The 57,671-nt window shown below is 44.5% G+C and carries 57 protein-coding genes, 2 tRNA genes and 5 pseudogenes; 33 read left to right on the top strand and 31 right to left on the bottom strand.

The genetic code is table 11. The annotated features are described in order from the left end of the window. Positions 1 to 301: 301 nt before the first annotated feature. Both DXA13_RS14805 and DXA13_RS14800 read left to right on the top strand, forming a co-directional pair. Positions 302 to 1,594, top strand: a complete 1,293-nt coding sequence (locus tag DXA13_RS14805; RefSeq protein ID WP_118245498.1) for a Na+/H+ antiporter NhaC family protein — start codon at positions 302 to 304, stop codon at positions 1,592 to 1,594. Between the two features lie 27 nt (positions 1,595 to 1,621). Next, the gene (locus DXA13_RS14800) at positions 1,622 to 2,479 is read left to right on the top strand and encodes a DUF6282 family protein (protein WP_118245496.1); all 858 of its coding nucleotides are present in this window, start codon (positions 1,622 to 1,624) and stop codon (positions 2,477 to 2,479) included. Here the strand turns inward: DXA13_RS14800 and DXA13_RS14795 are convergent. From DXA13_RS14795 to DXA13_RS14725, 18 genes and pseudogenes are all read right to left on the bottom strand, one after another. Further along, positions 2,480 to 3,174 (bottom strand): annotated as a pseudogene (locus DXA13_RS14795) (response regulator). After that, the gene (locus DXA13_RS23220; protein WP_347559880.1) at positions 3,164 to 3,688 is read right to left on the bottom strand and encodes an ATP-binding protein; all 525 of its coding nucleotides are present in this window, start codon (positions 3,686 to 3,688) and stop codon (positions 3,164 to 3,166) included. The pseudogene DXA13_RS14795 and the gene DXA13_RS23220 overlap by 11 nt, the downstream one beginning before the upstream one ends. A gap of 21 nt (positions 3,689 to 3,709) precedes the next feature. Then, a pseudogene (locus tag DXA13_RS23215) lies at positions 3,710 to 3,793 on the bottom strand (hypothetical protein); the annotation flags it as partial. A gap of 8 nt (positions 3,794 to 3,801) precedes the next feature. Beyond that, complete coding sequence (locus DXA13_RS23210) at positions 3,802 to 4,266, bottom strand: DUF4118 domain-containing protein (protein ID WP_347559879.1); 465 nt, start codon at positions 4,264 to 4,266, stop codon at positions 3,802 to 3,804. Between the two features lie 17 nt (positions 4,267 to 4,283). Then, positions 4,284 to 5,798, bottom strand: a complete 1,515-nt coding sequence (locus DXA13_RS14785) for a D-alanyl-D-alanine carboxypeptidase family protein (protein WP_118245494.1) — start codon at positions 5,796 to 5,798, stop codon at positions 4,284 to 4,286. Between the two features lie 73 nt (positions 5,799 to 5,871). Then, positions 5,872 to 6,531, bottom strand: coding sequence for a TIGR01906 family membrane protein (locus DXA13_RS14780; protein ID WP_347559878.1), 660 nt, complete (start codon positions 6,529 to 6,531; stop codon positions 5,872 to 5,874). 32 nt (positions 6,532 to 6,563) lie between these two features. Continuing rightward, a complete protein-coding gene (locus DXA13_RS14775) occupies positions 6,564 to 7,235 on the bottom strand; it encodes a trimeric intracellular cation channel family protein (protein WP_118245492.1) in 672 nt (223 codons plus the stop codon). A 341-nt stretch (positions 7,236 to 7,576) separates the two neighbouring features. Beyond that, positions 7,577 to 8,200, bottom strand: a complete 624-nt coding sequence (locus DXA13_RS14770) for a V-type ATP synthase subunit D (protein WP_118245490.1) — start codon at positions 8,198 to 8,200, stop codon at positions 7,577 to 7,579. A 45-nt stretch (positions 8,201 to 8,245) separates the two neighbouring features. After that, positions 8,246 to 9,658: a V-type ATP synthase subunit B gene (locus DXA13_RS14765; protein WP_118245488.1), complete on the bottom strand. Its 1,413-nt coding sequence runs from the start codon at positions 9,656 to 9,658 to the stop codon at positions 8,246 to 8,248. Between the two features lie 14 nt (positions 9,659 to 9,672). Continuing rightward, positions 9,673 to 11,457 (bottom strand): V-type ATP synthase subunit A, encoded by a 1,785-nt coding sequence (locus DXA13_RS14760; RefSeq protein ID WP_118245486.1) that lies wholly within the window; start codon positions 11,455 to 11,457, stop codon positions 9,673 to 9,675. Further along, a complete protein-coding gene (locus DXA13_RS14755) occupies positions 11,450 to 12,067 on the bottom strand; it encodes a V-type ATP synthase subunit E (protein WP_118245484.1) in 618 nt (205 codons plus the stop codon). Before DXA13_RS14755 ends, DXA13_RS14760 begins: the two co-directional genes overlap by 8 nt. A gap of 26 nt (positions 12,068 to 12,093) precedes the next feature. Next, a complete protein-coding gene (locus DXA13_RS14750) occupies positions 12,094 to 12,393 on the bottom strand; it encodes a V-type ATP synthase subunit F (RefSeq protein ID WP_118245482.1) in 300 nt (99 codons plus the stop codon). Positions 12,394 to 12,396: 3 nt separating this feature from the next. Then, positions 12,397 to 12,834 carry an ATP synthase subunit C gene (locus DXA13_RS14745; RefSeq protein ID WP_118245480.1) on the bottom strand — a complete coding sequence of 146 codons (438 nt, stop codon included), beginning with the start codon at positions 12,832 to 12,834 and terminating at the stop codon, positions 12,397 to 12,399. A 40-nt stretch (positions 12,835 to 12,874) separates the two neighbouring features. Beyond that, on the bottom strand, positions 12,875 to 14,800 hold the full coding sequence (locus DXA13_RS14740; protein ID WP_118245478.1) for a V-type ATPase 116kDa subunit family protein: 1,926 nt from the start codon (positions 14,798 to 14,800) through the stop codon (positions 12,875 to 12,877). A gap of 14 nt (positions 14,801 to 14,814) precedes the next feature. Next, positions 14,815 to 15,861 (bottom strand): V-type ATPase subunit, encoded by a 1,047-nt coding sequence (locus DXA13_RS14735; protein ID WP_118245476.1) that lies wholly within the window; start codon positions 15,859 to 15,861, stop codon positions 14,815 to 14,817. Between the two features lie 4 nt (positions 15,862 to 15,865). Further along, positions 15,866 to 16,177 carry an ATPase gene (locus DXA13_RS14730; RefSeq protein WP_118245474.1) on the bottom strand — a complete coding sequence of 104 codons (312 nt, stop codon included), beginning with the start codon at positions 16,175 to 16,177 and terminating at the stop codon, positions 15,866 to 15,868. Positions 16,178 to 16,416: 239 nt separating this feature from the next. Then, entirely contained in the window at positions 16,417 to 16,578 is a 162-nt protein-coding gene (locus tag DXA13_RS21950; RefSeq protein WP_243009159.1) for an SH3 domain-containing protein, read from the bottom strand. Next, on the bottom strand, positions 16,575 to 17,222 hold the full coding sequence (locus DXA13_RS14725) for a DUF4145 domain-containing protein (protein WP_243009158.1): 648 nt from the start codon (positions 17,220 to 17,222) through the stop codon (positions 16,575 to 16,577). Before DXA13_RS14725 ends, DXA13_RS21950 begins: the two co-directional genes overlap by 4 nt. 202 nt (positions 17,223 to 17,424) lie before the next feature. On the opposite strand from DXA13_RS14725, the gene trmB reads away from it, so the two are divergent. The 7 genes from trmB to DXA13_RS14695 all read left to right on the top strand — a co-directional run bounded on the left by trmB (position 17,425) and on the right by DXA13_RS14695 (position 21,824). Then, the gene (gene trmB, locus DXA13_RS14720; protein WP_118245472.1) at positions 17,425 to 18,072 is read left to right on the top strand and encodes a tRNA (guanosine(46)-N7)-methyltransferase TrmB; all 648 of its coding nucleotides are present in this window, start codon (positions 17,425 to 17,427) and stop codon (positions 18,070 to 18,072) included. 55 nt (positions 18,073 to 18,127) lie between these two features. Continuing rightward, complete coding sequence (locus DXA13_RS21070; RefSeq protein WP_181995691.1) at positions 18,128 to 18,271, top strand: hypothetical protein; 144 nt, start codon at positions 18,128 to 18,130, stop codon at positions 18,269 to 18,271. 19 nt (positions 18,272 to 18,290) lie between these two features. Beyond that, positions 18,291 to 18,608, top strand: a complete 318-nt coding sequence (gene trxA / locus DXA13_RS14715; RefSeq protein WP_118245470.1) for a thioredoxin — start codon at positions 18,291 to 18,293, stop codon at positions 18,606 to 18,608. Positions 18,609 to 18,718: 110 nt separating this feature from the next. Then, a tRNA-Lys gene (locus DXA13_RS14710) sits at positions 18,719 to 18,791 on the top strand. 284 nt (positions 18,792 to 19,075) lie between these two features. Beyond that, positions 19,076 to 19,243, top strand: coding sequence for a helix-turn-helix transcriptional regulator (locus DXA13_RS14705; protein ID WP_118245468.1), 168 nt, complete (start codon positions 19,076 to 19,078; stop codon positions 19,241 to 19,243). A gap of 573 nt (positions 19,244 to 19,816) precedes the next feature. Further along, positions 19,817 to 19,889, top strand: a tRNA-Lys gene (locus tag DXA13_RS14700). A gap of 351 nt (positions 19,890 to 20,240) precedes the next feature. Beyond that, the gene (locus tag DXA13_RS14695; RefSeq protein ID WP_118245466.1) at positions 20,241 to 21,824 is read left to right on the top strand and encodes a peptidoglycan-binding protein; all 1,584 of its coding nucleotides are present in this window, start codon (positions 20,241 to 20,243) and stop codon (positions 21,822 to 21,824) included. Positions 21,825 to 21,975: 151 nt separating this feature from the next. Here DXA13_RS14695 and DXA13_RS14690 read toward each other — a convergent pair whose 3' ends face one another. The 11 genes and pseudogenes from DXA13_RS14690 to DXA13_RS14640 form a co-directional block, all read right to left on the bottom strand. Beyond that, positions 21,976 to 22,716: an ABC transporter permease gene (locus DXA13_RS14690; RefSeq protein ID WP_118245464.1), complete on the bottom strand. Its 741-nt coding sequence runs from the start codon at positions 22,714 to 22,716 to the stop codon at positions 21,976 to 21,978. Next, positions 22,713 to 23,435 (bottom strand): ABC transporter ATP-binding protein, encoded by a 723-nt coding sequence (locus tag DXA13_RS14685; RefSeq protein WP_118245462.1) that lies wholly within the window; start codon positions 23,433 to 23,435, stop codon positions 22,713 to 22,715. The genes DXA13_RS14690 and DXA13_RS14685 overlap by 4 nt, the downstream gene beginning before the upstream one ends. A gap of 57 nt (positions 23,436 to 23,492) precedes the next feature. After that, on the bottom strand, positions 23,493 to 24,260 hold the full coding sequence (locus DXA13_RS14680) for a MerR family transcriptional regulator (RefSeq protein WP_118245460.1): 768 nt from the start codon (positions 24,258 to 24,260) through the stop codon (positions 23,493 to 23,495). A gap of 110 nt (positions 24,261 to 24,370) precedes the next feature. Continuing rightward, positions 24,371 to 26,635 (bottom strand): HAMP domain-containing sensor histidine kinase, encoded by a 2,265-nt coding sequence (locus tag DXA13_RS14675; RefSeq protein ID WP_118245458.1) that lies wholly within the window; start codon positions 26,633 to 26,635, stop codon positions 24,371 to 24,373. A 7-nt stretch (positions 26,636 to 26,642) separates the two neighbouring features. Beyond that, on the bottom strand, positions 26,643 to 27,341 hold the full coding sequence (locus tag DXA13_RS14670; RefSeq protein WP_118245455.1) for a response regulator transcription factor: 699 nt from the start codon (positions 27,339 to 27,341) through the stop codon (positions 26,643 to 26,645). Positions 27,342 to 27,513: 172 nt separating this feature from the next. Beyond that, a complete protein-coding gene (locus DXA13_RS14665) occupies positions 27,514 to 28,713 on the bottom strand; it encodes a hypothetical protein (protein ID WP_118245454.1) in 1,200 nt (399 codons plus the stop codon). Positions 28,714 to 28,785: 72 nt separating this feature from the next. Next, positions 28,786 to 30,051: a Sapep family Mn(2+)-dependent dipeptidase gene (locus tag DXA13_RS14660; protein WP_118245452.1), complete on the bottom strand. Its 1,266-nt coding sequence runs from the start codon at positions 30,049 to 30,051 to the stop codon at positions 28,786 to 28,788. A 128-nt stretch (positions 30,052 to 30,179) separates the two neighbouring features. Beyond that, positions 30,180 to 32,095, bottom strand: a pseudogene (glgB, locus tag DXA13_RS14655) (1,4-alpha-glucan branching protein GlgB). 71 nt (positions 32,096 to 32,166) lie between these two features. Next, complete coding sequence (locus DXA13_RS14650; RefSeq protein ID WP_118245450.1) at positions 32,167 to 33,510, bottom strand: alpha-amylase family glycosyl hydrolase; 1,344 nt, start codon at positions 33,508 to 33,510, stop codon at positions 32,167 to 32,169. 20 nt (positions 33,511 to 33,530) lie between these two features. Continuing rightward, positions 33,531 to 33,764 (bottom strand): YaaL family protein, encoded by a 234-nt coding sequence (locus tag DXA13_RS14645; protein ID WP_118245447.1) that lies wholly within the window; start codon positions 33,762 to 33,764, stop codon positions 33,531 to 33,533. 80 nt (positions 33,765 to 33,844) lie between these two features. Continuing rightward, entirely contained in the window at positions 33,845 to 34,246 is a 402-nt protein-coding gene (locus DXA13_RS14640) for a metalloregulator ArsR/SmtB family transcription factor (RefSeq protein WP_118245445.1), read from the bottom strand. A 248-nt stretch (positions 34,247 to 34,494) separates the two neighbouring features. Here DXA13_RS14640 and DXA13_RS14635 point away from each other — a divergent pair, with 248 nt between their 5' ends. The 15 genes from DXA13_RS14635 (at position 34,495) to DXA13_RS14570 (ending at position 46,219) form a co-directional block, all read left to right on the top strand. Continuing rightward, positions 34,495 to 34,989 carry a prepilin peptidase gene (locus DXA13_RS14635; protein ID WP_118245444.1) on the top strand — a complete coding sequence of 165 codons (495 nt, stop codon included), beginning with the start codon at positions 34,495 to 34,497 and terminating at the stop codon, positions 34,987 to 34,989. A gap of 42 nt (positions 34,990 to 35,031) precedes the next feature. Beyond that, positions 35,032 to 36,045, top strand: coding sequence for a hypothetical protein (locus DXA13_RS14630; RefSeq protein WP_118245442.1), 1,014 nt, complete (start codon positions 35,032 to 35,034; stop codon positions 36,043 to 36,045). Beyond that, positions 36,030 to 37,259 carry a CpaF family protein gene (locus DXA13_RS14625; protein WP_347559877.1) on the top strand — a complete coding sequence of 410 codons (1,230 nt, stop codon included), beginning with the start codon at positions 36,030 to 36,032 and terminating at the stop codon, positions 37,257 to 37,259. The genes DXA13_RS14630 and DXA13_RS14625 overlap by 16 nt, the downstream gene beginning before the upstream one ends. Next, positions 37,234 to 37,986: a type II secretion system F family protein gene (locus tag DXA13_RS14620; RefSeq protein WP_243009157.1), complete on the top strand. Its 753-nt coding sequence runs from the start codon at positions 37,234 to 37,236 to the stop codon at positions 37,984 to 37,986. Before DXA13_RS14625 ends, DXA13_RS14620 begins: the two co-directional genes overlap by 26 nt. Before the next feature lie 10 nt (positions 37,987 to 37,996). Next, a complete protein-coding gene (locus DXA13_RS14615; RefSeq protein ID WP_118245440.1) occupies positions 37,997 to 39,280 on the top strand; it encodes an immunoglobulin-like domain-containing protein in 1,284 nt (427 codons plus the stop codon). 20 nt (positions 39,281 to 39,300) lie between these two features. Next, entirely contained in the window at positions 39,301 to 39,480 is a 180-nt protein-coding gene (locus DXA13_RS14610; protein WP_118245438.1) for a Flp1 family type IVb pilin, read from the top strand. Further along, positions 39,481 to 41,388, top strand: a complete 1,908-nt coding sequence (locus DXA13_RS14605) for a DUF5702 domain-containing protein (protein WP_118245436.1) — start codon at positions 39,481 to 39,483, stop codon at positions 41,386 to 41,388. Positions 41,389 to 41,578: 190 nt separating this feature from the next. Further along, the gene (locus tag DXA13_RS14600; RefSeq protein ID WP_147348039.1) at positions 41,579 to 42,394 is read left to right on the top strand and encodes a hypothetical protein; all 816 of its coding nucleotides are present in this window, start codon (positions 41,579 to 41,581) and stop codon (positions 42,392 to 42,394) included. Continuing rightward, entirely contained in the window at positions 42,384 to 42,827 is a 444-nt protein-coding gene (locus tag DXA13_RS14595) for a prepilin peptidase (RefSeq protein ID WP_118245432.1), read from the top strand. The genes DXA13_RS14600 and DXA13_RS14595 overlap by 11 nt, the downstream gene beginning before the upstream one ends. After that, positions 42,809 to 43,198: a hypothetical protein gene (locus tag DXA13_RS14590; RefSeq protein WP_118245430.1), complete on the top strand. Its 390-nt coding sequence runs from the start codon at positions 42,809 to 42,811 to the stop codon at positions 43,196 to 43,198. The genes DXA13_RS14595 and DXA13_RS14590 overlap by 19 nt, the downstream gene beginning before the upstream one ends. An 18-nt stretch (positions 43,199 to 43,216) precedes the next feature. After that, positions 43,217 to 44,560: a DUF6382 domain-containing protein gene (locus DXA13_RS14585; protein ID WP_118245428.1), complete on the top strand. Its 1,344-nt coding sequence runs from the start codon at positions 43,217 to 43,219 to the stop codon at positions 44,558 to 44,560. A 58-nt stretch (positions 44,561 to 44,618) separates the two neighbouring features. Next, positions 44,619 to 44,900 (top strand): rhomboid family intramembrane serine protease, encoded by a 282-nt coding sequence (locus tag DXA13_RS23205; RefSeq protein WP_347559876.1) that lies wholly within the window; start codon positions 44,619 to 44,621, stop codon positions 44,898 to 44,900. Between the two features lie 8 nt (positions 44,901 to 44,908). Continuing rightward, a complete protein-coding gene (locus tag DXA13_RS23200) occupies positions 44,909 to 45,256 on the top strand; it encodes a rhomboid family intramembrane serine protease (RefSeq protein ID WP_347559875.1) in 348 nt (115 codons plus the stop codon). Continuing rightward, positions 45,253 to 45,669, top strand: a complete 417-nt coding sequence (locus DXA13_RS14575) for an HIT family protein (protein WP_118245426.1) — start codon at positions 45,253 to 45,255, stop codon at positions 45,667 to 45,669. Before DXA13_RS23200 ends, DXA13_RS14575 begins: the two co-directional genes overlap by 4 nt. A 19-nt stretch (positions 45,670 to 45,688) precedes the next feature. After that, complete coding sequence (locus tag DXA13_RS14570) at positions 45,689 to 46,219, top strand: sigma-70 family RNA polymerase sigma factor (protein WP_118245424.1); 531 nt, start codon at positions 45,689 to 45,691, stop codon at positions 46,217 to 46,219. Here DXA13_RS14570 and DXA13_RS14565 read toward each other — a convergent pair. After that, positions 46,204 to 47,280, bottom strand: coding sequence for an undecaprenyldiphospho-muramoylpentapeptide beta-N-acetylglucosaminyltransferase (locus tag DXA13_RS14565; RefSeq protein WP_118245422.1), 1,077 nt, complete (start codon positions 47,278 to 47,280; stop codon positions 46,204 to 46,206). The two genes, DXA13_RS14570 and DXA13_RS14565, sit on opposite strands and share 16 nt — an antisense overlap. A 118-nt stretch (positions 47,281 to 47,398) precedes the next feature. On the opposite strand from DXA13_RS14565, the gene DXA13_RS14560 reads away from it, so the two are divergent. The 8 genes and pseudogenes from DXA13_RS14560 to pap all read left to right on the top strand — a co-directional run bounded on the left by DXA13_RS14560 (position 47,399) and on the right by pap (position 55,760). Then, the gene (locus DXA13_RS14560; RefSeq protein ID WP_118245420.1) at positions 47,399 to 48,244 is read left to right on the top strand and encodes a DUF4367 domain-containing protein; all 846 of its coding nucleotides are present in this window, start codon (positions 47,399 to 47,401) and stop codon (positions 48,242 to 48,244) included. Positions 48,245 to 48,260: 16 nt separating this feature from the next. Continuing rightward, positions 48,261 to 48,941 carry a hypothetical protein gene (locus tag DXA13_RS14555; RefSeq protein ID WP_118245418.1) on the top strand — a complete coding sequence of 227 codons (681 nt, stop codon included), beginning with the start codon at positions 48,261 to 48,263 and terminating at the stop codon, positions 48,939 to 48,941. Between the two features lie 147 nt (positions 48,942 to 49,088). Continuing rightward, entirely contained in the window at positions 49,089 to 49,817 is a 729-nt protein-coding gene (locus DXA13_RS14550) for a tyrosine-protein phosphatase (RefSeq protein ID WP_118245416.1), read from the top strand. 29 nt (positions 49,818 to 49,846) lie between these two features. Beyond that, positions 49,847 to 50,566 carry a TraX family protein gene (locus DXA13_RS14545; protein WP_118245414.1) on the top strand — a complete coding sequence of 240 codons (720 nt, stop codon included), beginning with the start codon at positions 49,847 to 49,849 and terminating at the stop codon, positions 50,564 to 50,566. A gap of 49 nt (positions 50,567 to 50,615) precedes the next feature. Further along, complete coding sequence (locus tag DXA13_RS14540) at positions 50,616 to 51,392, top strand: TatD family hydrolase (protein WP_118245412.1); 777 nt, start codon at positions 50,616 to 50,618, stop codon at positions 51,390 to 51,392. Position 51,393: 1 nt separating this feature from the next. Continuing rightward, positions 51,394 to 52,262, top strand: a pseudogene (gene rsmA, locus DXA13_RS14535) (16S rRNA (adenine(1518)-N(6)/adenine(1519)-N(6))-dimethyltransferase RsmA). 271 nt (positions 52,263 to 52,533) lie between these two features. Then, positions 52,534 to 54,264 carry an oleate hydratase gene (locus tag DXA13_RS14530; RefSeq protein WP_118245410.1) on the top strand — a complete coding sequence of 577 codons (1,731 nt, stop codon included), beginning with the start codon at positions 52,534 to 52,536 and terminating at the stop codon, positions 54,262 to 54,264. A gap of 26 nt (positions 54,265 to 54,290) precedes the next feature. Further along, complete coding sequence (gene pap / locus DXA13_RS14525) at positions 54,291 to 55,760, top strand: polyphosphate:AMP phosphotransferase (RefSeq protein WP_118245408.1); 1,470 nt, start codon at positions 54,291 to 54,293, stop codon at positions 55,758 to 55,760. A gap of 162 nt (positions 55,761 to 55,922) precedes the next feature. Here pap and nagB read toward each other — a convergent pair whose 3' ends face one another. After that, entirely contained in the window at positions 55,923 to 56,654 is a 732-nt protein-coding gene (gene nagB / locus DXA13_RS14520; protein WP_118245406.1) for a glucosamine-6-phosphate deaminase, read from the bottom strand. 162 nt (positions 56,655 to 56,816) lie between these two features. Between nagB and DXA13_RS23195 the strand changes: the two are divergent. After that, a pseudogene (locus DXA13_RS23195) lies at positions 56,817 to 57,671 on the top strand (hypothetical protein); the annotation flags it as partial.

The raw sequence follows: 57,671 nt of genomic DNA, 5'->3' as shown, positions 1-57,671 counted from the left end.
ACGCTCAACGGGGATCCCACCGCGGCGGTAAGGAATTATGTCGCTGGATCGACCCACTGCAGGATTCTTTCCTGTATAAAGGCATACATGTAACCTAAAAAAATTCTTCTCGATATCTGCAATAATAGACAAGATTTAACTTGTTATAAAGCCGTTAAATTTTTGTTTCCTTTTTTGCATCTGTTCAAATATAATAAAATTATAAAAATTGATATCATTTTTTTGGTAAGAGTGTAATATTACATGATATGGAACAGGCAGATCAGGTAGTAGATGAGAAAAAATAGGAGGATTTTGTAATATGAGTATGCTATGGATTCCGGTTTTCATCTTTTTATTTGCTGTACTGGCTTATAAAAGGTGGAGTCCCGTCCTTTTGGGCCCTACGGTTTCTGTAATTTTGTGCGTCGTTACAGGGCTGCCGGTACTGGATACGATGATGGGACCGTATATGACAGCGACAACCGATTTTATTAAAAGTAATTTCTTCGTCTTCTTTTTGGGAGCTATTTTTGGAGCGGTAATGGAGGAAACAAATGCGGCAAAAGCGATTGCTGTCTGGATGTCAGGGATTACAAAAGGGAAGTTTGTATTGCCTTTGATTATGACGATTGCAGGTATTCTTTGCTATGGGGGCGTTTTGGGATTTGTCGTTTATTTTGCTGTTTATCCGATTACCCTTCACCTGTGTAGAGAGGCTAATATATCCAGAGCATTAATTCCAGCTACGATTGGAGCGGGCTGCTGGACGTGGGCGAATGCACTGCCGGGAAGTCCGGCAATTCCAAATGTAATCGCTTCTAAAACATTAGGTACACCGGCAACGGCAGATTTAGGAGCGGGCATTCTTTTCTGCGGTATTATGATGTATGCGCTGTGCTTTCTCTATCTGGAATGGCAGGCACGTAAATATAAAGCGCTCAATAGAGGCTTTGTCATGGATAATGTTGTAAAAGAAGAGATGGAAAGCAAAACGGAAAGCAAAATGCCAAAGATATGGCTTGCTCTTCTTCCTATGATTATCATATTAGTCCTCTATAATGTTATTGGTATCAGCATAGAATTTGCACTTTTGGCAGGCGTACTGTTTGCATTCGTCAGCATGTACCGCTGCGGGGGTGACGCTAAAACATGGCTGAAAACATTTAATAAAGGAGCGGGAAATACGACAGGCGTTATTTTAAATGTATCTCTCGTGGTAGGATTTGCCGGTGTCATGAAACAGACAGAAATGTTCAATTTGCTTGTTGAAAGTATCGGAAAACTGAATATCCCTCCGCTGGTCTTCGTAGCCGTAACGACTGCTACATGTGCGGCCGCATCGGCATCTTCATCAGGAGGAATGGGCGTTGCCATGACTACCTTTGGAAGTACGTATCTGTCTATGGGAGTAAATCCTGCTCTGATCCATAGAGTTGCAGTTGTTGCGGCCAGCACACTGGATACCCTTCCTCATACAGGAGGCCAGATCACTTTGCTGCAGATCTGCCATCAGACACATAAAGATTCGTTCAGTCATATTTTTATCACGCAGGCTATCATACCGATCATATGCCTTGTCTGTCTGATCGCATGGCACGGTTTGGGATTTTAAAACAAAAACAGATTGGGGGGAAATAAAATGGATTTACTGAAAGGCGCATATGACCTGCATATACACTCGGCACCTGACGTGGTAAAGCGTAAGGCAACAGATGTAGAGATTGCAAGAAAAGTAGTTGAAGCAGGGATGAAAGGATATGTAATTAAATCTCATTATTTCAATACGGCCGGGAGGGCGGCAATTATAAGGGAAATGTTTCCTGAATGCAATGCAGTAGGCGCAGTCGTATTGAATAATTCGGTAGGAGGTCTGAACCCAAGTACGGTAGAAATGGCAGCAAAAGCTGGAACAAAAATCGTATGGTTTCCTACGATGGATGCTCAGAATATGTGGGATTTTCTTGCAGAGAGCAAAGCGCCTGTTCCGTTTGGCGCGGCTAGCAGCGACCCCTCTGAGGTAAAAGGAATCCGGGTGCTGGTGGATGGAAAACTGGCAGAACCCGTTTATGATATTCTGGACATTATCTGTGAAAATGATATGGTTTTAGCGACGGGTCATATCTCAAAACATGAGAGTCTAGCCCTTTTTAAAGAGGCGCAAAGGCGGGGAATTAAAAAAATGATCGCAACCCATGCAGAGTTTCCTGCTACATATGCAAAGATCGAAGAACAGAAAGAGTACATACGCTGCGGTGCGGTCATTGAACATAATTATCTTACAATTATCAATCAAGAGTTTACAATCGAACGTTTGAAGGAACATATAAAAGGCGTTGGAGCTGAACATGTAATTTTGTCCAGCGACCTTGGCCAGTACATGAATCCCCACCCGACGGAAGGATTTGAGACATTTCTGAAGAACGTAATTGCTTCTGGAATATCGGAAGAAGATGTCCGCCGGATGACAGTTAAAAACACAGCAGATCTGGTTGAATAATTATTCTTCCCGCATCCTGTAGCCTACGCCGATTTCTGTATTAATATATTTTGGTTCAGCAGGGTTCTCACCCATTTTTCTGCGTATATGAGCCATATTTACTCGAAGGATCTGATTATTGCTGTCAGCATACGGACCCCAGATATGGTTTATGATGTAGTCATAGGTGAGGACCTTTCCTGCGTTCTGAGCAAGCAGGGAAACCAGCTTATATTCGATTTGTGTAAGATGAATTTCATTTCCAGCAATCGTAACCAGCCGTTTTTCAAAATCAATGGTCAAATCTCCGGAACGGTAAACGGCTCCTTTTTGCCGGAGGCAGGAATCTGACTGTGACGCAGGGCGGTGCGGATTCTGGCAAGCAGCTCCGACGTTCCGAACGGCTTTGTGATATAGTCATCGGCACCTGCATCGAGAGCCGCAACTTTTTCACCTTCCTGAATTCTGGCAGAGATTACGATTACTGGTATAGCAGAAAATTCACGTACCTGTTTTATAATATCCATACCGTCTATATCGGGAAGACCGAGGTCGAGAAGAACCACATCAGGACAGAATGAGGTAATATAGGAAAGGCCTTCCTTTCCTGTATGAGCTGTCATGACCTTATAATCATGATTTTCCAGAGTCGTTTCTATAAAATTACAGATATTCTTTTCATCTTCAATAACAATGACATTCAGCTTATGATTCATATGATTCATCTCCTAAGGGTAAAGTAAATACGAAACGGGCGCCTTTTTCGTGGTTTTCAGCCCAGATTTCACCGTCGTGTGCAAGAATAATGGTTTTGCAGATTGAGAGTCCGATTCCCATTCCTTTTCGTGAGTCGCCAGTTGCATTTGGCATGGAAGCGTAACCGTCAAAAATAGTAGGAAGCAGATTTTCCTTGATACCAATACCATAATCGGTTACAGAGAATTTTGCAACATTATTTTCTATAACTACGTTCAGATCCAGGGGAAGAGTGGAATTCGAATGGTAAATTCCATTTTCCAGAAGATTAATCAGTACCTGTTCGATCAATGTGGCGTCCATGGGAATCATAATAAAATCATCAGGAATTTTGACGTTTACCTGAGCAGTCGGAATTCGTTTCTTCAAACGGCTTACAACTTCAGAAATAACTTCCTCCAGCGGCTCTAAGGACTTGGATACGTGAGCGCCTGTTTCCCGGATTCTTGTAACGGACAGCAGGTTTTCGACCATGTTGAGAAGCCAGTTGGAATCGTCATATATGTTTTTAACAAGCGTTTGTTTTTCCTCTGCGCTGAGGGTCTGTTCGTTGTCCAGATAAGTGGAGCTGGTGCCGATAATGCTGGTCAGAGGGGTACGCAGATCATGGGAGATGGCGCGGAGCAGATTTGCCTCATCTTTTCCTTTTCTGCTTCCATGAGCATTTTTTCCTGCTTGGAAAGAATCTTTGTCTGTACCTTCAGATGCGTAGTCGTGGTACTCGTAATGCTTGCGATTACCATCATTGCAACAAAGGTAACCGGGTAGCCGGAGATAGAAAAATTAATTGCCAGATACGGATATGTAAAGGCAAAGTTTACACAGATTACGGATACGACGGAAGCGATGATTCCAGGAATATATCCGTCGGTAAAACGTGCAATTAGGACGACCGCAAGGATGTAGAAAATAGTGATATTAAATGTACGCTTTGTGCCCAGTGAAAATAAAAAGGAAAGCAGGGTGGTTATGCACAGAATCGCAGCGGTGATAACAATATTGCGTATTAAAGCCTGCTTGGACATCTTTGATTTTTTCATCTTCGTATTCATGAAAAGATTCCTTTCTGCTATTGATCGTCATCATCTGATTGGCCGTCTGAAGGGGAACGCCTGGAAGCCATAATATTATCAAATTCATCGGAGGAAACACCAATTTCTTTCAAACGGCGCAGACGTTTGGCGCGGCGGAGCTTTCTTTCCCGTTCCTTCTGGATATGGCGTACGCGGAGAACAAGGATGATAAGCATAATAACAGCAGCGGCGGCGGCAGCAGCCAGGATGATCCATATCAGAACGGGAATGTGAAATCCTTTGCCGTCCTTTTTGTCTTTTCCCGGTTCCAGAGTTTCCGATGATGCGGATGGGGCAGCATCATTACTGCTTTCGGCTGATAAGGTAGAAGCGGCTTCAGAAGAGGCCGTGCTCGTACCCTCGTCAGGGGGAAGGGCCGGAAGGGAAATGGGCTGTACGGTTTCATTTAAAAGATAAGCAGAGCCAATTGCGCGGTCATTGTAGGAATAAAGAATTTTGGCAATGGCATTTTCCGGAGCTCCCTCATCCAGCTCATATTCCAGAGTTACTTCTGCATCAGAGAAATCTGCATCCTTTGGAAGGGTGATGGAACTGCCGCGTTCCAGTATAATTTTGGACAGATCACCGGACGGAAGGCCTGCGATCGTCATATCGTTTTCTACAGATGAATAAGTGGTATCGTTATCAGATATATTGAGATTCTGAAAGTTATTAAATCCAAAATTAAGCAGGGCTTTCGTGTCGCTGTAGTGGGTCAGATGGCCATTTAGGATTACGGCGATCAATGTCATGCCGTCACGTTCTGCAAAGGTAACCAGGGTATTACCTGCGAGAGAGGTGTAGCCTGTCTTTCCTCCAAAGATACCCGGGTAATAACGGGAATCATTTTTCTTCATCATGGCGTGATGGGCGTAGAGCGTATGTCCTTCCGGATCCCGTTTTGTAGGCCTCAGATCATAATAAAGCGCACCGTCGATCTTGCGGAAGGTTTCATTTTTGATTGCCGCCTGACAGATGAGTGCCATATCATATGCCGATGTATAGTGGTTTTCGTCATTCAGCCCACTGGGATTTGCAAAATGGCTGTCCTGGCATCCCAGCTCTGCGGCTCGTTCGTTCATGAGCTCTGCAAAGGCTTCTCTGGATCCTGAAATATGTTCGGCCAGAGCATTGCCGGCTTCATTGGCAGAATTCAGAAGAAGGGCGTATAAGCAGTCCTCAACCGTCAGAACATCGCCTTCTTCGATATTGGCATTGCTGCTTCCCTCTTCAACGTTATAAACGGCGTCATGGGAAAAGGTTACCTGCTCGTTCAATTTACAGCGCTCCAGCGTAATTAAAGCGGTCAGAACCTTTGTAATACTGGCCGGATAATACCGTTCGTGGATGTTCTTGCCGTACAGGACGGTCGATGTATTCGCATCGATCACAATGCCCCCGTCAGCCTCGATGGAGGTATCAGAAGGCCACTCAGGAGCGGCCAGAACTGCTGTAGGGAAGAGTCCCAGAACCAGTAAAAGGCATATTAAACATGTCATCAATCGTTTCATCATCAATCTCCATAGGACTTTCATATAATTAATAGTATAGGTTATTTTAGAAGACAAGTAAAGGTTATCCACATCAGCTTTTCTCTTTGTTCCACCTCCGCGTAAGATAAAGGCACAGGAAGAAAAGGATAAGAACAGAGGCTGCGAATACAGAGCCAATGCGGAATGCAGTATCCATGAAGAAAGGCTCCGGAACAATATTGATCAGCAGATCAGTGGACGGGTCCAGAATCCATAAGTCATTGTTAAAGAATATTTTGTGGAAAATTATAAAATATTTTGTAAAGTCTGTGGATATAACACCTCCGATTGCGGCGGCAAGTATAAAGAACAGACCTGTTCCGATGCAGAGCATGCGTGGCAGCAGACGTTTGACGTCAGCCTTCAGCAGAAAAAGCAAAAGAACAGACAGCGCAGCAGCGGCGACACAGATGCGGCGCAGAAGAATTGCTCCCAGAAAAAGTCCGCGGACATCTTCCATATGAGCAATTTCACGTTCGTTAAAGAATTCCCGTGTCTTCCCGCCGACTACCGTTGGTACGTGAAGGTCCCCTCTCTCTCCTTTCAGATATGCCATCATTTCATGAGTGACATCCAGAAGATCGTCCATTTCCATATCTACATCATCAGTAACACCGTATTTTGAATATTCCCTTTCATAATAGCCGGGAGTCCAGTATGTGACAGCCTCTACCGAGGTGATGAGAAATGTAATCATCAGCAGAATGCGCACAAAATCCCCAAAATATAATGAACAAATTTCATTTATGATTCATCTCCTTTATTATGTTTCCCTGTTGCTGTCGGCAGATTCCAACGGTATTTGGTAGCCAGCAGACGAATGACGACGACAATGAGAGAGCAGCTGACCATGGCCCAGTCGGCAGGAATCTTGTCCAGGATCAGGATATAACAGACAGCACCTATGATAGAGGCACATGCATATACATGCTTCCTGAGGATATAAGGGGTCTGATCCGCCATGATATCCCTGAGAACTCCGCCGCCTACGCCTGTAACGACACCGAGAAATGCAGCCAGAAAGTGATAGTCTCCATAACCGGCATTAACAGCGGTGTTAATGCCGACAACAGTGAATGCGCCAAGTCCGACGGCATCAAAAATATTCATGATTTTCTCGTAATTCTCCCGGAATTCACCTCCTAGGATATACGGATGAAACCGGATGACAGTAAACAGGATTAATACGGTAATAAGACCCATCCAGACATAAACGGGGTTTTGAAACAGAGCTGGGGGGATATTGCCAATGATAATATCACGTATCATTCCGCCGCCAACGGCTGTTGTAACACCAAGAACGATTACGCCGAGAAGGTCCAGGTTGCGTTCGATGGCTACCATGGCACCGGAGGAGGCAAAAGCGATGGTCCCAACGGTTTCCAGGGCGAACAGGATAGTCCAGTGAATTTCCATAAGAATGGTCCCTTTCTGATAAGTTGTATAAACAGTATCATTCTATCATAGGGAAAAAATTTTTACAAATAATATATTGCAATGCTTCGTATTATACACTTTTCCGTCACAAGCAGTTACTCGAATTTTTGTAGTAACTGAAATTCCAATTTTTTCATACGCCGCCTCAATTTCTACGATGACATCCTTCTTTGGCTTCTTCAGCTTTTGAATCGTCCAAGCCTCAGTTCAAAATTAACAATAGAAAACGCCTATGTAAAAGTTTTCTACTCCTACATGGGCGTTATTCTCTTCATATCGTTGATGGCGGTAACCTGCATGCCGAACGAACAAGTTATCCTTTAACTGGTTTTTGCTTTATTTCTCTTTATTACTTTTAATCTTGTAAATTCCTCGCGCTCTTTTTCTTCCAGAGAATTGGTAATATCACGGCTCAGCGTCTCATAAAGAGGAATGGTAATATTCTTCAGTGCGTTTGCACGCTTCTGCGTCTTCTTGATGTTGTTGGCTAGGCGGTAAGCGGAATTCTCCACCATGGACAGACGTATGGTCAGCTTTTTCACCTTTTCAAAATGTGACCGCGCCTCATCCAGAGATTCTCTGGTGCTGTAGTAAGCATACACCGGATTCATGGGCGTTTCTTCATACCGCACGAGCGGGATCTCAGTGCCCATAATACTGCGGGCTTTAATCTGAATGCCTGTATCAACAGGAACAGAAGTGCCGATTTCCTGGACATAATTGATTCCCAGCTCAATATTTGCCCTCTGTAAGGCCCTGTACGCAGAGGTAAACGTAGAATCGATTTCTGCCTGGATATCTTTTGCTTCATCAATCAGATCCATGAGCTCGCGTAGGAGGATATTCCTTTTCTTATCCATAAGCCCATATCCCTGACGGGCCAGAGCCAGGGAATTTTTAGCCAGGATTAAATTGCCCTTGGTAGGAAATGAATTCGGATTCATTCAGCAGCCTCCCTTTCTAATATCATCCGCAGGGGCGCAGTCTGTTTACCTGCCGCCCGCATCCGCTTTTGCGTGAGAGTCGTCGGATGGTTTGTAATACTGATCGAGAATCTTCGTGTCAATACGGTCAAGTTCCTCTCTTGGAAGCATTCCGAGAAGCTCCCAGCCAATGTCCAGAGTTTCCAGAATCGTTCTGTTTTCATGCATTTCCTGCCCTACAAAGCGGTGTTCAAATTCCTGCCCGAACTTTAGGTACCTCTTATCGATGGGAGACAGCTCGTCTTCACCGATAACAGAAGCCAGAGCGCGGGCGTCACCTACTTTGGCATAACAGGAGAATAGCTGGTTGGCTACGGACTGATGATCTGCCCTTGTAAAACCTTCGCCGATGCCGTCTTTCATAAGACGGGAAAGGGAAGGAAGCACGTTGATCGGCGGATAAACGGACTGGCCATGGAGCAGACGGTCGAGCACGATCTGTCCCTCTGTGATATATCCTGTAAGATCCGGAATCGGATGTGTAATATCGTCGTTGGGCATTGTCAGTATGGGGATCTGGGTTACGGAACCCTTGCCGCCTTTTACGATACCCGCCCGTTCATAAATGGTAGCCAGTTCACTGTAAAGATATCCCGGGAAGCCTTTTCTGGAAGGGATTTCTCCCTTGGAAGAAGATACTTCACGCATGGCCTCAGCAAAAGAGGTCATGTCCGTAAGGATGACAAGTATGTGCATATTTTTCTCAAAGGCCAGATATTCGGCAAGAGTGAGAGCTACCTTCGGCGTAATCAGACGCTCTACAACGGGATCGTTGGCCAGATTGATAAACATGGCCACGTGATCGGATACGCCGCTTTCTTCAAAGGTTCTGCGGAAGAAGTCCGCTACGTCGTATTTAACGCCCATTGCGGCAAATACAATAGCGAATTTCTCGTCGGAATTATCACCTAAAGACGCCTGCTGTACGATCTGAGCGGCTAGTTGGTCGTGGGGAAGTCCGTTGCCTGAAAAAATAGGGAGCTTCTGCCCACGGATCAGAGTAGTCAGGCCGTCGATAGCGGATATTCCCGTACGGATGTAATTGCGGGGATATTCTCTGGTCACTGGATTCAGCGGCTTTCCGTTCACGTCGAGTGTAACCTCTGGGGTGATGTCGCCCAGCCCGTCAATCGGCCTACCGACACCGTCAAACGTACGCCCCAGCATACTGGAAGAAACGCCCAGTTCCATAGGATGGCCGGTCAGGCGCGTATGGGTGTTGCGCAGCGCCATTCCTTCGGTTCCTTCATAGACCTGAATGATTGCCTTGTCTTCATATATTTCAATAATACGTCCGAGACGCTGGTTGCTGCCGTTCACCGTCATTTCCACGATTTCGTCATAGGCGGCATTTTGAACGCCTTCCAAAACGACTAACGGACCGTTAATCTGGCTTAATCCTAAATATTCAATTGCCATGGAAAGCACCTCCTTTAAGCATTTCGTTCTATGACGTTGTCGTAGAACGCATCCACCATTTGTTTGTAATCGTCAAACATTTCCGGCTTATTGTTGGGAATGTCATATTTAATCGCAATGATTTTATCGAAAATTTTATCCTCTTTTAATACAGACATCGGCATGCCCATAGAAATAAGAGCCCTGGATTTTTTGTAAAGATAGAGGATGATTTCCATCATTTTGAATTGTTTGGACATAGGAACACAGGTATCATCAGGATGAAAGGCATTTTGCTGCAGGAAGCCGACGCGGATGACCTTGGCGATTTCCAGAATCAGCTTCTGGTCGTCAGGCAGCACATCGCTGCCGATCAGCTTAACAATTTCCATCAGATTGCTTTCCTGAGTCAGGATATATACGATACGGTTCCTGTAATCCAGAAATCTCTTGTCTACGTTATCCGTATACCATTGAGCCAGGTCGATCAGGTATTCCGAATAGCTCGAAAGCCACTGGATGGCAGGGAAATGCCTTGCGTAAGCCAAGTTTTTGTCCAGTCCCCAGAAACAGCGGACAAACCGTTTTGTATTCTGCGTTACAGGTTCGGAGAAATCACCGCCCTGAGGGGAAACGGCTCCGATAATGGAAACAGAACCCTCTGTTCCGTTTAAGTTCTGCATCATACCGGCTCTTTCATAGAAACCGGAAAGTCTGGATGCCAGATAAGCGGGGAAACCTTCCTCTGCAGGCATCTCTTCCAGACGGCCGGAAAGTTCGCGCAGGGCTTCTGCCCACCGTGAGGTAGAGTCAGCCATAATAGCCACATGATAGCCCATATCGCGGTAATATTCTGCCAGTGTCAGACCGGAATAAAGGCTGGCTTCACGGGCCGCAACAGGCATATTGGATGTGTTTGCGATCAGAGTAGTCCGGTCCATCAGCGGATTTCCCGACTTGGGATCGATCAGTTCGCTGAATTCTTCCAGAACCTGTGTCATTTCATTTCCGCGTTCGCCGCAGCCGATGTAAATGATAATATCGGCATCAGACCATTTTGCAATCTGATGCTGCGTCATGGTCTTACCTGTGCCGAACCCTCCGGGTATAGCGGCCGTGCCGCCTTTGGCCAGAGGAAATAAGGTGTCCAGGATTCTCTGACCTGTAATTAACGGTTTAACAGGCGGGAAACGTTTGATCGTCGGCCTCGCCACGCGGATCGGCCATTTCTGGGTCATGGTAATATCTTTTTCGCTTCCGTCAGACAGCTGCAATGTCAGAAGTCTGTCCGTAATCTTGTATTTACCGTCCGACGCTACATCGAGGACGGTTCCTTCCATGTCAGGAGGAATCATGACTTTATGAGTGATAGCAGGAGTTTCCGGTACCTCGGCAATAATCGTGCCAGGATAAAGGTGTTCTCCTTTTTTAACGGTTATATGTGTATCCCACAATTTTTCCGTATCGAGAGAATCGACATTGACACCGCGGGAGATATAAAAGCCTCCTGTTTCTGCAATTGCCTGCAGAGGTCGTTCGATGCCGTCAAAAATATTTTTGAGAATTCCCGGCGCCAGGGTAACAGATACGGGAGAACCGGAACCTGTTACCATTTCACCGGGACGGATTCCGGTGGTTTCTTCATAGACCTGAATCGTGGTGGAACCGGAGGAAAGGCTGATTACTTCGCCTACCAGATGCTCCTTTCCCACATAGACCATTTCATGCATCTGGAATCCGGCGTCGCCTTTTACATAGACAATCGGCCCGTTGATTCCATATATGACGCCGGTTTTTACGTTAACGGCTTTATTATCCATGGTTCTCTCCATCCTTCCTGTCTTTTATAGCGCTCAGATCAAGATTAAACGTAAAATTATGTCTCGCTTCCTCCATTTTAGTAGCAAAGGAATTGTCAATCAGGATGTTCTTGGAAGGAATGACTGCCCGTATGCCTCCAAGGAAGGAATATTCGCTGACTTTAATCGTCACGTTGTGATGAAGAGCAAGGCGCGAAACCTGGTCGGCATCGCAGGGATCCATATAGATGGTCATTTCCTCGCTGCCTGCAAATTCTTTTGCCTCTTTTACCTGTTTTTCCAAAAGCTCGTGATAGGCAGGAGAATCCATAAAATGAGCCAGATAGTCTCTCAGTTCTACGAACAGCATATCTTTCAGTTCATCCTGCTTTTTACTGAGGGAGCGTTTTATGTTCAACTGTTCTATGGAAAGCTGCTTATTCAGTTCGCGCTTTATATTTTCTTTCTGGATGCGTATGCGCATCTCGGCACGGCGTTCGGCATCGGCCTTATGTTCTTCAAAGGTCTGTTCCAGAGATGCCATGTAGTCGTCCAACATTTTTCCACTTCTGGTTCTCACATCTTCCATGCAGAAATCCAGAAAGTGCTGCAGTTTTTCTTCCGTTGTCAAATCCGATCACCTGCTTTCCTAAAGTTTTATCCAATGGCTTCGTTCACGTAGTCTGTAATAAAGTTCGGCTTGCGGCCAGTTCCATGGCGGTCAGGTATTTCTACGAAAAGCGGAGTTCTGTGTGAGAGTTTCAGATCATTTATAAGATCCGGAAAATCACGGCCGAATTTTTCCGTAAGAAGTACGATGCCGATCTCTTTGTTGGCCAGAACCTTATCCAGTTCGTCCTTTAGTTCCTGTCTTTCATGGACAACAGCGCCTTCTACGCCGACAAGCCTCATGCCGGTGTAGGTATCGATGTTATCACTGATTAAGTACATTTTCATGGATTAAAGTTTACCTAAGATCATAAAGGAAATGATCAGACCATACAGGCAGACACCTTCGGCAAGTCCAACGAAGATGAGGGATTTACCAAGAATGGATGAATCCTCGCTGATGGCACCAAGTGCTGCGGAAGCAGCGGCAGATACGGCGATACCGCCGCCGACACAGGAAAGGCCAGTGGAAAGGGCGGCAGCCAGATAGCCCAGACCGGTTGCAGAAGCAGCGGAAGAGACCTCAGATGCAGCCTCGGCTGCAGAAGCGCTCCCTGTAAACATAAGAATGGAAGATACGGCCATAACGCCAAAGAACAGAACCATATTCAGCCCCAGGGCCTTTTTATAGCGTCCTTTTGATTTTTCTCCGGCAGCAAAGGCTCCGAAAGGAACAGCGATACTTAAAAGAAGTGCAATGGATAATGTGATTTTTACCAGTAATGACATAATAATAATCTCCTCTCAATCAAACAATGTTTTACAGTTATCAGGCTTTGCCGTATGGACGGAACTCTCGTCCGTCGCCGCGGTAAAAACGGCTGAACAATTCGTAATATTCCAGACGAAGTACCTGTATACCGACGATCAGGCCCTCCATACCGCAGACAAACAGGTTGCCGAGCACGACTACAATCCAGTTGATATTTCCGCCGGATTCCGCTCCGGCCAGCATGAGAACGACCTGCATCATAGCAGCATGGCTGACGGCAAAGGCGCCTACACGGACAAAGGAAAGGGTGTTGGAAAAATAGCTTAACAACACTTCGAATAATTCAAAAAAGCCCTGGACAAAAAACATTCCTTTTTCTTTTGGCATGACGTCTGCCTTCTTCTTTACGATGGCAGTAAGCGGTTCTTTAAAGAAAATCACGAGCAGCGGGAGCACAAACATAACTGCAAGAACAATTCCGGCCGGAAGTGCGTTCCCTGTCATGAACAGGAGGACGACAGCGACTACGCCTGCATAGAAAACAAGGCCGGCAGCGCCGTTTGTATCGAACCACATCTTCTCCGTGTCTCTGTTTTTATAACTGTTTATCATATTCAGAATCATGGTCAGCAGAATAATTCCCATACCGATTGCAACGGCAACGATAAAGACTGTATTCAGCTTTCCGATAAACGGAAGGTTCATCATGGCATCCGCAGGACGCAGCCAGAGGGGCTGTATGATATCTTCAAAACCAAAGATACTGCCGAACAGAAAACCAAAGATGGTGGAGAAAAATCCGCAGCAGGAGATGATAGCAGCCAGATTCATCCGTTTGGCCTTATAGAGGAGATAACCTCCGACCAGCAGGCAGAGCCCCTGTCCGGCGTCTCCGAACATAAAACCAAATAAAATCGAATAGGTGATGCCGACCAGGACTGTTGGATCAAATTCATTGTAAGCCGGCAGGCCGTACATGTTAATGAACAGTTCAAACGGTTTAAACAGTTTCGGATTATGAAGCCTGGTAGGAGGCTGGCTGATTAGGTTTTCATGATCGTCCTCTACGATGCAGAAAACGTCGGAATCGTTTTGTATTTCACTTTGAAATGCACGGGCTTCTTTTTCTTCCATCCAGCCGCACAAAATAAAAAACGTAGCTTTTTCATGGCGCGTACAAGCGGCCAGCTTGCGGACATTGAAGTTTGTCGCAAAGACGGAAAGCCTTTTGGCAGCGGCCAGGAAATCTATTTCGTGTTCCTTTAAAACCGTATGTTCTCTTAAATTCAGGGCTACGATTTCATCCTCGGCGGCTTTAATCTTCTGCTCAAGAGCTTCATTCGCTTCCAAAGGAGTTCCTTCATATTCATCCGGAAGATAAAAACGTTCAAAGTGGAGAGAAGCAAAAATGGCGTCAATTTTTTTAGAAATGGATTCGGGTACAAAATAAACGAACCAGACGTACTGGTCATCTTCCTGACATTTGTAAACAACAGCGTCAATGGTGTCATAGACATACTGATTTAATTTAGCATAGTATTCTTTTGAAACACGTCCAAATCGAAATTTAATATACTGAAAGTGAAGGATCGAACTCAGATTGTAATTCAGCTCCGTAAAGGGAGAAATTTTCTCCTTTGATTCTTCCAGTAATTTTACCTGAGATTTCAGATATTCCTGCTGCTGTGTCAGCTGGGCGAGATGTTCGTCCAGTTCCGTAATGATTTGTACGGCCTTTTCCAGCGGCATGGAGGAAATGTCAGGATCGGTATCTGATGAAAAATGATTTTTCATCTGTTCTGCTCTCTGGCAGATATCCTTATAAGGATTTGTTTCTGTAAAAGGTCTTAAGTCTTTCACAGTCCTCAGTTCTGAGAGCGCATTTTCCAGATGAATTTCATATTTAGAGAGATACTGGTCAACGACGCGGTCGATGTCTGATTTGGGGCCTGTGATGCTTAAGAACTTCATTGTTTCAATCAAGATAAAACCCCCCTTTATTGTTCTTTAATAGAATAAGAGATTATATCACCGGTACTGATGCCGTAGCGTATGCCTTCGATTGTTGTGATAATCCGGTGTATCTCCAGGTTCTTGAAATAAAAGTAAGAATTCAGGACTGCGGCAGAATAAGGATATCTGCGGCTGGTAACTGAATAGATTCGGTCCAGAATTTCTTTATACATGGCTTCCAGGTTTGGATGATCCGTCAGGTCTGCGGCGCCCAGACTGCCATAGTAAGTAAAACTAAGCAGATGAAAGAACTCTTCTGTGCTCCCGGATTCTGCAAGTTTCAGGATATCATCCTGCTTTAGACGATAGTGAATCGGGATCAAAAGAGGGCAGAGAGAAGCAGAATCCAGATGATAGTATTTCTTGGAACGGTAGATCCACTGTATATTCAATAGATCCATCTTGCTTCCAAAACACTGGGTAATAACTGCCTGTTCTTCTCGAGTAAAAAATTTATTTCTATGCTTCCAGATAAAATGAAAGTGAAAAATGTCTAACTGCATTTCATAGTCGAAAAGCGACATATGATCGCTGTTTTCCAGATTTTTAAAAGGCCTGTAATAAGGAGAACCTTCCAAGTTATCCGTGAGTTCTGTCATTGTTCTTGAAGCGGCCAGCTTTTCAGGATTCAGCTTTGAGTGAAGGCGAAAAAAATCCTGGAACATGGATAAATCCAGGGGGGTGCCGGCAGTTCCGAATATATGACGCAGACAGCTCTTTAACATCGAGATTTCGAAGTTGGTAAAATAAAGGTTCAGGAACTTGCGTTGAGGCGGAGTGGCAAACCGGTACAGTTTTTCAAAATCATGGTGAATTGACTGAGCCAGAAGCTTTTCGATTTCTCCACGGTGAAGTTCCGCATCCACGTGGGCCAAGAGCTCAGAATAGGCAGGAAGTTTTTTTAAGTATTCCTGTGCTTCTGTGACACTGGATAAAGAAGCCATTTCCTGGAATTCGTCTTCAGTGATGAAACGGCTTTCCATAGCCCGTACTTTCGTGGCAATGCCGCTGTAAGTCAGCAGATTTCCCATAACATCACTCCTTTATCATGGCTTCAAACAGTTCTTTTACATAGCGGGTGTGATTTTTATCATATAAATTCTGCAGTTGTATGATAATATGTTCAGCTTGAAGCTGTTCTTTATGAAGTTGCGTTTTCATTTCCCGTTCTACGCCGGAGCGCAGTTTATTCAGCTCTTCTGATGTCTTTTTATCAAGTTCCGCATCAAAGGCAGCGGTTTTGGCATCCATCTCTTTAGCAAATACATGTTTCCTCTTGTTGGCGTCATCCATAATGGAAGAAGCCGCAGATTCTATTTCGGAAATTTTGCTTATAATGTTATCCATATACTCCCCCTCCTTATATTAGAAATCGTAAATATGATACAATAATACTCTCTTTAATTAAAAAAAGCTATGGCAAAAAATCAATAAAAAGTGAATGAAAAAGACGTAAATTTGTATAGAAACGCTAAAATCAATCAAAAACAAAAGAAAGGCTCCATGGTTTTATACATGGAACCTTTTCTTAAGCGTTATCTGTTTTATACATATAATATGGTTGATCTATCAAAGAAATATACGGTTTATTCGGTTGTTAAAAACTCCTTGGCAACATAGGCTTCCTGTCCGTTATAGGAAATAATTGCCCATTTTTCATCATAATCTTTAATATATTCCACGGTTGTACCCTTCGGTATAAGGCCAATCCTCTGGTTATTCGTAGATGGATCTTTTCGAACGTTCAAGCATCATTCGCTTTGTAGATAGGAGCGGCGACGGTGGTTGGAGGTTCTGTCTCGACCGGCGGCGCAGTGGTTTCAGGCATCTGCTCCGTAGCTACTGTAGAAGCTGTGGTCGTTTTCGGATCTTCCTCTTTATGCCCTGGATTAAAAATTCGTATTACAATAAGAAGAAGGACGATGGCGAGAACAGGAATCATGATACGAATCAGATCCTGCGGTCCAAATCCGCGTTTCTTTCTTCGCCGGCGTGTATTGCTGCTGGTTCTGGAAGAGGTTCTTCTGCGCTGGGATGCATAGTGGTCTGCAAATATATACACTTCCTGAGAAAGAAGATGATAAGCCTGATTGGCATCGTATGCGTTGTCATTGCCTTCATGGACTGCTTTATTACCAATTGTGCGAATTTTATGGTAATGTTCACAAGTTGATTTACTGATCCATTTACCCTTGTACAGCTCGTCTATTGTATTTAAGAGATCTCCGTCTACTACGCATGCCTTTTCTGCAAGGCATCTTACCATATATTCCAAAGTCTGACGCGCCTTCACCATAGCCATGTTATACTGCTTCTGGCCGATGAGGCGTTCAGTGTCTTTCACACCGCGCTGAATTTTGTCCCAGCTGGTGATTCTTCCTGTATTTTCCATACCGTTTCCTCCTTCGCACAATTTAAAAATAATTACAAATTTTCCTATTGTTAGTATAACAGAAAATTCGGAAACTTGCACGTTTATTTTGCTAATTGTAAGATAATTGTAAAAGGAAATTGTAAAAAGGAATTACACTTGCAAAGGAAGGTTGGCAATGATAAAATAAATCCACAAAGGATAGTAAAATTGGAGGTTATACATGAGATTACGTCATATTCCGGGCGCAGAGGAGCAGATTTTGGAAAGTCCTTATGTGGTGCAGGAGCCGGAGACAAAAAGAGGAAAGTGGAATGAAGTTTTTGGGAAAAGCAGCCCGATTGAAATAGAAGTGGGAATGGGAAAAGGTAAGTTTATTATGGAGCTGGCACAAACCCATCCGGAAATTAACTATGTGGGAATTGAGCGGTATTCCAGTGTTCTGTTAAGAGGTCTTCAGAAGAGAGCTGAGTTAGAACTGCCCAACATTTATTTTATGTGCATCGATGCGAAAGATCTGGCAGATATTTATGCACCGGGTGAGGTCAGTAAAATTTATCTGAATTTTTCTGATCCGTGGCCAAAAGACCGCCATGCAAAAAGGAGGCTTACATCAACAGAGTTTATGAGTGTTTATGATAAGATTTTGAAGGCGGACGGCGTCGTGGAATTTAAAACAGATAACAGGGGATTGTTTGATTTTTCTCTGGAATCTGTCAAGAAAGCCGGATGGGAGATTCAGTACTATACATTTGACCTTCACCACAGCGAGTATGCGGAGGGAAATGTTATGACGGAATATGAGACAAAATTTGCGGCTAAAGGCAATCCGATCTGCAAATTAGTTGCATCCAGAAGTCATGAGGCTTAGAATAGAAGAATAGAATCTGCATACACTATAACAAATGATAAATATAGGTGGAAATATGGGGTTTCGTGAAAATATTTCGAAAAAACTGTCCAGCTCATACAGCGACAGAACGGAGCTTAACAGGCTCGTGCTGAGGTGGAAAAAATCATTTGATGAAGTGGACAAAATTCTAAACGGCGGAAAGAAAAAAGGGAAATAAAAGAAGGGAGATATAAACGATGACAGAGATTATTACTACGGAAAATTTTGATGGGGATGTACTTCAGTCCGGCGTCCCGGTGCTGGTTGATTTCTATGCTGACTGGTGCGGACCTTGCAAGATGATGGCCCCTGTGGTGGATCAGATTGCTGAAGAATATGCAGGCAAGGTTAAGGTTGGAAAGCTGAATGTAGATGAGCAGCCGGAAATAGCCGGTCGATACGGTGTTATGAGTATTCCAACAATTATCATTTTCCATGGCGGTGAGGTTGTTACGAAACTTGTAGGAGTACAGCCGAAGAAAATGCTGACAGGAACTCTGGACAGCCTGATCTGAAAATATTAAAAAGAGCAAAAGAAATTAATGAAAATTGTAAAAAAGTGTTGACTTTTTTCATCTATTGAGATAGGATAATGTTCGTGTCACAAAAAAGCGGCACGAACTAAGCGCCTTTAGCTCAGTTGGTAGAGCAGTAGACTCTTAATCTATTTGTCCAGGGTTCGAGTCCCTGAAGGCGCATTTGGAAAGTACTGGTTTGACAGACAGAGAGCTGTTGGGTCGGTGCTTTTTTTCGTGCAGAGAAAAGTCCCGGCCAGATCGACCAGGACTTGTTTTTGTATCTCAAAACTTTCTGCAGCCGTTCCGGATCGGGTCGCTGCAGCGAACATATTGAGATACAACTATGCGGATTTTACAAAAAATATCTGGTCCAGCCGGTAAAGGTCAGCGCCCATTGATTTTTTGTTTTTTACTTGCAAAAACACTGAATCAGTGCTGCGATAGATATATAAGGAGATGAGATCATGACCATAAAAGAAGCGAGAAAACTGGCAGGCTGGACACAGCAAGAATTATCAGATAAGCTGGGAATCCCAAAAAGAACGATACAGAATTGGGAAGCCGGCGTGAACAAAACCCCTGAATGGGCGGAAAGGCTTATCGTTGAAAAGATTCTTGACTTAATCAAATAGACAAACAGTAGATTTACCGTTATAATAAAATGGCTGTCGACTCTTTCCAGCAGGAAGGAGGTGTACATACATGTCATCATTACATTCTTTCATTATTTCGGTTACGGCAAGTATAGCTGCGTACTATATTTGCAAATGGCTAGACCGAAATAAATAAGACAGCTAGCCAAAAAGAAGCCCCATGGACTGGTACTCCATGGGGCTTCGCTTTTGTGTACATACATATCATCAAATCTTTCTTTCTGATTCAATTATATAGCATTCTCAAAAAAAAGTCAAGAATGGGAAATTTTGTGACCAAGATTCCTCTTAATCTATTTGTCCAAGGTTCGATCCGGTTTTTTCGCCATCGCAAGCATGGAAAATGCGGCAACTGCAGGCGGTTGGAATAAAATGACATTCGCAGCTTGCCGACAGAATTATGATATTTTAATCCTGGAATTTAGTTGGCACGAAGCATGATTTATTAATTAGACATTTTTAATTAAGGAAACTTTAATAAAAATATTGACATTTTTTATCTGTAGTTATATAATAATGAACGTGCCAATCATAAGGCATGTAAATAAGTAAGCGCCTTTAGCTCAGTTGGTAGAGCAGTAGACTCTTAATCTATTTGTCCAGGGTTCGAGTCCCTGAAGGCGCACTTGGAAAGTACTGGTTTTGCAGACGGAGAGCTGTGGGGTCGGTGCTTTTTTTCGCGTAAATTTTAAGCAACACATGTGTGAATGGAATTAATTGCAAGTTTTAGAGGATCCAGGCGGACAGTCCCCGTGTGGGTCCTTTTTGCGGGATTTTACTGGAAAAAAATTGAAAAAACATTACGAATAATTTACGGAATTATGAAGACTAAAAAAAGATAAAGATTATGTAAATTTCCTATTTTCTTTTAGGCATCAAATATGCTAGAATAGACACAGAGCGACCAGATTCGGCTGAAACAGGGAGGATCAGGTTGCTTTATTCGATAAACGTATGAATAAAGAGGGTAAAATCCATGAATATAAATGAATCGCTAAAGATGTACCTGCTTATGGGTACGATTGCCGCAGCAGCCTGTGTGACGGCTGCCTGTTCCGGTGCAGCAGCAAAACCGGAGGGACCGATTGTTGTAACAGCAGCTCCAGAACCAGAGGGAATCATCCCGGATATTGAAATTATTCAGATGACACCGGACGGACCGCTTTTTCCTGATCTGGCAGGTGTAGAAGCAGGTGAACCCATACCTGATTATCTGAGAATAGGTGTTCATCATCCCATTGTAGCCAAACTGCAGGAACGTTTGATGGAGCTGGGCTTTATGGACAACGATGAACCGACAGAGTTTTATGGTGAAGTTACCGTAGGAGCAGTAAAACACTTTCAGAGACAGAATGGCTTGCCGCAGGATGGAATTGTAGGCGAAGAAACGCTGAATGCAATTCTGGACCCGGAAGCAAAGTACTATGCTGTAGAAAATGGAGTATCCGGCGACGATATTCAGAAGATTCAGGTCAGACTGTATGAGCTGGGATATCTGGCAAGCGCTGACTTGGTTACCGGCAATTTTGGGGATTCAACAGAAGCAGCAGTTAATAAGCTTCAGCAGGTCAATGGACTCACCGTGGATGGTAAGGTTGGTCAAAAGACGATGAACCTGTTGTACAGCGATGAGATAAAGCCAAATATGATTGCCTATGGCGAGAAGAGTGATGTAGTTCTGGCATGCCAGAAAGAATTAAGGCGGCTGGGATATATGACTACAGAGCCGGATGGGGCGTACGGTAATGATACGACCTTGGCTGTAAAACAGTTCCAGGCGAGAAATGACCTGGTAGTAGACGGCTTCCTCGGCCCATCTACACGAATTGCACTTAACAGCCCGGAAGCAGTGGCAATGGGCCTTACCCTTGGAGAACAGGGCGAAACGGTTCAGAAGGTTCAGCAGCTTCTGAGTAAATATGGATATTTAGCATCCACAAACGTGACAAGTTATTATGGTGAAGTTACAGAGAAAGCCGTTAAGGAATTCCAGAAACAAAATGGACTGATTGCAGACGGTCTGGTCGGCGCTCAAACCATGAATACACTGACCGGCGATAATGTTAAGAAGGCTCCAAGCAAGCCGAAACCGACAAAGGAATCGACGGGCGGAAAAACGAATAACAACAAGGGAAATTCCGGCGGAGGATCTACAGGAGGAAGCTCAGGGGGCGGCGGAGCAGTCGTACATAATGGTTCAGGTGTAAGTACCTTGATTTCTGTAGCCAGGTCCAAAGTAGGAAGTCCATATGTATGGGGGTCCAAAGGGCCGAATGCATTTGACTGTTCTGGTTTTGTATACTGGTGTCTGAATCAGTCAGGAGTAAGGCAGAGTTACCTCACATCATCCGGTTGGAGAAATGTAGGAAGATATCAGAAGATTACGAATTTCGGCAGCCTGCAGGCCGGCGATATTATCGTCGTGAGAGGCCACGTCGGTATTGTAGCGGGCGGAGGACAGGTTATCGATGCTTCCTCCAGTAATGGACGTGTTGTACAGAGGAGCCTCAGCTCTTGGTGGGCCAATAACTTTATCTGCGGATGGAGAATTTTTGGCTGATATGATATAGAATCGATCCTTTCATAGAAGTAATATTAGATGGGAACTATAGAATTATATAGTCTCCGGCAATGGATGCTATAACCTGGCGGATACCAGGTATAACATCTGCTGTCGGAGACTTTTTATATTATCAGGAAATGACTGGCGGTTATTCCCACTTAAAAAGGTTGGCGGCCGCAGCGCTGCAGCAGATAAAAAGGATAATAAGATAAATGACAGGGGCCGCACTTTCCAGGGGAATTCCCAGAGAAGCGGATTTTAAAAGCTTGATAGCCTGGGTCAGAGGAAGGATATCGGATACCCGTTGGAGTGGGAGTGGCATAATTTCGTAGGGCAGCGTTGCGCCGGAAAAGATCATCATAGGAAAATAGAGTATGCTCGCTATTATTCCGGCAGACTTTAAGTCGGGGGCTGTTCCGCCTATTACCAGTCCGATGCTGAATATTGACATCATAACCAGCAGATAGCTTAGAAAGAATAACTTGGCTGATCCCTGCATGCGGTATCCAAAGAAGGCTGCTGAGCAGCTGTAAACGAGGGCCAGTGAGACAAGAGCATAAAGGGCATAGATTGCAGAATGTACACACAGTAGCAGTACAGGGCTGACTGGTGTAACCTGAAAACGCTTTAATATTTTTTTCTGCCTGTATTCAGATATGAGCAGAGGAAGTCCCATCGCTCCTCCGGCACAGATAGAAATGGATACAAGCGCGCCGAAGGACTGTTCCAGAAAGGTATAGGATGCTCCGGAATAAGCAGGAGAATTTCCATAGATCATGCCTAACAGTATGACCATTACGACCGGAAAGATAACTGCAAAAATCAGCATGTCCAGACCTCGCAGAGATAATTTCAATTCAGTTTTCATCAGTGTAAGAAATCGTTTCAATTGTATTCCTCCTGTTCTGTAAGCCATAAGTATGCTTCCTCCAAAGTGCTGCGCGGGCTGATATTGACAGCCTCTCCAGGAGCGCCTTCAAAGACTGCAGTGCCTTTTTTTAAAATCAGAATGTGATCACACAGCGCTTCAACCTCATCCATAAAGTGAGATGTTAAAACAATGGTCATTCCATTCTGCTTCATGGACTTCAGGCAATGCCAGACATCACGGCGTGCCCTGGGATCCAAACCGGTCGTCAGCTCATCCAGAAACACAATCTGTGGTTTTGGTATAAGGGCAAGAACGATGAACAGACGCTGACGCTGCCCGCCTGAGAGTTCGCTTACGTAATTATACATTTTTTCATCCAGGCCGAATTGATGAAGCAGTTCCTTAAAGTCGGCAGAATTCTGATACAGGACAGCCGTTTCTTTACAGAGCTCATCCACACGAATTTTATCCGGGAAGCTGCATTCCTGAAATTGTACGCCAATATGCTGAAACAGCATCCTTCTGTCCGATACAGGGTCCATGTCCATGATCGTGACAGTCCCGCAGTCCGGTTTTCTTGTTCCTAAAATACATTCCACCGCAGTACTCTTTCCAGCTCCATTTTCACCTAAAATGCCAAAAATATGACCAGGTTCTACTGAAAAAGAGAGGTTTTGAAGGGCAGCAGTACTCCCGTAAGATTTGCTTATTCCATTGACTGTTATTATCGGCTTCATTTGTGTACCTCCTTAATTGTTGATAATAAAAGAATAACACCAGTCAATAGACTGGTGTTAAAGTGGAGGGTTTGTATTGAGTTTTTTTATCACGTTCTCGATCAGACCGTAAATCTGTTTGAAATTGCTTTCTGCATGAGAGAGGGAAATCAGCAGACTGTCACATGCAGTAAAAATATCGTCGCCCTCGGCGGGAGTATTAATGGCCCTGCGGATATCTGTATCAGGATCAGCTGAGAGCGCCTGCAGCATACGCAGTATCGCAGCCAGAGAATAGTTTGCACAGCGCAGAGAGCGGATTACTTTCAGACGCCCGATATCCGCAGCCGTGTATACCCGGAAGCCGTTCTTCATCCGTTTAACCGATAACAGCCCGTTTAATTCCCAGTTGCGGAGCGTATCGATTGTGATTCCGAGATATTCAGCAGTTTCCTTCCTGGTAAGACTGACAGAAGGGAGCGTAGGACTGCCTTTTCCATCTATCAGATCTTTCGTAATCTGTATTGCCTCTTCGGCATGGACACGTTCCTGTTCAATCTGATCAAGATAAATCTGAACCATTTCGAGCGCCGTGGAGAAATCACACTGACCAATCGTTTTCACGATTTCAACGGCTTTCTTTCTCAGACCATTCTGAAGAACTTCCACCTGAAATGCCAGGCGTACCATGGTAAGCTGCTGGATATGCAGTTCAGTAAATATACGGTATCCATTTGCCTTTCTTCCCGGAGCCGATATAAAATGCAGCTGTTCATAAAGCCTTACAGTATTGGGATGAACTCCGATTAGTGCAGCCGCTTCTGACGTTGAGTAAATTCGTTCCATTGGTTTTTCCTCCATCGATCAGATGATTATATCATAAAAACAAATTCCGGTGTTATAGTGGAGGGTTTTGATTACAGAATTCGTCTGCAGCCAGAACAGAGCCGTTTTAATCACGTATTTGAGGAGTTCTTTTTAATGGGGAACCGAACCTGAGCTTTAAATAGATCTCCGTCAATGTGGAGGGTGAATACACCATTCTGGAGCTGTGTAAGGCTTTTGGCAATAGAAAGTCCGAGTCCGCTTCCTTCCGTCGTTCTGGCCACATCTCCGCGGACAAAACGTTCGGTCAGTTCATCCGCATTGATATTCAGAGGATTTGCTGAGACATTTTTAATGGTAAATGCAGCCATGGAACCATCTTCTGATTCTTCCAGATCTACATAAATCCGGCTTCCTTCCATCGCATATTTGAATGCATTGTTATAAAGGTTTTCAAGGATTCTCCAAAGTCTCCGGCCGTCTGCTTCAATGATGATTCGTTTTTCCGGGATAGAGGTAACCAGCTCCAGACGCCGTATTTCAAATTTTTCTTCAAATTCACCGTTGGTCTGATAGATTAGTTCTGAAAAATCAATATCTGTGAACTCCAGCTGCATATTTCCGGAGCTGGCCTTTGAAGCCTCTACCAAGTCCTCTGTCAGTGTTTTCAGACGCTGTGACTTCTGATCCAGGACATTCAGATAATCCTGAATCTTAGGATTCTGAATCTTTTCGCGTTTAATTAAATCTACATAATTGATGATGGATGTCAGAGGCGTCTTAATGTCATGGGAAACATTTGTAATCAGGTCGGCTTTCAGACGCTCGCTTTTTACCTGTTCCTGAAGGGCCGTTTCCAGGCCGATTCCTATGTTGTTAATACTTTCAGCCAGCACCTTTTCTTTTCCTGTGAAAAGGGAGGTATCGATCTGGTAGGACGTATTTCCTGAGGATATGCTTTTGACGGCATCGTTGATTCTGTCCTGTTCCCATGCACTGTGAAACAGCATATGAAATCCCCACACGTCGAGGAGGAACAGGAGTGTTCCAAGGACTGCGGACAAGGCCATTCCAGTCGCTCCGTCAATATAGAATGCAACCAGAAAAACGCCGCCCCACAGGCAGAAATTCATGACCAGGAAAACGAGATAATATACAGCAAAACGCACAGTAAACCTGTGATGCAGAAAATACAGGGATACTTGTTTGCGGAAATTGCGGAACATACTGTTGGACCACAGCGTTTTTGCATGGTATCTTCTCAATATGCTGAATCCTTCAATCAGACAGATAATATAGGTAATGCTTAAATGCACGACCATATCGATATAATTCCAATAAGGAATACTGAAAAGGGTGTGCAGCAGTTTACAGATTGTCTTATCGCTTAAATAAGTAAAAAACAATATGCTGAGCAGGCTGAGAATCACACTTCCTTCAAAGGTGACTTTATCCAGATAGATCAGCTTCTTTACGCGATAAGAGGATACGATCTGATAGAGGGTAATCAGGGTGCCCAGCAGGCCTACAAGAAGACACAGCAGTCCAATAATGTAAAATACCCGCATGCGGTGAAATGAGGCATTTCCTGCTGAATAGGCATCCACCGCCGGATAATTCGTATCGACAGCTACAATCGCGTAGTAATTATTATTTCCGTAAGGATTGGATGATTCTGCGGAAACGGTCATTTCAGCCGGAGGATTCGATAAATTGGAATCAAGAGAGAGGGAAGAACCGCTGACAAAACAGTACTTTCCAAGGGCTTTCAATTCATCGACAGTCTTATCAGGCGCATTTGTATAAACGCTGGCTTCCGTGTCGGAACGCTGGTATCGAATCTGAAAATAAATATTCGACGGCTGTTCCATCATAAACTGAACGACCTTGTAATAATCACCTAGGCATGTAAGCGTTTCTTTGGACAGGCTGTCCATGGTGGAAAAAATGTCTCCAGGGCCGGAATAATGTTCATTAGGCTTGTAGGCTTTCCAGTTTACCCTGATATTGACCTCCGAATTATCCTCTACAGGAACGCCAATGACGTTCTTATTCTCGTCCAGGGAATACCCTCTTGTCCTGGCATAACGGACCAGTTCATCCAGAGTGAATATCTCTTCTTCATCCGGTGAGTTTACATAGGAAATACCGGCTATATTTTTATTGAGATCCAGTGTTCCGTTCGTCTCGAAAACATCTCTGTAATTGACATAATCAAAAATGTGATGAATATCGAGTTTCAGCTGTTCTTCAAATGGTTCTGAATTTTCATACTTTTCAGAGGAGAGCCAGGACAGGCCGCGCCCGTAATTGGAGTTTACAAACATCAGCCCGATTCCTAAAAGAGCGAAGAAAATAAAGGCAAAATGAAGAACAAGCATTATATGTTTTTTCATAGGCCACCTATTGTTTCTCTATTTTATATCCGACGCCCCAGACGACCTTCAGATAGCGAGGCTCCCTGGGATTAATCTCAATTTTTTCACGGATGTGACGGATATGTACTGCTACGGTATTGTCTGCACCGATTGCCTCCTCATTCCAAATCTGCTCATAGATTTCATCAATAGAAAATACTTTTCCCGCATTCCTGACCAGAAGGAGTAGAATATTATATTCGATTGGCGTCAGTTTGATAAGCTCGTCATCCACAGTGACTTCTTTGTTGTCATCATTGATCTGAAGGCCGCCACATTTGAAAATGTGCTCGTTTTCCTGCTGCTGGTTGATGTTGCCGAGCAGAGTATAGCGTCTGAGCTGGGATTTGACCCTGGCTACCAGCTCCAGGGGATTAAACGGCTTGGTGATATAGTCGTCTGCACCAATATTGAGACCTAAAATTTTGTCATTGTCCTCCGATTTTGCTGAGAGGATAATGATTGGAATACTGCTTGTTTCCCGCACTTTTCTGGTCGTGTGGATTCCGTCCAGACCTGGCATCATGACGTCCACAATCATCAGGTCTACCTCGTTTTCTTCCAGCAGGTCAAGCGCCTCATAACCGTCATAAGCCTTAATTACATGAAATCCCTCACTGGAAAGATATATATCAATTGCATCGACGATTTCTTTGTCGTCATCACAGACAAGAATATTCTGCATGAGAAGTCCTCCTTTTCTCTAGTGTTCGTTCTGTCAGATACTATTATACAACGATATGGCTTCCGTATCAAAACATTTTTCCGTAATTTGGAATTAGAAAAAGGGTACTGCCAGCGTCGGAGAACCGATTATTGGCAATACCCTTGTCTGTTTTATGAAATTGTGGATTTAATTACAGCATTCCGATAAAGATACCTGCGATAATTACGGAAGCGATCGTAACTGTTACGAAACCGCCGACCAGCATCTTTGGAAGTGTCTGCTCGATCAGGAATTCTCTTTCATCAGCATCTTCTGTTACACTCTTAGCGGACTCATGTGTGAGCATGAAGTTCTGAGGGAATCCATACAGTGCGTTCATGGCGATAGACCATGCCATTGCAGGAGACTCATGAAGTAACTTGCCGACAAAGAATACGATTACGTACATACCTGCAATACCGAAGAACAGGATACCGATCAACGGACCAATTAACTGAACAACCATTTCCGGTGTGGAACGGTTTAAGTCAGCGAAGATATAGCCTAACAGTGCTGTCATCAGGAAACCGAAGGAGTTAGCCTTATTCAGGGTCTTCTTCTCAACGAAACCGATCTCAGAAGCGATAACACCAAAGATCAGACATACAACGAGTTTATGAATTGTAAAGGATGCGCCCATTGCTGCAAGGCCTTTGTTCAGTGCTGTAGCTGTGAAATAAGCTAACATAGCAACGAAGCCAAGACGAAGGAGCATAAATGTATTGGACTCATATTTCTCAGGTACAGGAGGAATCACACGGAACTTGCCTTCTACTTCGCCGCCTTCTGCCTGCTCAACACGTTTCATCTGGCCGGAACGGTACAGATTTAAGAGTCTGCGGTCTTCTTTCTTTAACATGAAGGATGTTAAAGGATATCCAACGAAGCCCTGTCCTACGTATACGAGGATTGGAAGTACGATTAAGTCTTCAAGGCCTTTTTCCTTAGCAGCTTCACCCATTAAGAGAGTAGCTACGGTACCACCGGTTAACGGAGGTGTAGCGATGAATGCGATGTCGCTTCCAAGAACCATTCTGCCGATAGTCATACATCCGAGAACGATACCTACAAGACCTGCACATGCGATCACAACGGTTCTCCACTGCTCGATCAGCTGTTTTAAGTCAAGCATGGTTCCCATGTGAGTAATTAACAGATACATAGCCAGCAGGGAAAGACCTGCAAAGCCTGAGGTAGTAACAATATCCTTTGGAAGGACTGTCCAGAAACCTACCATGAATAACAATGCCTGTACGAATACAGACGGAATAACTGCCTTTGTAGCAGTTGAGATTGTATCACCGATAACCAGGATAGCAACGATGATAGTAAAGCCAATAATAATTTCCATAAGGCTTTTCCTCCTTCATTTTTGCGGTACTTTTTGTTTAGTGAAGTACCTGATTTATGTCCCCTATAAAATTTAGAGCTGTTCCATAACGTTTGCAAGAATCTGATATGTGAGAAGCATATTCTCATAGTTCCAGCATTCGTTTGTCTTATGATTGGTATTCTCTTCTCCAGGAAGAAGCGGTCCAAATGCAACAGCATTTTCAAATGTTCTGGCATATGTGCCGCCGCCTACGGAAATCGGTTCGTCATCGCGGCCGGTGCAATCCTTATAGACGCGCTGAAGAGTAGTTACCAGTTCGGAATCCTTTGGCACATATAAAGAACCAAGGACAAAGTCACACTCCGCCTTGAATCCAAGAGGAGCAACTTTTTCATTAATTGCTTTTGTTACATCTTCCGGTGTGAATGTTACCGGTACACGGATGTCACATTTTACTTCTGCATGATCAGCGGTAACAACAGAGATCGCAGGATTTAAAGTGAGCTTTCCAGACTGCTCGTCTTCAAAATCAATGCCCCAGCCCTTTGTATCAGCGATTTCCATCAGCTTAACGAATGGGTGGTCAACGCCGTCGGCAGCCAGTTTCTTGCAGAGTTCTCTCGTTGCATTCAGGCCTAATTCAGGACGGGAAGCGTGAGCAGCTCTTCCTTCGGCTTCGTATGTTTTGCCGTCAACTACAGCACTTGCAGCAGCAGGAACGATGTTGTATGTTTTTCCGCCTTCCAGGCTGATCGGTTTCACGGAAGAATCCAGATCGCGGGATACGGTTACATGCAGGATTCCCTTTTCTGCGTATGTAGAAGGATAATCTCCGTCAGGAGAGAAGGAACATACAGGAAGTTCTTCTGTCTCGCGGTAGCGTTTCATACATACCCATGCGCCGCTTTCCTCATCGCCGCCGACGATAAGACGTACGCGCTTGTCCTTTAATTTACCGGCATCAACAAGAGCTTTTAATGCGTAAAGGCTCAGGATCGTAGGCCCCTTGTCATCACAGATACCGCGGCCGTAAACTTTTCCGTCAAGCAGAGTTGCGTCGAATGGATCAGCCTTCCAGCCGGTTTCTTCTACAGGCACAACGTCTACGTGGCATAAATTGGCAACAAGTTTCTCACCTTCTCCGGCTTCAATCCAGATGGAATATCCATCCAGCATTTTTGTTTTGAATCCCATCTTTTCAGCAAGATTCTTAACATACTGCAATGCATTGTAAACACCTTCCCCCAAAGGCATTTCATCAGTGACCGGTCCACAGTTGTGGTTGACCGTGTGGATCTGCATCAAGCCACGGAGGTCCTCAAACATTGCTTTCTCGTCTAAAGGATAGTTAATCATTATGGTGCCTCCTTGAAATATAAAAATTTTATAAAATAATTCTTTAGTTTATATTACCAAAGGGTGAACAAAAAAGCAATATCTTATTATAATTTTTTGACAATAAATTAATTTGTTGCTTTAAATGGTTAAAATTTAAAAACTGCTGTACCATAAGGAGGCAGCGGGTACTGGAACGAATAAGGTCTGCCGTCACATTCCTGTTTTTTGGAGCGGTAAACGGGCGCGCCTTCGCCTCGGTGGTACATTCCATGAACATTGTCCAGCACAAGAGTAAAGTTTCCGCGTTTAGGAACACCTACACAGTAATCCGGCCTTTCTACAGGAGTAAAGTTGCAGATTACAAGAAGATTCTTTTTGCCTGTTTCGTCTTTCCTGACATAACTGAAAATGCTTCGGTCACCGTCATTGGCGTTGATCCACTCGAATCCGTTCCAGTCGCTGTCAAGACGATAAAGAGCAGGATACTGGCGGTAAAGCTTTAAAAGGTCACGCACATAATTCTGCAGATCACGATGGAGGTCTTCATTTGCCAGATACCAGTCCAGAGAGACTTTTTCATCCCACTCATGCCACTGGCCGAAATCCTGTCCCATAAAAAGCAGCTTTTTGCCGGGATGGGTCATCATAAACGTGTAACCTGCTTTGAGATTGGCAAATTTATCATCATACTCGCCCGGCATTTTATTGATCATGGAACATTTTAAATGCACGACTTCGTCGTGGGAAAGAACCAGAATAAAGTTTTCACTGGCAGCATAAGTCATGCCGAATGTCATCTTATGATGGTTGTATTTCCTGAAATAGGGATCCAGTTTCATGTATTCCAGAAAATCGTGCATCCAACCCATATTCCACTTGAAAGTAAAGCCCAGACCGCCGTCTTCAGGTGCGTGGGTAACCTTCGGCCACGCGGTAGATTCCTCTGCGATCACCATGGCGCCGGAACCTCTTTTGCTCACAATGCTGTTCAAATGCTTGAAAAATTCAATCGCTTCCAGATTCTCATTTCCACCGTTCTTATTGGGAATCCAGTTGCCGTCGGTACGCCCGTAATCCAGATAAAGCATGGAAGCGACAGCGTCTACACGAGGCCGTCCACGTGGAATTTTTCAATCCAGTACAGGGCATTGGAAATGAGAAAATTCTTCACTTCGTTTTTGCCGTAATCAAATACTTTTGTCCCCCAGTCCGGATGCTCCCCCTTCTTTGGATCGGCATATTCATAAAGCGGCTGACCGTCAAAATCTGCCAGTCCATGGGCATCTTTCGGAAAATGGGCCGGAACCCAGTCTAAGATCACCCCAATTCCCTTCTTGTGAAGATAGTTAATCAAGTACATAAATTCGTCTGGTGTTCCGTATCGTGATGTTGGCGCAAAATATCCGGTAACCTGATAGCCCCAGGAGCCATCATAAGGGTGCTCTGCAATGCCCATAAGTTCCACATGGGTGTATCCCATGGAACTCACATAATCCGCCAGTTCTTTTGCGACCTCTTTATATGTATAATATCCGTCTTTTTCCGGCCTGTTCTTTTTGCGCCAGGAACCGATATGGACTTCGTAAATGCTCATCGGCTCTTTTACATGTTCCGTTGTCTGCCGCTTTTCCATCCATTTTTCATCTTTCCAGCTGAATCCTGAGATATCACCTGTAATGGAAGCGGTGCCCGGCCTGTATTCTGCCGTAACGGCGTATGGATCCGCCTTAAAAAGAATTTTTCCGGAAGTCGTAGTGACTGCAAATTTATAAAGCTCTCCCTTGCTGAGATTCGGTACAAAGAGTTCATATATGCCGGACTGTTCCAGCTGTGTCATAGGATGACTGTCCGGATCCCAGCCGTTGAAATTGCCGACGACACTGACGCTTTCCGCATGAGGCGCCCATACGGCAAAATAGTACCCGTTTTTACCGCGGAGTGTCTTTGGATGAGCGCCCAGCTTTTCATATATCTCATAATGAGTACCATTACCGTACAGATAACGGTCTACTTCTGTAATAAAGCCTGTTCCAACTTCTTTCTTTTTCTTTGTTCGTCCCATAGTGATTCCTCTTTTCTGTTATTTTTTCGTAACTGTTCAAAACATGAACGGAAAGCTCAAACAAATGAAAGTTATTCCTCCTGTGGCTGGAGAAGCTGAAATATCTGTCCGCTGCAGGCTTTTAAAACGGTGTTAATCCGTCCCTCTTCGATAGGGAACGCTTTTCCACTCATAAGTTCCAGCGCTTCAGAAAAACTGCCGGATACCGGTATGGACAGGCTGCATTCCGCCTCGTCATTGTTAACAGCTGTAATGACTGTTTCTTCATCTCCGGTTCTGGAAAATGCATATTGACGGTTCGTAAGGAGAAGTTCCTTGTAAATACCATTATGAAATGCCTCATGCGTCTGGTGGATACCGGCCAGTTTGCCGATCTGTTCTGTCAGGTCGCAGTGCAGCTTTTCAAATTCGTCCGGATGGATAGCCGGTCGAAGCATATCGTCGCATGTACTGGTGCGTTTTCCCGGTATGGCCCATTCCCCGCCGTAGTAGACGGACGGGATGCCAGGCAAGGTAAACAGCAGAAGATATACCGGAAAGAGATGATCGCTCAAAGTCAGTTTACTGGCTATACGGTCTTCGTCGTGGTTGTCTACGAAGGTGTACAGACTGCGTCCGACAGCCTCCAGACGTCTGACATTGTGGGCGATTTCAAAATAGTTGTGATCGTTATACCCGGAATACAGGCTCTTATGTAGCTCATAGTTTGTCACGGAATGGAGCATATCCGGATTTACCCATCGGCTGTATTCGCCATGAATGACTTCTCCCATGAGCCAGAAATTATCTTTCATGGCGGATGTGGCGGCACGCATTTCTTTCATAAACTGAAAATCCAGTACATTCGCGCAGTCGAGGCGTATACCGTCGATATCAAAGGTATCGATCCAGAACCGGATAACGTTGAAAAGGTATTCTTTAACTGCCGGATTCTGAAGATTCAGAGCGGGCAGATCGGAAATTCCATGCCACGCTTCATAGCCAAAAGGATCTCCCATTGGGCTCTGCCAGTCGAAATTGATTCCTTTGTACCAGTCTTTATAGGGCGAATCCCATTTCCTGTCCTGTATATCCCGAAATGCGAAGAACTCCCTTCCGGTGTGATTGAATACGCCGTCTACGACGACTTTGATTCCGTCCTCATGGCAGAGGTTTACAAATTGAACAAAGTCGTCGTTGTCTCCCAGCCTTCTGTCGGTCATTTTATAGTCCCTCGTATCATATCCATGGGAAGAGGATTCAAATAAGGGGCCGATATAAACGGCAGTGCAGCCAAGAGCTTTGATATGGGGAATCCATTTGTTCAGTTCCTCAAAACGATGGGTAATTTCCTGGCTGTCGTTGTGTTTAGGCGCTCCAGTCATACCAAGGGGGTACATATGATAAAATACTGATTTTTCATACCAGGTGTGCATAATTTTAAGTCCTCCATATTCTATACGGATGCGGTATGGATCTTTTCCTGACTTTTGAACCGGCGAAGCAGAAACTGGTACCGCAGCTGAACGGCGTTCAGTTCGTAGATATAACAGTCGATCAGCGTCGGGTCGATTACCTGTTCAAAATGATTCTGGACAACATCCATTTCATCCTTTGTTTTTTCTATTTCCGCCCGCAGTGCCCGTCGTTCTGCGAGCCAGGCGGCTGAATATTCTGTTTTGATTTTCATTCCATCATCTCCCAAATATTGATACCTTTAGTATATCTGGAAAATGGAAATTTATACTGGACCGGATAATTTTGTCCCGGTTATACGATAAATTTTTCAGCAGGGGCAAAAGGCGCTGCAGCCTCACTTTCCTTTCGAATCTCATAGAGTGCGGCGCTGAGCTTATATAACATCTCAATTGATGGATCAAATGTAAGGTGATAAATGTTGGACGTACCGGTCTGTACGGAATCTACCAGCCCGGCGTTTTTCAGTATCTTCAGATGATGAGAAATGGCCGGTCTGGAAAGCCTGGTCGTATTCGTGATCTCTTTTACGCTCAGCCCTTTTGGGTGGGACGGATCTGGCGGCGGTCCGGTCAGAGCCGTCCGGGCCAGGGCTGTTATGATAGCCAGACGAACTTCATCGCCAAGGGCGATGAAAATCGGTTTGCAGCGGTCAAAACATTCCTGAAGATACAGGAGAAATTCTTTGTCAGCCATGTAAATGCTCCTTTGGTTTAAAAATTTAAACTAAGCTTATTTTACCATTTTTTTTGTGCAACGTCAACAAAATAACGAGGAAAAAGAAGGAAATATTATTGACAATTTATGATAAAACGTGCATAATAAGAAACACGCAAATCATATTTCAATTTCTTAAAAATCCTTTCAGGATTTGCCCGCGTCGGGCATAAGATTCCATAGGAACGAAAACTGAATAACAGGGAGGTGTTTTTGCATCGCTTACAGTGTATTATCCCGCGTTTTTTTTGCTGCTTTTTTTCGGGGCAGGAGCTTTTTTTGACTGGAAAAACAGGAGAATTCCCAATTGGTGGATTCTGGTAGGAGCAGTTGCAGGACTCTTTACGGGGAGACTGTCATTTTTTCTTCCTCTTGCAGCTGTTGCCGTCCTGTTTTTTCCTCTTTTTCTGTGCAGGATGATCGGAGCAGGAGATATAAAAATGATGGCTCTGATGGCAGGATTCCTTGGAGCTGTGGACGGAAGCCTTTCGCTGGCTGCCGGCTTTGCTTTGGGAGGAGTCTGCTCTCTGGTCAAACTTCTGTACAGAAAAGAGTTGAGGAGCCGTCTTTCATATTTCCATTCATATGTCAGACGTCTCGTACGTACGCGCCAGATTACCGCATATTACATACCGGACAGAGACGGATATGGCATTACAATTCCTCTTACCGTCTGCCTGTTTGCAGGAATGTGTACCGTTATGTTCTGGCTGCACAAATAAATTTTATTACGAAATCATTTATTACAGAAACAGGAGGTACTTATGAAGAAAATAATGGCAGTTTACGATACGGACCCGTTTTATGCAGACCGTTTCGCAGACTTTGTCAACAATAGGGAGAAAATCCCTCTGAATGTCATATCGTTTACATCTATGGAGCGGCTACTGCAGTATGCAGAAAAACATGAAATTGAAATACTGCTGGTCAGTTCGGAGGCTGACAGAAAGGAGGTGGAAGATGTCCGGGCAGCGCGGGTGATCCTTCTTTCAGACGGAAGCCGGGACGAATCAGGAAATGAATTCCCTGCCGTATACAAGTATCAGTCCTCCGACAGCATTATTCGTGAAGTGATGGCATGCTACGGCGAAGGGCCGATTGGCATCGACTGTCCCCTTTTTTCGGCAGGAAAAGTGATCGGTGTCTATTCGCCGGTCAACCGCTGCCTCAAGACGTCGTTTGCTCTGACGCTGGGACAGCTGCTGTCTCAGGAGGAAAAGACGCTGTATGTGAATCTGGAGGATTGCTCTGGGCTGTCTGCGCTTATGAATGAGATGTTTCGGGGTGATCTGTCTGATGTTCTCTATTTTTACCGGCAGGGTAAGTACAACTGGGCAAGGTTGAGCTCCATTGTATATACATGGGGCAGTCTGGATTACATACCGCCGGCCAGATATCCGGAAGATTTGTGCCAGATGGAGGTGTCCTGTATGGCGGATTTTCTGGCCGATATGGCAAAATCGGCATCTTATAAAATGATTGTTGTGGATGTGGGGCAGTTTGGCAGGATGGCGGCAGATTTGCTGGAGATATGCGATACCATCTATATGCCGGTAAGAGATGATACGGTTTCCGCTGCCAAAATAGCAGAATTCGACCGGTATTTGGAATTATCGGGACACAGTCAGATCAAAGACAGGATTCAGAAGGTGAAGCTTCCGCCCGGCGGTGCCCAGACAAGGGGAAAATCATATATGGATCAGCTCCTCTGGGGAGAATTGGGCGACTATGTAAGGACACTTTTGAAAGGAGGCGCGGGCGATTGGGAAAAGGAGTGAGCCAGGCAGATTCTTTAAAGAAGAAAATCCGCGGCGAGGTTGCAAAACAGCTGAACGAACGTAGGCAGGTAGAAGATGAAGAGCTGTATGCAATGATCGATGCGGCCATTCAGGATACGGCGAGAGAGGAGTATTTTCCTTTGAAGCAGAAAATCAGCCTTCGGTCGGGAATTTTTGATTCCTTCCGAAGACTTGATATTCTGCAGGAGCTTGTGGATAACCCGGAAATAACTGAAATAATGGTGAATGGAAAGGATCGTATTTTTATAGAAAAAAGGGGGCATATGGAGAGGTGGGAAAAGTCATTCGACTCAGAAGAGCAGCTGGAGGACATGATTCAGCAGATCGTCAGCAGGGTGAACCGTATTGTTAATATGGCAAATCCCATTGCAGATGCAAGGCTGGAAGATGGATCACGAGTGCATGTAGTGCTTCCTCCAGTCGCCCTGGACGGGCCGGCAGTAACAATCCGAAAATTTCCGGAAGTTATAACGATGAAAAAACTTGTGATGATCGGAGCCATATCAGAAGAGATCGCAGAATTTCTAAAGACGCTGGTATTGTCCAGATACAATATTTTTATCAGTGGAGGTACAGGTTCTGGAAAAACTACGTTTTTAAATGCGCTGTCATCTTTTATACCGGATAAGGAGCGGATTGTTACAATTGAAGATTCGGCAGAACTGCAGATTCAGCAGGTTCCTAATCTGGTGCGTCTCGAAACGAAGAATGCAAATATAGAAGGAGAGGGAGCAGTGGGAATCGGTGATTTAATCAGAGCCAGCCTCAGAATGAGGCCGGACAGAATTATTGTAGGAGAAGTAAGAGGAAAGGAGGCGTTTGATATGCTTGCAGCGTTTAATACCGGTCATGACGGCTCCCTTAGTACCGGTCATGGAAACAGTGCGCGGGACATGCTGTCCCGTCTGGAAACAATGGTTCTGATGGGGGCAGACCTCCCATTGGCAGCAATACGCAGCCAGATCGCATCTGCGGTGGACATTATGGTACACTTGGGCAGGTTGAGGGACGGGAGCAGAAAGGTGCTTTCGGTTACAGAGATTGGAGGGATAGAGCATGGAGAAATCGCCCTTAACTGTCTTTTCCGGTTTGAAGAGACGCAGAAAAAAGAAGGAAAGGTGGAGGGCTGCTTTCAAAAAATGGGCAAGCTCAAGGCGCAGGGAAAACTTGCAGCAGCCGGTTACTGCATATAACAGGTACAGCCTTTCAGCAAAAGAAATTGTCCTGTACGAATTAAGCGGCATTACAGCATGTATGCTGATTTCCTATGTTTATTACAGAAATCTAAAAATATTTTTTTGTCTCCTGCCGTTCGGCATAATTTACCCCTGGTATAAAAAGAAAAACTTAATAGTAAGAAGGCTGGAAAAACTCAGTTCTGAATTTAAAGAAGGAATAACGGTTCTTTCTTCTTCTCTGACAGCCGGATATTCAATCGAAAATGCATTTCGGGTAAGCCTGGATGAACTGAGACTATTGTATGGAGAAAGCAGCTTAATCGTACGGGAATTTCAGTATATTGTCAGTCAGCTTGGAATGAACAGGCCGGTGGAACAGCTGCTCTTTGACTTCGGAAAGCGCAGCGGTTTAGAAGACATTGAAAATTTTGCAGAAGTGTTTGCCGCGGCGAAGCGAAGCGGCGGAGGGCTGTCGTCTATAATGGAACATACGGCCGGAGTGATACGGGACAGAATGGAAGTAAAAGAAGAAATCAGGACAATGACAGCGGCCAGACGGTTTGAGCAGAGAATAATGAACCTTCTTCCATATTTAATCGTCTTTTATATAGAAATGGCTTCGCCCGGATTCTTCCGCCAGATGTACACAACAGGGCTTGGGAGGATTCTTATGACGGCATGTCTGGCAGTCTATCTTTCTGCTTTTGCCATAGCGGAAAAAATATTAGATATTGAGATATAAAGGAGTGTGAATGAATAGAAAGACGATGTGGAAAAGTGTTTTGAAAAAAGGAAGGAAAGTGGAAAACGTCCCCATACGGTTCTGCAGGATGCAGGCGGTATGCGTTGCGGCCGGTATTCTTTTGTATATAGCTGCAGAGGCAGCAGGAGGTAAGGGACCTTTTCAAGACGGTAAAGTCAGACGGCCTGCCCACGGGATGGGAGAGGTTGACTATGATATTTATGTAAGCGGTCTGGACAGAGAAGAAATACCTGTGAAGATTACAGTCAGCGAGAAACAATATGATAAGTTTGAGGCAGAAGAGGTCTTTAAAAAGGCTTGGCAGGAACTGCTCACAGAAATCATAGGGGACAATCAGTCGTTGACAGAGGTCAGAACAGACATGAAGCTGCCTGGCTGGATGGATGAATATGGAATACGGGTACGCTGGTATTCAGAGAATCAGGATGTTATTGATAACTACGGCAGAGTGATGAATGAGGAGAATCCGTCTGTAAAAAAAGGCGGAATAAGGGTATGGCTGAAAGCGGTTATGAGTGATGGAGAACATGATACGGAATTTGACCTGCCTGTAAACGTATATCCGCCTCTTTTAACAGAGCAGGAACAGGCGGAGGCTGAGTTCAGGAGAATGATCCGGCAGATGGATGAAGAACAGAAAGGAGAAGAGTGGTTTACGCTGCCTAAAGATTACAGGGGAAAGATGCTGAGTTACAGAGAAAAAGGAACGGACAGCGCTGGATTTTTACCGGTCATGGGGGTATTTGCTGCAGTTTTGTATGGCTTTAAGGGACGGCAGGAGGAATGGAAAGAGAAGAAGAAAAGAAATCGTCAAATGCTGCTGGATTATTCGGAAATCGTATCCCGGCTGCTGGTTTTTATTGGCGCGGGAATGACCGTGCGGTCATCTTGGGAAAAGATTGTTGCAGATTACGAAAAAAGGATTCAGGAAGGAAGAGGAAAAAGGAGGTATGCGTATGAGGAGATGAGCAGAACGTATTACCAGATACGTACGGGCAGGGCCGAAGGGGAAGCTTATGAAGAATTTGGAAGGAGATGCGGTCTTCAGCCATATATGAAACTTTCCGGTCTCCTAATTCAAAACAGGAAGGAGGGAATGAAAAATCTGAATCAGGTGATGCGTACAGAGATGATATCTGCATTTGAAGAAAGAAAGAACCTGGCCAGGCGTCAGGGAGAAGAGGCGGGTACGAAACTTCTGCTGCCCTTGTTCTTAATGTTGGGAGTTGTAATGATTATGGTGATGGTGCCGGCTATGATGGCATTTTCATAGAGGAAGAAAGGAGATTGCATATGAATATGGCAAAAGAGATAAAGGAATTTATTAAACAGGAGGACGCGGTAGGGGTGATCGAAGTTGTACTTATTCTGGTGGTTTTAATCGGCCTCGTAATTATTTTTAAGGAGCAGATCAACAAGCTGCTGACTGCAATTTTTAAAGAGATCAACAGCCAGTCAAAAGAGGTATATTGAGTGAGAAAACCGGGTCAGGTGACGGTTTTCCTGAGTATGATTCTCCTCTGTGTCTGCGCGCTGCTCTGTAGTGTTGTGGAGTCTGCCAGGATGGCGGGGACCAGATGCTATCTGCAGACAGCGGCAGACTCTGCTATCGATTCAGTCATGAGCGGATATCACAGGGAGTTGTGGGATTCCTACCGCCTGCTTTTAAGAGAATGTGGGGATCAGAAAGAATTGGAGGAGGAGTTTACCCACTATTTTGGAACCTACTTCGAACAGGAAGGGTGGTATCCTGCAGCTGTTGACGAAGTGACTGTAAAAAAGGCAGACTTAATTACAGAAGAGGCAGGAAGACTGATGGAAAAAGAAATATTGGACTATATGAAGTATGGTATCTGGACGATGGATTTCTCTCCGGAAGAAGCGGGAAAGCTAAAGGAAAACCTGAAAGAGGCGCAGGCGGTGGGAAGAACTGCAGAAATCTATGCCGGCCATACACGAGACGCTGTCAGAATAGAAGAGGCGCTGGAAAATCTGGACAGCTGTCTGGAACGGCAGAAAAGTCTTAAGAAGGAAGGAATACAGGCGCTTCAGAACTGCGATGGAAGTCGGTTTAAAAAGATTGCGAAAGAAATGATCCGGGAACTTAACCGTGTTCCCGGACTTGTAGAGACGTATGAAAAGAAAGCAGATGAACTCAATGAAAAACTGGTACGGAGCAAAGCGCAGTTTAGAAATGAGGCTGATGATATGGGAATTCAGGCTTCGGCGATTCTGGAACGGGAAATCAGCCAGTACGAATCTTATACGTCGAAAGACGGAGAACGGAGGATGGAAATTGAAGAAGAAACAGTGATTGCAGAGAAGAACAGACAGCTGACGGAGGAAGTAATGAGGGAAGCGGAGAACGTGGAAGATTATATAGAAAATTGGGAGGGAGACGATGAAGAAGAAGAACTTGACGAAGAGGCATTATGGCGGCCGGTCATGCATCATTTTGAAAAATTACAGGAAGGCAGGGTCACATGCCCACACGGGGTTCAGGATAAAGAGAAGAAACACATACTCGAAAAGTTAAAAAATATGGCAGATGGAAGCCTGCTGGACCTGGTGATGCCGGAAGGAAAACACGTATCAGAGAAAAAGGCGGCAGCAGATGGCCTTTTGTCAGCCGTATATGGAAAAAGTCAGGAGAATGAAAGGGCTGGCCTGACGGATCGGCTGCTGACCAGTGAATACTGCGGAAAGTTTTTTGGTAATTTTATAAAGGAAGAAGATCATCCGCTCCAGTATGAAATGGAGTATTTGGCTGAAGGGGAATTATCAGACCGTTCCAATCTTACTGGGGCAGTGAGGGAGATCTTTCTGATAAGAGAAGGACTGAATCTGCTTCATATTTTGTCAGATGGGGCAAAGAGGGAAGAAGCGATGAATTTGGCAGCAGCTTTGGTAGGAGCTTCAGGGCTTGCACCTCTCGTTTTGCTTGTTGCATTTCTGATTATGAATCTATGGGCTGCTGCAGAAGCCATATCAGATTTAAAAATCCTGATGTCTGGGGGAAAGATGCCTTTATGGAAGTCATCAGAGGACTGGAGACTGGGGCTGGAAGGTATGATGGAAGCCGGTCGGACCGGAACGTTTGGGAACTCAGAAGGAAGCGAACGCGGCCAGGATTATACAGGATATCTGAAAGTTCTCTTATATATAGAAGAAAGGGTGACGCTTTACTACAGAATAATGGATGTGATACAGCTCAATATAAGGGCAGAACAGCCGGATTTTTCCATAGGCAACTGCGCATATGCGGTGGATATACAGGCAAAGATCTGTGGAAAACACATGTTTTTTCTGCCAGGAATTGTGGATAATCCGCCTGGAAACCAGGGGTATGACATGGCGGTCAGGGTCCGGAAGGCATATTGATTAAAATCAAGAAGGAAGGAGGCAGAGAACGATGCCCTTTTTCGGTATGAACAGAATACAGAATCATTCATGTGACAAGAAAAAACCTCTCCAAGTTATCAGTCCCCGCACTCTCTTTTTTTATTTCAGCCGAAAGAGGGCATTGCTGTCTGCCTCCTTCCCGGCAGTAAACAGGGGGGCGGATGGAAGCATGACAGTAGAGGCAGCCATGTGCCTGACGCTGTTTTTGTTTATGACAGTTATCTTAATGATTCCAATGAAAATAATGAATACAGAAAGAAAGATGCAGGCGGCCCTGGAAGCGGTTGGAGAGGATATGGCTCAATATGCATATTTGACCGATCAGGCGGACAGTGGGCTGAAGGGGGAAGCAGCAAATACAGGCCAGGCGGGAGAATATCTTCTGCAGGCGGCCTGCTATTTTGCGGAGAAAGGTGCGAAAATTTACACAGCAGAAAAAATAAGAGAGAAGGCCGATACGGATGCAGTTGTGAAGATATCGGCAGCCGGATCATCCATACTTGAAGATGGTATTACAATTGATCTGATCGTTGAATATGAAATACGTCTTCCATTTCCTATATTCCGGATGGATACGTTGAAGCGGCAGCTGCGGTGCTGCAGAAGAGCGTGGGTTGGAAAAAGCGGAGACAGGGGAGATGAGATCAGGAGGGAAGAGAAGGGGAAGATGGTTTATATAGGAAAAGACAGCATCAGGTATCACGAAAGCAGAACATGTCATTATCTGTTTAACGATATTTCCGGAGTGGATTTTGGCAGGATAGGAAGCATGAGGAACCGTTCGGGAAGTAAGTACCGTCCCTGCAGCATCTGCGGCAGAAATATAACGGGAGGTACGGTATACATTATGCCCAGCGGAGAAAGTTATCACAGCGATAAAAGCTGCAGAGCGATTACTGCTTATGTGCAATCCGTTCCGGTTGAGTCTGTAGAGTCGCTGGGTCCATGTTCTTACTGTTCAGGAGGGAGTAAAAATGATGATTAAAATAGTTGAGCAGCTGGTATTTATCAGTTTTCTTTGTATCACATCATGGCAGGATATTAAGAGCAGAAGTGTTGCGGTGTGGGTATATGGTCTGTTTGGAAGTATGGCCTGGTTTTTGAATCTGTGCAGATTGAGAAGGGCAGACTGGGCGGCTGTAGGCTGCGGTATAATGATCTGTTTGATTCTGCTGGCACTGAACAGGCTGACGGAAGGAGCCGTGGGAGAAGGAGACGGGTATTTTTTTATTGTTACAGGGATGTTTCTTGGATTTTGGAGAAACATTGCACTGTTGTTCGGAGGGGTGATCTTTTGCGGATTCTGCTGTATGGGAATGATGATGTGGGGGATATGGAAACATATTTCCATGAGAAAGAAAAGTGTGCCATTTCTCCCGTTTCTTATGCCGGTAGGAATATGGCTGGTTATTTTATAAATAAGAGGCTGAAGGCCAGCTATACAATTGAAGCGGCATATGTTATGGCTGTCGTGCTTTTGTCACTGGCAGCCATGATCCTGGCGGTTTATCAGATCCATGACGAAACGGCATGCGCGATGGCTGTACAGCAGGCGGTAGAGAAACTGACGCATTTGGAAGAAGAGGATAGGGAACGGGATATACCCGTCAGAAACGTGTATTTAAAGGATGCATATGACATTTGGACAGAAGCGGATGCAATCAATGTAACCGGAAAAGGAACCGGCCGGTCATGGAAACTTGAAATAACGACAAAAAAATATGACCCGGAACGGTTTCTGCGGTTGGTTTCCATGGCGGAAGAAGGAATACTCAATAACAGGGAATAAGGGAAGGAAGAGAGGATATTGGAAATTCGGTATCAGAGGGAAATGAAGCATAATTATCTGATTATCCGGCCTGATCGTCAGGATCAGGATTTCTATGAAGCACATATGATGGTGAGTAATGTAATTGAGGGACTGCTGAAATTTCACATAAAGTATGCGGAAGAAGAGAAGCTTTATTATTATGAAATAACATCAAGACAGCCATTAAACCGTCTTCTTGAAAACAGGGGAATGAAAGCTGGTGAAATCCGTAAGCTGATATCAGGCATTTCGGCTGTTCTGGAAAAAATGGAACAATATCTTCTTAGAGAAGAAGGGATACTGCTGGAAGCGGACTATATCTATATTGAAACGGATACATATCAGGTATATCTATGCTTTATTCCCGGTCGGCAGGGAAACTTTCCGGAGGATATGAAGAAGCTTCTTCAGTACCTGCTTGGAAAAATCGACCATAGAGATAAAGAAGGGGTGGTTCTTGCATATGGACTGTTTCAGGAGAGCCAGAAAGATAACTATGGAATGAAGGATCTGTTAAAGGTTCTGTTTGGCGGTGAAAGCTGCATTAGAAGACCAGAAAAAGCAGAAGAACGGGAAAACAGGGGCTGTGCCGTATTTTGTGAAGAAATAAAGGGACAGGGAATAGATGCACAGAGAAAAAAGGGGATAGAAAAAAAGGATTTCACAGATGAAAAAGAAGACAGTATGGAGAAGGATAAAAAAGGTCAGGTAGACCACGGCAGAAATTGGGAAGTGTGGCTGTCAGGCCTGTTTGTCCTTCTGGTCTGCCTGATGGCAGGAGGCTGGTTTATTATGGGGGAGAACTGGATAAGAAGTTATGGTATCAAAATTGCCGCGGCTGTGGCTGCCGGAGCCGCGGTCATTTCGCAGATATTGAGCGGAATTGGGAAAAGACAGGAAGGCCAGGGGAGAGAAGCTGAGAAGACTGATAAGAAAGCGGACGATTTCTGGATTATGGAACTGGAGGAGGAAGAAGCGGTTGAAAAAGAACCGGTAGAAAGTCTGGGGGCAAATGATACAGCACTTTTGGCAGATTTAGGAGATAAACGGGAATGCAGACGCCTGATTAGTATGGAGAGCGGCGGGGATGTTGTCAGAATCGCATATTTTCCATTTCTGATTGGCAAGCAGGAAGGGCTGGTCGATTTTGTAATGAACCGTGAGACGGTCAGCAGACTTCATCTGAGAATTGACGAGGATGAGGACGGGTATAGAATAACCGATTTGAACTCAACAAACGGAACAACCGTAAACGGACGTATGTTGGAAGCCAACGAATCGGCAGATTTATCTCCAGGGGATGAAATATATATAGCAGATAAAGGATTTTTGTTTAAATGACACTTAACAAAAATAGTAAATTATGGTAGAATGTTTCTGAGTTTAAGAGGAGAACGTAATGGAATATTCTAACCACAAAAAAAGGGCATATGTAAATGGAGCCATCATCGCGGCAAATGTATTGTATTTTTTTTTCCTCGAACTGCAGGGTTCGACGGAAAATGATATGGGGATGATGGTTCATTATGGAGCAATGTATGCACCTGCTGTCGTAAAGGGCAGGGAGTATTACCGCCTGTTTACAGCAGTGTTCATGCATTTTGGTTTTTCCCATCTTTTGAATAATATGATTATCCTTTTTGTCTTAGGGGATAATATGGAGCGGGCTTTGGGAAAATAAAATATCTTGTGTTCTATATTACATGTGGTGTAGGAGCGAACATTATCTCCATGCTTATAAACATTAATGAATATCGCCACGCCGTTTCGGCAGGAGCTTCCGGAGCAATTTTCGGAGTAATCGGCGGCCTTCTGTATGCTGTTTCTGTAAATCGCGGACAATTGGAGGACTTAAGCAGCAGACAGCTTATCTTGCTGATCATTTGTTCTCTGTATTTCGGATTTACGAGTGCAGGAGTGGACAATATTGCGCACGTAGGAGGGCTGGTTCTTGGAATTCTTCTGGCAGCTGCCATGTATAGGAAGCCGAGACGTCCTCGCGGGAAAACTGGTGACAGAAAGAGGAGGATGAGATGAAAGAAAACGACTGCATTTTCTGTAAGATTGCAAACGGTGAGATACCGTCAAAAGCAGTTTACGAAGATGATGATTTCAAAGTAATTCTGGACATGAGCCCGGCTTCCAAGGGACATGCCTTGATATTACCTAAAAATCACTTCAAAGATGTATGTGAACTCGATGAACAGACGGCTTCAAAAGTACTGCCGCTGGCAGCCAAAATAGGGGAAGCTATGAAAAAGTCTCTTGGCTGTACAGGATTTAATATTGTTCAGAATAATGGAACGACGGCCGGTCAGACGGTTTTTCACTTCCATGTCCATATTATACCAAGATATGAGGACGGACCGGCGATCGTAACATGGGCGCCAGGCCATTCGGAAGATCAGGAACTGGCAGAACTGGCGCATGCAATTCAGATGGCGTTATAATTCATACATATAAGGAGATATGATGGAACCGAAAATTAATGAGATGTTCCAGTCCATGTATGAGGAGTATAAAAAGCCGCTTCGTACAATAGCCAGACATTACGGAATACCATATGACGAAATTGATGATGAGATTCAGGAAACGTTCACTTCATACTTTGAGAACTATTCTGTAGACAACGAAAAGAAAGGCTGTATCCTTATCACGATCCTCAGGAACAGGTGTATCGATTATCGCAGAAAGATACATTATGAAACTGTCAGTGTGGATTCGGAGGAAGGCAGGTTTGCAATCGACGAACTGATGACCGGCTTTAGAAAAGATACAGCGGACAGAGTCGCAGACAGGGATCTGTATGAAAAAGTGCGCAAGTTTGTTTCTGAGATGCGCTATGAATGGCAGGAAGTAATATTATATTGCTGCATTCTCCAATATACGAGTGAAGAAGCCGGAGAGATCCTGGGTATATCGGGAACGGCATGCCGTTCCCGTTTGTTAAGAGCAAGAGAGCATCTGAAGAAAAAGCTGAGCCCTTATCTTTCTGAATGATCAGCATAGTGCTCAATCAGACCGATGATCGTGTCTACGGCATTGGACAGGGAACTCTGATCCATAGCCTTTATAAATGCGGCTCGGTTTTCATGGGTGCTGAGAATTGCCTGATAAAGAGTTTCTTCCGTAAGATTCTCTTCTTCCAAAACCGTGCTGAAGCCCTGCTTGGCAAATGATTTTGCATTTAAAATCTGGTCACCGCGGCTGGCTGCGGCGGATAGAGGGATTAGAACATTAGGCTTTCTCAGTGCAAGAATTTCGCAGATGGAGTTGGCGCCGGCGCGGGAGACGATAAGATCCGCGGCAGCAAATAGATGCTTTAACGGTGCATCAACATATTCGTATTGTACATACCCTTCTGTGCCGATCAGGCTCTCATTCAGATTGCCTTTTCCGCAGATATGTACAACGTGATATCTGGTCAGAAGTTTCGGCAGGATTCCTCGAATGGCGGTATTGACAGTCACGGAGCCAAGACTGCCTCCAATGACTAAGATGACAGGCTTTCCGGCGGACAGGCCGGTATATTGAAGACCGGACAAACGGCTTCCTTCCAGAAGTTCCTTACGGATCGGAGAGCCTGTTAGAACGGCTTTATCCTTTGGAAGATAATTCAGTGTTTCAGGAAAATTACAGCAGATTTTCTGCGCAGAAGGAATGCAGATTTTATTGGCTAAACCGGGAGTCATGTCGGATTCATGGATAATAGTTGGAATTTTGTAATGCTTTGCAGCAAGAACGACAGGAACAGCAACAAAACCCCCTTTGGAGAATACAACATCCGGCTTGTATTTCTTCATTAATTTCAGAGCTTCTCCGTAGCCTTTTATGACGCGAAGAGGATCTGTAAAATTCTTAAAATCAAAGTAACGGCGGAGTTTACCGGAAGAAATGCCATGGTAGTCAACGCCGGCATTTTCAATCAGTTTTTTCTCAATACCTTGATAAGAACCAATATAGTGAATCTCGTATCCTAAATCTCTCAGTGAAGGGAGCAGTGCGAGATTCGGAGTAACATGCCCGGCAGTTCCGCCGCCGGTCAATATGATTTTTTTCATTTAGTTACCTCCTAAATTATGGATGTTAAATATCTATACTAATATACTACCCAGAACTATCTAAAAGTCAACCCTAAAGAAAAGGGAACTTCAGGATAAAGAAAACGGAGAGGTGTTTGTGAAACGGATAGACGAAAACCAGATAAAGGATAAGAAAATAGATGAGACAATCAGAGCGGCATTTGGTTTTTCTGATGAGCAGATTCAGGCAGAATTGGAAGATGCGGCGGCTAATCCAGACACTTCTCCCGAGCTAAAGGCGCCTGATGATGAATATCAGAAAATTTTACAAAAAATTCAGGAACGCGGCATACAGCCAGTCCCCCTCGGAACAGAGGGAAAAGCGCCAGTTACACCGCATCCGAAGAAAAAGATATTTACTTTCCGCAGGATGAGAAGAACGCTTATTGCGGCAGCTGCCCTTGGCATTGCCTTTGTTGGATTCAGTTTGAATTCGGTGGGAAAGAGTGCAACTCAGTATAGGGTGATAGATAGTGGGAGAAAGAATAATATTGTTTGGAATAGTGCAAAAGGGATAGAAGGAATTACTGACGAAAAACAAGCTTATGCTGAGGTGGAAAAAAATATAAAAGTTCCGGCTTTGAAAATGGGATATATTCCAGAAGGAATGATCTTTGAAAAGTTAGTTTTAAGTGAAAAAAGCGGTATAATACAGTTCATTTATAATGGAAAATATTTTTGTATTTATCAATGGGGCACTCAAACTAGAAAAAACGGAATACATGGAAAAGATAGTAAAGCTTTATTAACGCATGTTTATAATCCGTGGCTAGGCAAGAAATTAGAGGTCTACAAAGAAAATATGGAGAATAATGAGAAAAAATATAGTATCGATATTAAGGACAGCGAAGCAGGGACAAGTTATTTTATAAGTGGAGTTATGGAAGAAGCAGAATTTTTAAAAATAGCAAAAGATTTGTATATTGATAACTCGTATGAATAGAAGGGATGGTTATAATATGAGATGTCTGATAAAAAGTACATGTTTGGGATTAATAATTGCTTTACTCTATATTATACCTGCTTTTGCAGATGAAATAAGTGATACTATTAATACTACAGACTGCATTAAACTGGTAAATCATGATAATGAAGAAATAGTAGATGGGGAAAAAGCAAGAATTAATGGTAGTGCAAGAGGACAGTGGTTCTCAGATGCAGCATTAGAGATTTCTGATCCTCAGAATGGCAATATTGGTGTATTAATGTTGACTAGCTGTTCTGAACCAGTGGATGAAATTTTAATGGGTTTATATATAGATAAATTAGGGAATGATGAACACTGGAATCAAGTGGATTATAAAGTTTTTCAATTTTTACCAGAAGATTTTTCGGACGGAGTTTTATCAATTGCAGTGTTAGATATTGAACTTACAGGATTTGAACTTGGGGTGTATCGTCTTAGAGGGCTTCATTTAGCAGTAAAGGACGGGAAATCAGAGTTTTATAGTACGGAAACGTCTGGTCTTGAAATCACCAAGCGTTTCCCATTCAGCGCTGATGAAGATGAGGCGACTCCAGCTGAAGCAAGTGATTCCCAGGTACCAGATGAGGATGAGCTTCCAACAGAAGCGCCAGAAGCAGAAAAAGAGAGTTCAACTCCATCGTTAGCTACTCCGTCAGAATTACCGGAACAGTAAAATACATATGGATACAGTAGAAAGGAGCGTTTTCTGAAGAAGACGGCTCCTTTCCTTTTCGTTTGGACTGTGTAGGCGGAAAAATCCCGGTTGACGAAGAAGCCGGCTTGTGCCAAGATATAAGAAATACAGAAAGGATTTGGTTAAATGAGTAAACAGCCTGTCAGGCGTTTGAGAACGCCCCATATTCATAATCTCCGAGATTTAGGGGGCTATATAGGAGATAACAACAGAATTGTTAAATGGAACTGCCTTTACCGTGGCGGATCGCTCCATAATGCGGAGCGTGAAGATTGGTCCATGCTCAAGGAAGCTGGTGTAATGACTGTCATGGATTTGAGAAGCGAAGCGGAAACGAGGCAGTTTTCATATCGCGTACCGGAAGGAATCGCATACGTTCATTCGCCGATGCAGAGAGCGCAGATCGATTTTAACCGTATTGAAGAGTCTGCAGCAGAGGCCTTTGCCAAAAGTCTGAAAGACGGGTACTGTGCGATGGTTAGAGAAGACGGAGATTTACTGGCGAATGCGCTTCATCAGCTGACAGAACGGCTTAATCGCGGCGCTGTCTTGTTCCACTGTTCAGCGGGAAAAGACAGGACAGGCATTCTTGCGGCGGCCGTATTATGGCTGTGCGGGGTAGAGGATGAGGATATCGCGGCGGATTATCAGGTATCCTATACGTATAATAAAAAAGGCATCAATCTGCTTGTCGGCGGTCAGTACGAAAAGTTAATGCCAATGATCCGGTCTGATGCAGAAAATATGGAAAACTTATTGGAATATTTTAGAGAAATAAATCTGTCGGAGTATCTGGAAGAGCGGGGATTTCCGGAGGACGAACAGAAAGAACTGGTCAGGCTGCTGTTGAGATAGAACAGTAAAGCGTATAGGAGGATGGATGAATGGCTGGTCAGTCAAGGAAAAGGATTACTGGTATTTCTGGAAACGGGCTGAAGGGAATTGCTGTCTGCGCCATGATAATCGACCATTTCGCAGTAGTAATACTGCTTCATCTTTATTATGAAAGGATTCTGGAGGAAACAGGACCATTTGTGATTATCTATACTCTCATGCGCGGTATTGGGAGACTGGCATTCCCAATATTCGCATTTCTGCTGACAGAAGGATTTATTCATACAAGAAATGTAAAGGGATACCTGCTAAGAATGGGAGTATTTGCTCTGATTTCGGAGGTGCCGTTTGATTTCGCTATCTTTGGGAAAGTGGTAGACTTCTCCGCACAAAACGTATTTTTAACCTTGTTTTTAGGCCTGTTTACCATATATTTAATTAAAAAGTGGGAGAACAGGATGGTTTTGCAGATACTTGCTGCCTCCTTTGGAATCACAGTATCATGGGGAATCAGAGCCGATTACGGCGGTGTCGGCGTGATTCTGATCCTTGCGTTCTACTTATTCCGTTATCAAAAATGGGAGCGGATGGCATCCGGAGCGGGCGCTATAGTCTGCATGATTGAGAGCAAATTGGAGATATGCTATCTGGCTGCGCTGCCTGTAATCAGCTTGTATAATGGGACGAGAGGAAGGGGCGGTAAATATTTCGGTTACTGGTTTTACCCGGTACACCTGGCGGTCCTGGCAGGAATCCGAATGATGATTTAGAGCATTTTATTGAGGTTGAATCAAACTATAGAAATTAGGAGCATAGAAAATGATATTTGATACGCATGCACATTACGATGATGAAGCATTTAAAAAAGACAGGCATGAACTGCTTATGAGCCTTAGGGAACACGGAATTGAAGCAGTTGTAAACGTCAGTTCCAATATTGCTTCTGTTCAGTCTACACTGGATTTGATAAAAAAATATCCGTTTGTTTATGGAGCGATTGGGATCCATCCAAACGAGACAGCCGAACTGGATGATGAGAAAATAGAATGGCTGAGAGGCGCAGCGGCAGTGCAGAAGATCGTTGCGGTGGGCGAGATTGGCCTTGACTATTATTGGGATGAACCAGAACGAGAAATACAGAAAAATTGGTTTGTCCGCCAGCTTGGACTGGCTCGGGAAACGAAACTTCCGGTCATTATTCACAGCAGGGATGCTGCAAAGGATACGCTGGATATTATGAAAGCAGAAAAAAGCGGGGATATTGGCGGTGTAATCCATTGCTTTTCTTATGGAACGGAGATGGCAAGAGAATATTTAAATATGGGATTTTTCCTGGGGATCGGCGGAGTGCTTACATTTCAAAATGGGAAAAAGCTGAAAGAGGTAGCAGAGTACACTCCCCTTGAACAGATTGTTTTAGAGACAGATTGTCCATATTTATCACCAGCGCCAAACAGAGGGAAAAGAAATTCGTCATTAAACCTTCCTTATGTGGTGACGGCTCTTGCAGAGATCAAGAACATTACGGAACAGGAAGTCATTGAAGTGACTGCGAATAATGCAAAGAGGCTTTACCGGCTGGAAAGGATAAATTAATATGCGGGATAAATTAGGAAATCCTAAAAATACCATAGAGGTCATTCAAAGATATGAATTTGCGTTTCAAAAGAAATTCGGACAGAATTTTCTGATCGACACTCATGTGCTGGAGAAAATTATACGTGCGGCCGGGCTGACCGGGGAAGATATGGTTCTGGAGATCGGACCGGGGATCGGCACTATGACCCAGTACCTTGCAGAAGCCGCTGGTAAGGTTGTGGCTGTAGAGATTGACACGAACCTGATTCCAATATTAAAAGAGACCCTGGCGGAATACGAGAATGTAACGGTAATTAATGAGGATATTTTAAAAGTAGACATAAAAAAGATGGCAGAAGAATATAATGGAGGCAGACCGATTAAAGTCGTGGCAAATCTTCCATACTATATTACGACACCTATTATTATGGGCCTGTTCGAAAGCAATGTTCCGATCGATAATATTACGGTGATGGTACAGAAAGAAGTAGCGGAACGCATGCAGGCGGGACCAGGTTCCAAGGATTACGGAGCATTGTCTCTGGCTGTTCAGTATTATGCAGAACCGTATATTGTCGCCAATGTACCGCCTAACTGCTTTATTCCGAGGCCGAACGTAGGGTCTGCCGTGATCAGGCTGACACGCCACCAGCAGATGCCTGTGGAAGTCAAAGATTCCAAACTGATGTTTACCATCATTCGTGCTTCCTTTAACCAGAGAAGGAAAACACTGCAGAACGGTCTGAATAATTCTCCTGAGCTTCATATTCCAAAGAACAGATTGCAAAAGCAATTGAACAGCTCGGCGTGTCCGCATCAATCAGAGGAGAAGCGCTTACATTGGAACAGTTTGGACGCCTTTCGGATATTTTGGGGTCGATCGAATAGTTGATAAAAATAACAAAAAATATCATTATAATCAAGACTTTTTGTGTAAAATGTGGTAAAGTAGAAAATAAACGTAACAGTCCAGACAGTGGGAAAAGTGGTGCGGAAAGCAGCGTCAAGTTTGCTTGTAAGCAGCTTTCTTCACCACTTTTCGTATCGGATGGACATCCGATGCTTCTTGAATGGTTTTTCAGTCAAGAAGATGGGCCGTCTGAACTGTTATCAATAAACAGACAATTGGTTTTTTGCATAATTTGAGAAGGGGTGTAAAATGGGAAAACATTTGGACAGACTTCTGACTTTGGGCGCCATTGCTGCCGGAGCAGGAATCGTAGGAAAGAAATTATATGACTCGAAGAAAAAAGAAGAAACGGTACAGAAGGTCGAGAAAGCATGCCAGGAAGTGGCAGGCAGGAATTACGAAGGCCAGAACGTATACCTTGTGGGAGGCGGTCTTGCGACGATGGCAGCGGCAGCATTCCTGATCCGTGACTGCAATTTTCCGGGAGAACAGATAACGTTATATGAGGGCATGCATATTCTGGGTGGAAGTAATGACGGAATCGGAACGCCGGAAAAGGGATTCGTATGCCGTGGCGGACGTATGCTCAACGAAGAGACGTACGAGAACTTCTGGGACTTATTCCGAAGCATACCTTCTCTCGAGCAGCCGGGCAGAAGCGTAACTGAAGAAATTCTGAATTTCGATCACGCTCATCCGACGCATGCCAAAGCAAGGCTGGTAGACAAGGACGGCCATATTTTGGATGTGGAGAGTATGGGATTTACGCAGCAGGAGAGAATGGCTCTTTTGAAATTAGTAAATATGGATGAGGACAAGCTTGACAGCCTGACGATTATGGACTGGTTTAAGGACATGCCTCACTTCTTTACGACGAATTTCTGGCACATGTGGCAGACTACCTTTGCATTTCAGACGTGGAGCAGCTTATATGAATTCCGCCGTTATATGAGAAGAATGATCTTCGAATTCAGCAGGATCGAGACGCTCGAAGGCGTAACACGTACACCATATAACCAGTATGATAGTGTTATCCGCCCGTTGGAAGAGTATCTGCGGGGCAATAATGTAAATATTATTCAGAACTGTACAGTAACAGATATTGATTTTGCAGAAGGTGCAGATATTAAGGCAGAGGTACTTCATCTGAACGACAATGGAGTGGAGAAGGAAGTGAAGCTGGGCGATAAGGACATCTGTATCATGACGAATGCCTGTATGACAGACAGCGCCACGCTGGGCGATCTGCATACGCCGGCGCCGGAACCGGAGATGAAGCCGATTTCCGGTGAACTTTGGGCAAAGGTAGCGGCAAAGAAACCAGGGCTTGGCAATCCGGAGCCATTTTTTGGAAATGTCCATGAGAGCAACTGGGAGAGCTTTACCGTAACGTGCCGCGGAAGCAAAATGCTGAAGGTAATTGAGAACTTTACAGGTAATATACCGGGAAGCGGAGCGCTTATGACATTTAAGGACTCAGGCTGGAAGATGAGCAGCGTTGTAGCAGCTCAGCCTCATTTCCCGAATCAGCCGATGGATGTAACTATTTTCTGGGGATATGGACTGTACACGGACCATTTAGGCGATTATGTGAAAAAACCTATGAAGGACTGTACCGGTGAAGAAATTCTGACGGAATATCTTCATCAGCTGCATTTAAGTGAAGAGCAGATCGAAGATTTGATGAAGGATGTGATCAATGTCATCCCATGCTTTATGCCTTACGTAGATGCTCAGTTCCAGCCAAGAAAGAAATCAGACAGGCCGGCAGTTGTTCCGGAGGGATCTGTAAACTTTGCTATGGTAAGCCAGTTTGTGGAGATTCCGGAAGATATGGTATTTACAGAAGAATATTCTGTGAGAGCGGCTCGAATTGCCGTTTATACGCTGATGGGTGTTGACCGCCCGATTTGCCCGGTTACACCGTATGTAAAGGATCCCAAGGTGCTTATGCGGGCAGTGAAAAAAGCTTATATGTAGAAAAAGAAAGGGGCGGGGGTATATTTATGCTGAAAAAATGGATTCCGGCGGAGAAGCCGGACGAAGAAGTACTCAAGGAGCGTCTGGATCATGAAAAGGAAAAACTGGCTGTTCAGCAGATGAAGATTAAGGAGCACAAACTTCCGGTTCTCGTACTGGTCGAGGGCTGGGCAGCGGCCGGTAAGGGAAGCATTGTCGGCCAGGTGATCCGCAACATTGACCCGAGATTTTTTAAGGTTGCTACGATGTCGGCACCTACGGAAGAGGAAAAGAGAAAACCATTTTTATACCGCCACTTTATACAGATTCCGGAAGCGGGACAGTTCAGTTTTCTGGATTCCGGCTGGATGGAAGAGGTGACGATGGCCCGGGTTCATGGAGAGATGAATGACAGGGAATATTCGGAGCGTGTTGACAGTATTAAACGTTTTGAAAGACAGCTGACCGATAACGGATATCTTCTGGTGAAGTTTTTCTTCAATATCAGCCACAAGGAACAGGATAAGAGGATTGACAGGCTCATGGCGGACAAGGATACGGCATGGCGCGTCAGTGACAGCGACAAGTGGCAGAATAAGCACTACGATAAATGCGCAGACGTTTTTGACCGCTATCTGGCGGATACGAATACATCCAATGCACCGTGGTACATTATAGAGGCAAAGGATAAGAAATGGGCAGAGCTTCAGGTGCTTGAGACCCTGTGCAGCGGTATCGATGTCGCTTTGCAGAATAACAGGCTCGCAGTTCCCATTCTTCAAAACGTATTCCCTTTGGTAAAAATGCCGAAGCTTGCTGATGTGGAACTGGACAAAACGATTTCAGAGGAAGATTACAAAACGGAACTGAAGCAGCTCCAGAGCCGTCTTGGCGCGCTTCACAACAGGCTTTACCGCAAACGTGTTCCTGTTATCATCGCATATGAAGGCTGGGATGCAGCCGGAAAGGGCGGAAATATTAAGAGGATTACAGGAGCCCTCGATCCAAGGGGCTATGAAGTTCACCCAATTGCCAGCCCCGAACCTCATGAAAAGGCGCGCCACTACCTGTGGAGATTCTGGAAAAGGCTTCCGAAGACAGGCCATATTGCAATTTTTGACAGAACGTGGTACGGCCGTGTAATGGTCGAGCGTCTGGAAGGCTTCTGCAGCGAAAATGACTGGAAACGGGCATATAATGAGATCAATGAATTTGAAAAAGAGCTTTCCGAATGGGGCGCTGTAATTATCAAATTCTGGGTGCATATCGATAAGGATACTCAGCTTGCCCGCTTTACAGAGCGTCAGAATACGCCGGAAAAACAGTGGAAGATCACGGAGGAAGACTGGAGAAACAGAGAGAAGTGGGATGCTTATGAAGAGGCAGTCAACGAAATGTTAAAGAAGACCAGTACTACGTATGCTCCGTGGCACATCCTTCAGTCGGTTGATAAGAAATATGCCAGAATACAGGCGTTGAAGATTGTAATAGAAGAGCTGGAAAAGGCGCTGGGATAAGTACTTGACCGGTTTGATTCCGATTCGAATCTCTTCGGTTAATCATATGAAATGCCCCCTTCTGAGCAGACAAGTAAAATGACAGAACTTGTCGCTTGGAAGGGGGCATATTGTCGTTATCTGACGTTACATTTGGCCGTTAAAATGAAGTGCGTACGATGGTTATTTATCCATCTTGGATAATGCAGCCTCGTCTGCAACTACAATTACATCCGGATGCATCTGAAGGATGGAAGCGGGTACATGCGGTGTCACAGGGCCGCATAAAACTTCGCGAAGAATAGGAGCCTTATCCTCTCCGTTGACAATCAGAAGGATCTTTCTTGCCATCATGATCGTCTGGATTCCCATGGTGTACGCCTGCTTCGGTACGTCTTCGATGCTGGCGAAGAAACGCTTATTAGCTTCGATGGTGCTCTCGGTCAGGTCTACACAGTGAGTCCCTTTATCAAAGGCTTCTGCCGGTTCGTTAAAGCCGATATGTCCGTTGTGTCCCAGTCCCAGAAGCTGAAGATCAACGCCGCCGATTTCCTTGATTACGCTGTCGTAGCGTGAGCACTCTTTATCGCTGTCAGGCTCTGTTCCGTCAGGTATGTTCGTATTTTTCAGGTCAATATTAATGTCCTTGAATAAATTGTTGTACATAAAGTAGTAGTAGCTCTGGTCATTATCGCGGGGAAGTCCGCGGTATTCATCCAGGTTCGCGGATGTTACCTGAGAGAAATCCAGGTCTCCGTTTCTGTACTTGGAAATTAATTCCTGATAAGTACCAATTGGAGTAGAACCGGTTGCCAATCCCAGAACACAGTCTGGTTTCAGGGTAACCTGTGCTGCGATAATATTTGCAGCGATTCTGCTCATGTCTTTGTAATCCTTTGCCTGGTAGAGTTTCATTGTATTACCTCCATAAATAATAATTTAATTCTTCTCCCACATATACGATAACATTTTTAAGGCATACTTTCAATGTCTAAATGCATAAAATATCTAGCAGAGGGGTGATAGTATGTCTAATTATCGCAGATAATCTCATATATCTACGCCTATGAAGGCGAAGTGAAGGGAAAAAATATCGGATTTGCAAAATTGGAAGCAAGAAACGGGCAGTGCAAAATCAATGTAAACGTAAAAAAGGTTTACGTAGGCAGCAATGATCTGGCAGTCTATCTTCTATCGTCATCAGGAGAAATAGAGGTCGGAAAAATTTTTATCCGCAATGGTGCGGGAGAGTTCCGCGCCAGCATCGATGTGAATAATGCAGAGAATTCCGGTGTTTCCATGGATGAATGCTATGGACTTACCATCCATGACCCAGACAGCGGCTGGCAGAATTATACGACCATATGGGAGGACGCTGTAGCCCATGCGGCAGAGGTAGAGCTGGCTGACGTCACATCGGAAAATATGAGAAAAAGAGACGAGAACAGAGAGAAGAAAAAAGAAGAGCCTGTTCTCAGAAAATCTCAGAACTCATCAGGTGAGGCGGAACAGATAAAAAATGTAGATTCCGCAACGGCTGTTTCTAACGATATCGTACAGGAAACATCGGTCGAAGGGGAATCAGTCACGGAAGTAAAAAAAGAAGCAGAAAAAGGATTGGAAGCGGAGCAGAAGGTGGTTTTAGAAGAGACTGGCCAGAAACCAGAAGAAGGTATGCAGGATGAAACAGGTACTTCAGATATTCAGTCAGAAGAAGTGCAGTTAACAGGCCCGCAGACAGATTTTACTTCTCAGAATGAACATAATCTGATGGATGTCTTGAAGCGTGCGATGAAGAGCCAGGAAATGGCCAGACAAAACCGCCTGTGGGAACCGCCGAAACCGGGACCAGGGGGACGTCCGGGAGGCCAGCCCGGGGCCGGGAATGCCGCCACCGCCGGGATATCGTCCGGGGCCTGGGAATGCCGCCGC

This window comes from Clostridium sp. AM58-1XD (assembly GCF_003464085.1).
Classification (GTDB): Bacteria; Bacillota; Clostridia; order Lachnospirales; family Lachnospiraceae; genus Lachnoclostridium_A.
The sequence above is the reverse complement of the archived record's forward strand: the minus strand, read 5'-3'. Positions and strand labels throughout refer to the sequence as shown.

Coding starts and splice junctions, on each gene's coding strand:
- DXA13_RS14805 (WP_118245498.1), top strand. CDS start 302: ATGAGTATGCTATGGATTCCGGTTTTCATCTTTTTATTTGCTGTACTG.
- DXA13_RS14800 (WP_118245496.1), top strand. CDS start 1,622: ATGGATTTACTGAAAGGCGCATATGACCTGCATATACACTCGGCACCT.
- DXA13_RS23220 (WP_347559880.1), bottom strand. CDS start 3,688: ATGGTCGAAAACCTGCTGTCCGTTACAAGAATCCGGGAAACAGGCGCT.
- DXA13_RS23210 (WP_347559879.1), bottom strand. CDS start 4,266: ATGAATACGAAGATGAAAAAATCAAAGATGTCCAAGCAGGCTTTAATA.
- DXA13_RS14785 (WP_118245494.1), bottom strand. CDS start 5,798: ATGAAACGATTGATGACATGTTTAATATGCCTTTTACTGGTTCTGGGA.
- DXA13_RS14775 (WP_118245492.1), bottom strand. CDS start 7,235: ATGGAAATTCACTGGACTATCCTGTTCGCCCTGGAAACCGTTGGGACC.
- DXA13_RS14770 (WP_118245490.1), bottom strand. CDS start 8,200: ATGAATCCGAATTCATTTCCTACCAAGGGCAATTTAATCCTGGCTAAA.
- DXA13_RS14765 (WP_118245488.1), bottom strand. CDS start 9,658: ATGGCAATTGAATATTTAGGATTAAGCCAGATTAACGGTCCGTTAGTC.
- DXA13_RS14760 (WP_118245486.1), bottom strand. CDS start 11,457: ATGGATAATAAAGCCGTTAACGTAAAAACCGGCGTCATATATGGAATC.
- DXA13_RS14750 (WP_118245482.1), bottom strand. CDS start 12,393: ATGAAAATGTACTTAATCAGTGATAACATCGATACCTACACCGGCATG.
- DXA13_RS14745 (WP_118245480.1), bottom strand. CDS start 12,834: ATGTCATTACTGGTAAAAATCACATTATCCATTGCACTTCTTTTAAGT.
- DXA13_RS14735 (WP_118245476.1), bottom strand. CDS start 15,861: ATGGGAAATCTGCTGACTTACAGCGGCATTGCCACGAAAGTACGGGCT.
- DXA13_RS14730 (WP_118245474.1), bottom strand. CDS start 16,177: ATGGATAACATTATAAGCAAAATTTCCGAAATAGAATCTGCGGCTTCT.
- DXA13_RS14725 (WP_243009158.1), bottom strand. CDS start 17,222: ATGGAAAATACAGGAAGAATCACCAGCTGGGACAAAATTCAGCGCGGT.
- trmB (WP_118245472.1), top strand. CDS start 17,425: ATGAGATTACGTCATATTCCGGGCGCAGAGGAGCAGATTTTGGAAAGT.
- DXA13_RS21070 (WP_181995691.1), top strand. CDS start 18,128: ATGGGGTTTCGTGAAAATATTTCGAAAAAACTGTCCAGCTCATACAGC.
- trxA (WP_118245470.1), top strand. CDS start 18,291: ATGACAGAGATTATTACTACGGAAAATTTTGATGGGGATGTACTTCAG.
- DXA13_RS14705 (WP_118245468.1), top strand. CDS start 19,076: ATGACCATAAAAGAAGCGAGAAAACTGGCAGGCTGGACACAGCAAGAA.
- DXA13_RS14695 (WP_118245466.1), top strand. CDS start 20,241: ATGAATATAAATGAATCGCTAAAGATGTACCTGCTTATGGGTACGATT.
- DXA13_RS14685 (WP_118245462.1), bottom strand. CDS start 23,435: ATGAAGCCGATAATAACAGTCAATGGAATAAGCAAATCTTACGGGAGT.
- DXA13_RS14680 (WP_118245460.1), bottom strand. CDS start 24,260: ATGGAACGAATTTACTCAACGTCAGAAGCGGCTGCACTAATCGGAGTT.
- DXA13_RS14675 (WP_118245458.1), bottom strand. CDS start 26,635: ATGAAAAAACATATAATGCTTGTTCTTCATTTTGCCTTTATTTTCTTC.
- DXA13_RS14670 (WP_118245455.1), bottom strand. CDS start 27,341: ATGCAGAATATTCTTGTCTGTGATGACGACAAAGAAATCGTCGATGCA.
- DXA13_RS14665 (WP_118245454.1), bottom strand. CDS start 28,713: ATGGAAATTATTATTGGCTTTACTATCATCGTTGCTATCCTGGTTATC.
- DXA13_RS14660 (WP_118245452.1), bottom strand. CDS start 30,051: ATGATTAACTATCCTTTAGACGAGAAAGCAATGTTTGAGGACCTCCGT.
- DXA13_RS14650 (WP_118245450.1), bottom strand. CDS start 33,510: ATGCACACCTGGTATGAAAAATCAGTATTTTATCATATGTACCCCCTT.
- DXA13_RS14645 (WP_118245447.1), bottom strand. CDS start 33,764: ATGAAAATCAAAACAGAATATTCAGCCGCCTGGCTCGCAGAACGACGG.
- DXA13_RS14640 (WP_118245445.1), bottom strand. CDS start 34,246: ATGGCTGACAAAGAATTTCTCCTGTATCTTCAGGAATGTTTTGACCGC.
- DXA13_RS14630 (WP_118245442.1), top strand. CDS start 35,032: ATGAAGAAAATAATGGCAGTTTACGATACGGACCCGTTTTATGCAGAC.
- DXA13_RS14615 (WP_118245440.1), top strand. CDS start 37,997: ATGAATAGAAAGACGATGTGGAAAAGTGTTTTGAAAAAAGGAAGGAAA.
- DXA13_RS14610 (WP_118245438.1), top strand. CDS start 39,301: ATGAATATGGCAAAAGAGATAAAGGAATTTATTAAACAGGAGGACGCG.
- DXA13_RS14600 (WP_147348039.1), top strand. CDS start 41,579: ATGACAGTAGAGGCAGCCATGTGCCTGACGCTGTTTTTGTTTATGACA.
- DXA13_RS14595 (WP_118245432.1), top strand. CDS start 42,384: ATGATGATTAAAATAGTTGAGCAGCTGGTATTTATCAGTTTTCTTTGT.
- DXA13_RS14590 (WP_118245430.1), top strand. CDS start 42,809: ATGGCTGGTTATTTTATAAATAAGAGGCTGAAGGCCAGCTATACAATT.
- DXA13_RS23205 (WP_347559876.1), top strand. CDS start 44,619: ATGGAATATTCTAACCACAAAAAAAGGGCATATGTAAATGGAGCCATC.
- DXA13_RS14575 (WP_118245426.1), top strand. CDS start 45,253: ATGAAAGAAAACGACTGCATTTTCTGTAAGATTGCAAACGGTGAGATA.
- DXA13_RS14570 (WP_118245424.1), top strand. CDS start 45,689: ATGATGGAACCGAAAATTAATGAGATGTTCCAGTCCATGTATGAGGAG.
- DXA13_RS14565 (WP_118245422.1), bottom strand. CDS start 47,280: ATGAAAAAAATCATATTGACCGGCGGCGGAACTGCCGGGCATGTTACT.
- DXA13_RS14555 (WP_118245418.1), top strand. CDS start 48,261: ATGAGATGTCTGATAAAAAGTACATGTTTGGGATTAATAATTGCTTTA.
- DXA13_RS14550 (WP_118245416.1), top strand. CDS start 49,089: ATGAGTAAACAGCCTGTCAGGCGTTTGAGAACGCCCCATATTCATAAT.
- DXA13_RS14545 (WP_118245414.1), top strand. CDS start 49,847: ATGGCTGGTCAGTCAAGGAAAAGGATTACTGGTATTTCTGGAAACGGG.
- DXA13_RS14540 (WP_118245412.1), top strand. CDS start 50,616: ATGATATTTGATACGCATGCACATTACGATGATGAAGCATTTAAAAAA.
- DXA13_RS14530 (WP_118245410.1), top strand. CDS start 52,534: ATGGGAAAACATTTGGACAGACTTCTGACTTTGGGCGCCATTGCTGCC.
- pap (WP_118245408.1), top strand. CDS start 54,291: ATGCTGAAAAAATGGATTCCGGCGGAGAAGCCGGACGAAGAAGTACTC.
- nagB (WP_118245406.1), bottom strand. CDS start 56,654: ATGAAACTCTACCAGGCAAAGGATTACAAAGACATGAGCAGAATCGCT.